This is a genomic window from Pseudomonas sp. GM78 (genome assembly GCF_000282475.1).
GTDB lineage: Bacteria > Pseudomonadota > Gammaproteobacteria > Pseudomonadales > Pseudomonadaceae > Aquipseudomonas.
Genome location: NZ_AKJF01000200.1, coordinates 1 through 56,890, shown reverse-complemented (window position 1 = coordinate 56,890; position 56,890 = coordinate 1). Strand labels below are relative to the sequence as shown.

The following is a 56,890-nucleotide window of genomic DNA, read 5'->3' as shown; positions in this document are numbered from 1 at the left end:
TTTTTTGCGGTGCTTGTTAGTTCGGTGAAGGTTTTTTGAAGACGTAAAACAGGTTCGGCTCACTCACCAGGTACATCGTACCGTCGTCGTCCATGGCGATCCCTTCCGCTTGCGGTACGGTCTTTTGCAGGCCCTGCCGGCCCTTGTTCAGTGACATGGTGCTCAACGGTCGCCCGTCCACATCCAGCTCCAGTATCAGCCGCGACTCGTCGGACAGCGCCAGCAAGTGCCCGCTGCGCTCGTCGTACTGCAGGCTCGACAGGTCCCGCACAAACATCCCGGCGTCGCGCTTGGGATTGTTGACCACATGTACCGCGTAGGACTTTTCCGGATTGAAATGCGGAAACCCGTGCACTTCGTAGATCAGCATCGGGTCGCGTTCCTTGGCGACAAACAAGCGCTTGCCCACCGAATCGTAAGCCAGGCCTTCGAAGCCCTTGTTACCGCTCATGTGCACACCGAGGGTCATCTGTTCCGCGTCTGCGGCGTCGAGGAAGGTGGTGTCATGCTCCAGATGAATCTTGATCAGGCGCTGCTGGCGCTCGTCCGTGATCACGTAGGTGTCGGCGCTGATGAACTCAACGGCTTCCGGATCACCAAAACCGACCAACGCGATGCGGCGCAGGATCCTGCCGTCGAGGGACAGCTCGATCAATTCGGAGTTTTTATTGGTAACCGTGAACAGGCTTTTGCGCACCGGGTCGTAGGTCAAGGCTGAAACATCGTCGTCCAGCCCTTCGATGACTTGCCCCTCCAGCACCACCCGATACTGGTCCAGGCCGATGGACTGGGTGCTCATCGGCTGCCAGAGCGTGTGCAGGTTGAACCAGGCGCGCTCGAACAGGCGCAGGTGCTGCCCGAACGCGATCAATACGCTCAGGGCAATCACCGACAGGAGCAAAAGCAGAGGTTTGGGGCGGGCTAATCGACGCATTCAGGCGGGCTCGGATTCAGGGCAGGCGGATGAAATATCACGCCTGCCTGAATTGAAGCTTAATGGCCATTGGCCTGATCCTACAACCAAAGGCAAGAAAGCCTACACGGGAAGGCGATTATTTCTGTTTTTCGAAACGGTAAAACAGGTTTGGCTCACTCACGATGTACAGCGTGCCGGCCTCGTCCATGGTCACGCCTTCGGCCCGCGGGATGGTCTTTTTCAAACCGTTGAAACCACCCAGCAAGGTCATGAAGCTGACCTGCTCGCCTTTCTCGTCCAGCTCCAGCAACAGGTGGGAGTCTGCGGACAACACCAGGGTGTGACCGGTCCGTCGATCGATGGCCAGGGCAGAAAGGTTGCGGATGTCCAGTTCATCACTGGCAAGCTTTTGCTTGTCACCGGTGAGTGTCTTGCCGTCCCCTTTCCAGGTGAACAGCGCGGGGGGACGCTCTTCGCCCAGCAGCAATTGCTGATTGCGCGCATCCCAGACGACGGCCTCGAAAGCCTTGTTCTGGTCTTTCGAAGGGCCGAGGTCGTACTTCGGAAAGTCAGCGATGTTCAGCTCGCGGGTATCGGCATCGACCTTGACGAGGGTGATCTGGTGGTCACGTTCATCGACAATCGCCAGCATACCGTCGCCCAGCGCCGTCACCCCTTCAGGGTTGCTCCAGCCTACCAGCGGCATTTTGCGCAGCACGTCGCCCTGCAGCGACAACTCGGCCAGGAACGGGTGCTTGCCCATCACCGAAAACAGGGTTTTGGTCTGGGCGTCGTAGGTGACGTCCGACGCTTCGTCCTTTTCCATGCCGGGCAGCGGCTTGGCGTCGATCACCGCGCGGTAGTCCGGCAGCCAGACGCTGTCTTGACGCTCGGCGGGGCTTTCAAAACGCTCCTGCACCCAGAGCACACCGCGGTCATCCCAATGCATGGCAAACGCCAGGCCGTAGGCGGCGGCAACCAGCAGCAACAGCCAGGAATACCAACGCAGGGCAAATCGCGAGCGACGGGCAGGTTTAAGCGACGAAAGCGGTTGAGTGGCCATCAGGGCATGCGTTCCAGAAATTCAGGCTTGGGGTAATAGCACAATTGAGCCCGGCGCAGACGCCGAATGCCGTGGAATTATCCAGACATTTTGTGAAAAAAACGGGAAATGGCGGGATAGCTCTGCATAGACACCCTGCCCCCTGTGGGAGCTGGCTTGCCAGCGATAGCGGTGCATCAGCCAACAGAAGTGTTGAAGGTGATGGCCTCATCGCTGGCAAGCCAGCTCCCACAGGGTTCAGCAGTGTTCGATCTAGCGAACGCTGCTGCTGAAGCTGCTGGCGCCCGGCAGTTCCAGGACGATCTCGTCGCCGACGTTCAGCGGGCCGACGCCCACCGGCGTGCCGGTCAGGATCACGTCACCGGCCTGCAGCGAAAAGCAACCGGCCATGTGCTGGATCATCGGCACGATCGGGTTGAGCATCGCGCTGCTGTTGCCATCCTGGCGCACTTCACCGTTGATGGTCAGGCGAATGCCGATGTCGGTCAGGTCGGCGAAGGTGCTGCCGGAGACGAACGGTGCAATCACCGCCGCGCCGTCGAAGGACTTGGCGATTTCCCAGGGCAGGCCCTTGGATTTCAGCTCGGCCTGCTTGTCGCGCAGGGTCAGGTCCAGGGCCGGGGCGAAGCCGGAGATGGCGTCGAGCACTTCTTCAACGCTGGGTTTGGTCGACAAAGGCTTGCCAATCAATACTGCGATTTCCGCTTCGTAATGCACCGAGCCACGCTCGGTCGGAATGCTGAAACCGCCTTCCAGCGGCACCACACAACTGCCCGGCTTGATGAATAGCAACGGCTCGGTCGGCACCGGGTTGTCCAGTTCCTTGGCGTGTTCGGCGTAGTTACGGCCGATGCACACCACTTTCCCCAACGGGAAGTGAATACGCGTACCGTCGACATACTGGTGCTGATAGCTCATGGACCGACTCCTGGTTCGTAGCGCTTGAATTCGAAGGTCAAACAGCGAAAATCTTGCCCGGGTTCATGATCCCGTTCGGGTCGAACACCGCCTTGACCGCTTTCATGTACTCGATCTCAACCGGGGAACGGCTGTAGGTCAGGTAATCACGCTTGGTCATGCCCACGCCGTGTTCCGCGGAAATCGAGCCGTTGTACTTCTCGACGGTTTCGAACACCCACTTGTTGACGGTGGCGCACTTGGCGAAGAACTCGTCCTTGCTCAGGTTATCCGGCTTGAGGATGTTCAAGTGCAGGTTGCCGTCGCCGATGTGGCCAAACCAGACGATTTCGAAGTCCGGGTAATGTTCGCCGACGATCGCGTCGATTTCCTTGAGGAACGCCGGGACTTTCGACACGGTCACCGAAATGTCGTTCTTGTACGGCGTCCAGTGGGAAATGGTTTCGGAAATGTACTCGCGCAGCTTCCACAGGTTCTGCAACTGGGTTTCGCTCTGGCTCATCACGCCGTCCAGTACCCAGCCCTGCTCGACACAATGCTCGAAGGTTTCCAGCGCGTGGTTGGCCACCTCTTCGGTGGTCGCTTCAAATTCCAGCAATGCGTAGAACGGGCAATCGGTTTCGAATGGCGCCGGCACGTCTCCGCGACCCATGACCTTGGCCAGGGCTTTGTCGGAGAAGAACTCGAAGGCGGTCAGGTCGAGCTTGCTTTGGAAGGCATGCAGCACCGGCATGATCGAGTCGAAATCGGTGGTACCCAGAACCATCGCAGTGAGGTTTTTCGGCGCGCGATCCAGGCGCATGGTTGCTTCGACCACGAAACCGAGGGTGCCTTCGGCGCCGATGAACAGCTGACGCATGTCGTAGCCGGTGGCGTTCTTGATCAGGTCGCGATTCAGCTCCAGCACGTCGCCCTTGCCGGTGACGACTTTCATGCCGGCGACCCAGTTACGGGTCATTCCGTAGCGAATCACCTTGATACCGCCGGCATTGGTGCCGATATTGCCGCCAATCTGGCTCGAACCTGCCGAAGCGAAGTCCACCGGATAGTACAGGCCCTTTTCTTCGGCCACGTTCTGCAGATGCTCGGTAACCACGCCCGGCTGGCAAACGGCGGTGCGGTCGGTCAGGTTCACGTCGAGGATCTGGTTCATGTAGTCGAAGGACACGACTACTTCGCCATTGGCCGCCACAGCCGCGGCGGAGAGACCAGTGCGACCGCCGGAAGGCACCAGCGCCACCTTGTGTTTATTGGCCCACAGGACAATGGCCTGGACCTGCTCGGTGGTCTTGGGGAACACGATGGCGGTCGGGGCCGGGGCGAAATGCTTGGTCCAATCCTTACCGTAAGCATTCAGGGAGTCGGCATCGGTCAGCACCTTGCCAGGCTCAACCAGGGTCTTCAGCTCATCAATCAGGGCAGGATTGGTCATCGACAGAACTCTCGAACAATTCATGGTCATCCTGAGAACGCTTCACGTCGCAGGAATGAGTGTTTAGCGGGGTGCATATGCTAGCATACCGACCCCGCAGGGTAGTGCCCAAAGGCTGTTCTGCGGTGACGGCATTCTTGCCGTCCGGGTCAGCATCTGTTGACCATTTCCTGCCAATTTTCTCCGGGATACAGGTTTACGCAGATGAGCAAGACTTCTCTCGATAAGAGCAAGATCAAGTTCCTTCTTCTCGAAGGCGTCCACCAATCGGCTGTCGACGTCCTCAAGGCGGCGGGCTACACCAGCATCGAGTACCTCACAGGTTCTCTGCCGGAAGCCCAGCTCAAGGAAAAGATCGCTGATGCTCACTTCATCGGCATTCGCTCGCGCACTCAACTGACCGAAGAGATCTTCGATCACGCGAAGAAGCTCGTGGCTGTAGGGTGTTTCTGCATCGGCACCAACCAGGTCGACCTGAGTGCCGCCCGTGAACGCGGTATCGCCGTGTTCAACGCGCCGTACTCCAACACCCGCTCCGTTGCCGAGCTGGTGCTGGCCGAAGCGATCCTGTTGCTGCGTGGTATCCCTGAGAAGAACGCTTCCTGCCACCGTGGCGGCTGGATCAAGAGCGCGGCCAACTCCTTCGAGATCCGCGGCAAGAAGCTGGGCATCGTCGGCTACGGCTCGATCGGTACTCAACTGTCGGTCCTGGCCGAAGGCCTGGGGATGCAGGTGTACTTCTATGACACCGTGACCAAGCTGCCACTGGGCAACGCCACCCAGGTCGGCAACCTGCATGAGCTGCTGGGCATGTCCGACATCGTGACCCTGCACGTACCGGAAACCGCTGCCACCCAGTGGATGATCGGCGAGAAGGAAATCCGCGCCATCAAGAAAGGCGGCATCCTGATCAACGCCGCGCGCGGCACCGTGGTCGAGCTGGACGCCCTGGCGGATGCCATCAAGGACAAGCACCTGATCGGCGCGGCCATCGACGTGTTCCCGGTGGAGCCACGCTCCAACGACGAAGAGTTCGAAAGCCCGCTGCGTGGTCTGGACAACGTGATCCTGACCCCGCACATCGGTGGTTCCACCGCTGAGGCGCAGGCCAACATCGGCCTGGAAGTAGCGGAAAAGCTGGTCAAGTACAGCGACAACGGTACTTCGGTATCGTCCGTCAACTTCCCGGAAGTGGCACTGCCGGCTCACCCTGGCAAGCACCGCCTGCTGCACATCCACGAGAACATCCCGGGTGTGATGAGCGAGATCAACAAGGTCTTCGCCGAAAACGGCATCAACATTTCCGGTCAGTTCCTGCAGACCAACGAGAAAGTCGGCTACGTGGTGATCGACGTAGACGCCGAATACTCGGACCTGGCACAACAGAAGCTGCAACACGTCAAGGGCACCATCCGTAGCCGTGTGTTGTTCTAAGCAGCTACAAGCTTCAGGCGGTTGTAAAAAAGGGAGCCCCTCACGGGGGCTCCCTTTTTTTATTTAACGTTGACCGTGATTTTCTCGGAAACAATCGGTGGTTCGAACACCGTGTGATTTTTGTCGCCCAGTATCAGTTGTAGCGTGTGCTTGCCCGGTGTCAGTGTGACTTCAGCCTGGGTTTGTGCCTTGCCGAAGTGCACGTGATTGGCATCGACCGGGATCGTCTGCCCGGCGGCGGGCAACTCGTCAACGTCGATCAGCAAATGATGATGCCCGGTATTCTTGGTGGCATCCCCCGCCGGCGCCAACGCAATATTCTCGACGGCGAATTTGACCACGAAGGTCTGCGGAACCGTGCCGCCGTCCTTGGGAGAAACGATGGACACTTCAGCGCCCTGGGGTGCCGGTGTAGCCGCACCGGCCAGCACCGAAACGCCCATCAGCAGGCCAGCCAAAGCAGCACGTGACATAAAGGTTTTCATTCTCTTCTCCAGTTTTTCCGTAAAATCCGCGTGACCATCACAACTTCATGGTCAATCGTTGTCGAAGGCACTCGACAACCATAGCAAAGCGAGCCTGAATCAGAGCATCGCGATAATGATTTCAAAGGAGTGACCATGCGTTTTCTGCCTGGCCTGATCTGCCTGCTACCCCTTTTGAGCCCGCTGGCTCACGCCGAACTGATTGACGACGTGAACGATCGCGGTGAATTGCGCATTGCCCTTGAGGCTAATAACCCCCCCTTCAGTTTCAAGGAGGATGGCAGGCTCACCGGCTTCGAAGTCGAGTTGGGTCAACTGCTGGCCAACGAACTGGAGGTGCGCGCCGACTTTGTCGTTACCGACGCCAGTGATCTGCTGACCGGCGTGGAAAGTGGCAAATACGACATTGCCATCAACCACATTGCACAGACCCCGGCGCTCGCGGATCGTTTCGACTTCAGCGAACCTTATGTGCAAACCCAAGCGCAATTGATCGCGCAGAAAGAAGAACCGCGCTCGATATTGCTGGTGCAGTCGTTGACAGAGCAAAAGCCCAAAGCCGCCCAGGCGGTGAACTTGTCGATTCCGTTCCAGAAGGGCAACCCGGCGTTTCACGCCAGCCTGGAAAGCGCGTTGCAACGGATCAAGGCGGATGGGCGGTTGGAAGCGCTGGAGCAGAAGTGGCTGGGGCCGGATTCGGATGTAACGCCCAAGCCCTGAAGCCATGTGATACCCCTGTAGGAGTGAGCCTGCTCGCGATGGCGGTCTGACATTCAAATCAATATTGAATGGACTGGCCTCATCGCGAGCAGGCTCACTCCTACAGTTGATTTGTATTGAAGGTTAGTCTTGTGTGGCCAACGCTGCCGCCGCTTCAGCCAGCTCAAGCTCACTGAAGACCTGAACCCCATGGCGCCTGAGCAGCGCCGCTGTCACGCCTTCGCCACTGACCTTCACGCCACTGAACGTCCCGTCATAGGTCAGCAGATTGCCGCACGACGGGCTGTTGGCCTTGAGCACGGCAATGCGGATGCCGTGCTGTTGCACCAGTTCCAGGGCTTGATAAGCCCCCGACAGAAACTGCGCACTGACATCCTCGCCCTCGGTGGTGATCACCGTGGCCTGGCCATCCAGCACTGCACCGCCCTGCCCGCCGGGAATTTCCGCCGCCGCCCGTGGGGTTGGCAGGCCACCAGCAACTTCCGGACACAACGGCACGACCCGACCTTCGTCGATCCACCGCTGCAACTGATCGAAAGGCCCGCTGGCCCCGCCGTCATAACGTACGCGGTGCCCCAGCAGGCAGCGGCTTACCAGTATCTTTTGCATAATCAGAAAGGCTCGTTGCCTCGACGTCGGAACCAGCCGGTCACCGACAGGCGTTCACGGGTCGCGGGTAAAACTTCATGGGGGACTTCCCCCGACAGAAACACCACCAGGCATCCACCGGTCGGCACCACATCGTATTGCACGCCTTCATCCAGGTACATGCGCAACTGTCCGCCATGTTCAGGCAGCCAGGCGTCATTGAGGTAAACCACCGCCGACACCATGCGACGGTCGTCGTCGCGGAACCGGTCGACGTGCTTGAGGTAGAACGCACCGGGCGGGTACAGCGCGAAATGGCTTTCGAAGTCCTCGAGACCCAGGAACAACCCGCGATTCATCGCCTCGCGCAGACTGTCCATCAGCTCTAGATAGCTGTTGCAGGCCAACGAATCACCCGGCTCGATCCATTGAATGTGGTCGCCACGGATCCCTTCACGAATCTCCGATGTCGGTCCACGACCCACGGCGGCCGGGGCCAATGCACCCTCGGCGGCACGTTTATGGCACTCAGCCGCCAGTTCCCGGGTCAGACCCAGAGGCAGGAAAATATTCTGCTGCGACCAACCGCTGGTGGCCAGGTCGTCGACGATTTGTAACAGCAGCGGGTGATCAGAAGGTATTTGCATGGCGCGCATAGTATTCCTGCGCCTGAAAATCCGACAGAGCCATGCAGCGGGTTGATACGAATTCTCGACAAGACTGTATGCCACACGGAGAATAGTCGCCTGCTGACAGGAGTCCCTATGCGCCGTTTGCTTTTCTCCCTGCTGATGCTCTGCGTTATGCCCGCCTGGGCAGACGGCCACGACCAACTGTACAAGGTCGCCGGCTGGCCAGAGCAACGCGCGCATTTCAACGACGCCCTCTCGGCCGCTCAACAACGCTACCAAAGCAGCCTGCCTCCGGCGGTTTTCCAGGCGTTGGTCGACAACAGCAACCAACGTTTCGCCCCCAAGGCCGTGGACCAGCGTGCCGAAGCGCAGCTGCGCAAGACCCTCGCCGACCCGAAACCGGCGCTGGCGTTCTTTCAATCGCCGCTGGGCAAGAAAATCGTCGCCGCCGAATTGCTCGCGACCCGCCGCGATCAACTGGCGAAAAACGCCAAGGGCTTGCCCAAGATGCAGGCCAGCGACAGCCGCCTGCTGATCATCGGCCACCTGGCCCAGGCCCTGCCTGCTCGCGAGGCCGGCGCGGAAGTCAGCCTGGCGATTGCCGGTGTCGCGGCCGACAGCCTCAGTTCGATGATCCCCGGCCTGCTCGGCGCCGGCCAGACCCAAAGCATGCTGAACGGGCAGCGCCAACGCTTGATGGACCAGATCGGCAGTGACCTGAGCAACACGCTGCTGTACGTCTATCGCGACCTGTCGGATGAGGAACTGGAAGAATTTGCCACGTTTGCCGAGTCGGCTGAAGGCAAGGCTTACTACCAGGCCGCGCTGGCGGCGATTCGGGCGGGGTTGGCGGTGGGGCAAAGCACTTCGAATCTGACCCAGTGATTCTTGGCGATAGTTAGATCGCTATCGCTAGCAGGCTAGCTCCCACAGGGGGCCGGTGTACACAGATACATTGTGGGAGCCAGCCTGCTGGCGATGAGGGCCTTTCTGTCGCTAAAGATTCCGGCCCTTGATCCGCTTGGTCAAGAACCCGAAATACTCCCCACGCAACACCTGCGCCTCATTCGCCAGGTGATGCCGCGCCTCGGGCAACATCAGCACTTGAGGCCGGTCGAACTTGGCACGCAGCACCTCAAGGTTATGCTCCCAATCCACCGTCATGTCCGCTTGCCCCTGCACAATCAACGGTCGCCTGGTACTTGCCGGCGCCGCTTCGACACGCTTGATCCAGCGCGCCAACGCCCCCACCCAGGCTGTCGGGAGTCGCTGCGGCTGCAGCGGATCGGCCTGCAGGAACGGCAAGAACTCCGGGTCGCTGGAGTTCTCGCTGAAACGTCGGGCAATGGCTTTGACGAAAGGCCTGAGCAGGTAATAACTCAGTTGCGACCAGCCCCACGCCCGTGGCCGCACCAGCGGCGCCAACAGGATCACCTGGCCCTGGGCCGGGCTGCCCGCCCCCGCATTGAGCACATGGTCGATCACGATGGCGCCACCGGTACTCTGCCCGCACAGGTGCCAGGGTTGTGGCAGGTCGAGCGATCGTGCCTCGGCAAACAAGCCTTGCAGGGTGTCCTGATACTCGGCGAAGTCCTTGATGCTCGCCCGCTCGCCACTGGACAGCCCATGGCCCGGCAAATCGCAGGCAATCACGGCGAAGCCCTGCTCCAGCGCCCACTCGATCACATGCCGGTAGAGACCGGTGTGGTCGTAGAAACCGTGAAAGACAAACAGCGTCGCCTTCACCTGCTCCGGCCACCAGACCTGGCTGACCACCTCGTAACCATCGACCTGGAAACAACCCAAGGCGCTGCGTACTTTGCGCGTCGAGAAGTCCAGCCCATAAAACCGTTGATAAGCCAAGGCCTCCGCTGACAACGGCAGCCCTTGCGCCAGCGGCCGCAGGCTGGCACGCAGATGATCGGGATCGAAGGTCACTGACATGGGCATTCCAGAGCGCGAAACGGACTTTATAGACCTGCGATATTCATCTGTCGCGGCAAGCATGGCAAGCTAGCCGACCCACAAGGAGTGACCCCATGCGCTCGCCCTATCGCGCCACCCTGATCGCCAGCCTGCTTGCCCTCGTGTGCGCCGGGGTGCTGTGGGCCGCCTACGACTGGTTTCAGGGGCGCTATCTGCGGGCATTCAGCGAGCACACGGCGATGTTCTCCGGTGATCCGTTGCGCCTGCCCGACAACCTTGCCGGCCCCGGTGCCATCCGCCTCGTGCATTTCTGGGACCCGGCCTGCCCGTGCAATGTCGGCAATCAACAACACCTGACCGAACTGGTCGAGCGCTATGTCCCGCACGGCGTGGAGTTTTACGCGGTGCAAAAGCCCGGCAGCCACGGCCAACTGCCCGCCACCCTCGGCAGCCTGAAAGCCATCGACGTCCTGCCCGGCTCCGAACAGATCCCCGCCAGCCCCGCCGTGGCGATCTGGGACCGCAACGGCAGGCTGGCCTATTTCGGGCCCTACAGCGAAGGCCTGACCTGCAATTCCAGCAACAGTTTTATCGAACCGATCCTGCAAGCGTTGAACGAAGGTCGCGAAGTGAGTGCCACGCACACACTGGCCGTGGGGTGTTACTGCCCGTGGCCTGTCGTCCCGACGAGGTAACCCCGACAGCAAACGAGAATCCCTCCTACGGGCGATGGGCCAAAGCGGCTTGTCGTGTTAAACAGTCTCGCCAGGGAATTGCTGTCACCCATAACAATAAGGAGTCACCATGAAACGTAGCCTGACCGCGCTCGGTTTGCTGATCGTCGCGCTCGCCGCCGGTGCCGGTTGGTACGTCTACAGCAAGCAGCCGTCACGCCAGGGCATGGTGGAACTGCAGCAGCTGCAAGGTTCGGTCACCGTGCGCTATGACGAGCGCGGCATCCCGCACATCCGTGCCGACAACGAAACCGACCTGTATCGCGCTCTCGGCTATGTCCATGCCCAGGATCGGTTGTTCCAGATGGAGGTTCTGCGTCGCCTCGCCCGTGGCGAACTGGCCGAGGTGCTTGGGCCGAAGCTGCTCGACACCGACAAGTTGATGCGCAGCCTGCGCATTCGCGAACGTGCCGAAACCTACCTGGCGAACATGGACAAGCAATCGCCCGCCTTCCTGGCCCTGCAGGCGTACCTGGACGGCATCAACCAGTACCAGGACAGTCACGCCAAGCCCGTAGAGTTCGATGTACTGGGCATTGCCAAGCGCCCGTTCACGGCGCAGGACACCATCAGCATCGCCGGCTACATGGCCTACAGTTTTGCCGCGGCGTTTCGCACCGAACCGCTGCTGACCTACGTGCGCGATCAATTGGGCGCCGACTATCTGAGCGTCTTCGATCTCGACTGGCAGGCCAAGGGCGTGCTGGCAACCCGACACAGCGCGGCCCCGGCGCCCCTCGCCAGCGCCGACTGGAAAGACCTCAACGCCCTCGCCCGCCTGAGCGAACAGGCTCTGGCCGACAACGGTTTGCCGCAGTTTGAGGGCAGCAACGCCTGGGCGGTTGCCGGCAACCGCACCAAAAGCGGCAAGCCGCTGCTGGCCGGTGACCCGCACATCCGCTTTTCCGCGCCGTCGGTGTGGTACGAGGCGCAGCTCTCGGCGCCGGGCTTTGAGCTCTATGGCCATTACCAGGCCCTGATGCCGTTCGCTTCGCTGGGCATGAACCGGGACTTCGGCTGGAGCATCACCATGTTCCAGAACGACGACCTCGACCTGATTGCCGAAAAGGTCAATCCGGACAATCCGAATCAGGTCTGGTATCGCGGCAAGTGGGTGGACATGGTCAGCAGCGAACAACAGATCGCGGTCAAGGGCCAGGCCCCGGTCACGCTGACGCTGCGCCAGTCACCCCATGGCCCGATCGTCAACGATGCGCTGGGCAACAGCGTCGGCAAGACGCCGATCGCCATGTGGTGGGGTTTTCTCGAAAGCCAGAACCCGATCATCGACGGCTTCTACCAGCTCAATCGCGCCGACACCCTGGCCAAGGCCCGTAGCGCTGCCGCCAAGGTCCAGGCTCCCGGCCTGAACATTGTCTGGGCCAATGCCAAGGGCGACATCGGCTGGTGGGCCGCGGCGCAATTGCCCAAGCGCCCTGCCGGGGTGCGCCCGTGGTTTATCCTCGACGGCAGCACCAGCGATGCCGACAAGGACGGCTTCTATCCGTTCAGCGCCAACCCGCAGGAAGAGAACCCGGCACGGGGCTACATCGTCTCGGCCAACTTCCAGCCGCTGTCGCCGACGGGGATGGAGATCCCCGGTTACTACAACCTCGCCGATCGCGGCCAGCAGCTCAATCGCCAGCTCAGCGACAAGAACGTCAAATGGGATCTGGAAAACAGCCAGCAGCTGCAACTGGGCACCACCACCGCCTACGGCCCGCGGCTGTTGGCGCCGCTGCTGCCGACCCTGCGCGAAGTGGTCAGCGACCCTGCCGAGCTCAAGCTGGTGGAGCAATTGGCCCAGTGGAAAGGCGACTACCCGCTGGATTCCACCAGCGCCACGCTGTTCAACCAGTTCCTGTTCAACCTGGCTGACGCGGCGATGCGCGACGACCTGGGCAATGACTTCTTCGAAACGCTGCTCTCGACCCGGGTGATCGATGCCGCACTGCCGCGCCTGGCGGCGACGCCGGATTCACCGTGGTGGGATAACCGCAATACCCTCGGCAAGGAAACCCGCGCCGACACCGTCAAGGTCGCGTGGCTGGCCAGCATCGCCCACCTCAAGGCCACGCTGGGTGCCGATTTCTCGCAATGGCAATGGGGCAAGGCGCACACGCTGACCCATGGCCACCCACTGGGGCAGCAAAAGCCGCTGGACCGGATCTTCAATATCGGCCCGTTCGCAGCCCCCGGCACCCATGAAGTGCCGAACAACCTGTCGGCCAAGATCGGCCCGGCACCCTGGCCGGTGACATACGGGCCATCGACCCGGCGCCTGATCGACTTCGCCGACCCGGCCCACAGTTTGACGGTCAATCCGGTTGGCCAGAGTGGTGTGCCGTTTGACAGGCACTTTGATGATCAGGCTGAGGCGTATATCGAGGGGATTTATTTCCAGGCGCATCTCAATGATGAAGAGGTGACGGCGAATACAAAGAGTACGTTGAAGCTGTTACCGGCGCGGTCAGCTCAGTAAATTTGTATCGGCTGGACTGGCCTCATCGCCAGCAGGCTGGCTCCCACAGTGGTCCTGTGCACACAGATACATTGTGGGAGCCAGCCTGCTGGCGATGAGGCCCTCAAGAACAACACAAATTCATGACTCAAACCATCGCCGCAAAATTCAACCGAAACTGCTGCGGCGTCACCCCCAGCCTGCGGTTGAACACGCTGCGCATGTGCTGGGCATCGCGGAACCCGCACTGATAGGCCACGGTCTTCAGCGGGGCGGTAGTGCTTTCCAGCATCACCCGCGCCGCATCCACGCGCGCCCGCTCGACAAACTCGGCCGGGGTGACTTTCGCTTCCTTGGCAAACACTCGGGAAAAGTTGCGCGCACTCATGTTGGCCGCGTTGGCCAGGTCGGCGATGGTCAGGTCACCCGTCAGGTTCGCCAACACGTAATGCTGGACCATCGCCACGGCGGAGGTCGGCTGCGCATGGGGCGTGAGAAACGGGCTGAACTGTGACTGCCCGCCCGAACGCTGGGTGAACACCACCAAGCGCTTTGCCACGCACAGGGCCACGTCCGACCCGTGATCGCGCCCCAGCAGATACAGCGACAGATCGATCCCGGCCGTCACCCCCGCCGAGGTGAAAAGCTCGCCGTCCTGAACGTAAAGCCGATCGGCTTCGACTCGAGTCGTCGGGCACAAATCAGCCAACGCCGCGGCATCGCCCCAATGGGTGGTCACCGTGCGCCCTTCCAGCAATCCCGCCTTGGCGAGCATGAACGCGCCGTTGCAGATCGAGCCATAGCGACGCGCCCGCGCGCAGGCATCGCGCAGCCAGGCATCGAACGCAGGGCCGAAGGTCATGAACGGTAACTGCGGCCCTCCGGCCACCAGCAGCAGGTCATAAGACTCCAGCGCTTCGCTGAAATGCCGATGGGCGTTCAGCACCAAACCGTTGGAACACGCCATCACCCCGTGCTCAACGCCAATCACTTCCAGGCGATAGTGATCCTCGGGGGCGAGGAAGCGGTTGGCTTCGCAAAACACATCCATGGGGCCGGTGACATCCAGCGACTGGACGCCGGCGAACACCACGATGGCGACGGTTTTGTGCATGGTCTGAATCATCTCCAGGACTTAAGTCTGGCGCCTTGTGGCGAGGTTGGCGCGATATGCATGCTCATTGGCAAGGATCGCAGCCATGGATCGATTGTCCCGTTTGAGGGGCGCGGACAGACTTTAACCCTCAGCGCCGCCCCGGCGTCAACTTTGAGGAAAAGCCCATGAGCACCACGATCGCCGGCATCAAGATCCCCGACAGCGCCTTGGCCAGGGCCACCACCGAATACATCCGCGACATCGAATCCGACCTGCTCTACCACCACTCACGCCGGGTATTCCTGTTCGGTGCGCTGAGCGGCGAACGCAAGCAACTGGCCTACAACCCGGAGCTTTTGTATGTCGGCGCGATGTTCCATGACCTGGGCCTGGTGGACGGTTATCGCAGCGCCAACGAGCGCTTCGAAGTCGACGGCGCCAACGCGGCGGCAGCGTTTCTCAAGCCCTACGGGTTTAGCGATGACGACATCGAGCAGGTCTGGCTGTCGATCGCCCTGCACACCACGCCGGGCGTGCCGCAACACCTGCGGCCGACCGTGGCGCTGGTGACTGCCGGCGTTGAAATGGATGTGCTGGGCATGGACTACGCGGCGTTTTCCACCGTGCAGCGTGAAGCGGTGGTGCATGCGCATCCAAGGGGTGAAGGGTTCAAGGAGTGCATCATCTGCGCCTTTGCCGACGGCTTGCGCCATCGTCCGCAGACCACGTTCGGCAATGTGAAGACCGACGTGTTGATGGATCAGGAGCCGGGGTTCAAGCCGATGAATTTTGTCGAGGTCATCCGCCAATCCCCCTGGATTTCCTGACCGACAAAAAACCTGTGGGAGCGAGCCTGCTCGCGATGGCGGTGTATCAGACGACAATGATGCCGACTGACACGCCCTCATCGCGAGCAGGCTCGCTCCCACAATGGATCTGGGTTGGCCACGGGATTGTGGTCAACCCGATTTCAGGTTCAAGCCGTTTCCGGCTGCGCGCGACGCACGTCCGGTTGCTTCCACGAATCGGCAGCGCTTTCTTCGATGGCTTGCTGGATCGCACGCTTGCGCGCTTCTTCGGCGCGACGGCTGAAGAACCAGACCAGGAACGTCATCAGCGACACCGCCAGCAGAATCAGGCTGGCCACGGCGTTGATCTCGGGCTTCACGCCCAGGCGCACCGCCGAGAACACTTCCATCGGCAAGGTCGTGGAACCCGGGCCCGACACGAAGCTCGCCAACACCAGGTCATCCAGCGACAGGGCAAACGACATCATGCCACCGGCGCCCAGGGATGGCGCGATCATCGGAATGGTGATCAGGAAGAACACCTTCCATGGCCGTGCACCCAGGTCCATGGCCGCTTCTTCGATGGACAGGTCCAGCTCACGCAAGCGCGCCGACACCACCACCGCCACATACGCCGCACAGAACGTGGTGTGGGCGATCCAGATCGTCACGATGCCACGTTCCTGCGGCCAGCCGATCATCTGCGCCATGGCCACGAACAGCAGCAACAGCGACAGACCGGTGATCACTTCGGGCATCACCAATGGCGCCGTGACCAGGCCGCCGAACAGCGTACGGCCCTTGAAGTGGGTGATGCGGGTCAGGACGAACGCGGCCAGCGTTCCCAGTGCGACTGCCGCCACCGCCGTGTAGCAGGCGATTTCCAGCGAGCGCACCACCGAGCCCATCAGTTGCGTGTTGTCCATCAGGCCGACGTACCACTTGATCGACCAGCCGCCCCACACCGTCACCAGTTTCGAGGCGTTGAAGGAGTAGATCACCAGGATCAGCATCGGCAGATAGATGAACATCAGACCCAGTACCAGCATCAGGCTGGAGAAACGGAAGCGTTTCATTCTTTACCCTCCATTTCCTTGGCCTGACTGCGGTTGAACAGAATGATCGGCACAATCAGGATCGCCAGCATCACCACCGCCAGGGCGGATGCCACCGGCCAGTCACGGTTGTTGAAGAACTCTTGCCAGAGCACTTTACCGATCATCAGGGTCTCGGGACCGCCGAGCAGTTCCGGGATCACGAACTCACCCACCACCGGGATGAACACCAGCATGCAGCCGGCGATGATGCCGTTTTTCGACAGCGGCACGGTGATCTTCCAGAAGCTGTTGAAGGTGCTCGAACCGAGGTCCGACGCCGCTTCCAGCAGGCTGGTGTCGTGCTTCACCAGGTTGGCATAGAGCGGCAGGATCATGAACGGCAGGTACGAATACACCACACCGATGTACACGGCGAGGTTGGTGTTGAGGATCTGCAGCGGCTCACTGATCCAGCCCATGCTCATCAGGAAGCCATTGAGCAGGCCGTTGTTGCTGAGGATGCCCATCCACGCGTAGACGCGGATCAGGATCGCGGTCCAGGTCGGCATCATGATCAGCAGCACCAGCACCGTTTGCAGCTCTTTGCGGGCGCTGGCGATGGCGTAGGCCATCGGATAACCGATCAGCAGGCAGAGGATGGTGCTGATCAGCGCCATCTTCAGCGAACCGAGGTAGGCGGCGATGTACAACTCATCGTCGCCGAGCATCGCGTAGTTACCCAGGTTGAGCAGCACCTGCAGCTTCTGTTCGGCGTAGCTGTAGATTTCGGTGTACGGCGGAATGGCCACGTCGGCTTCGGCGAAGCTGATCTTCAGGACGATGAAGAACGGCAACATGAAGAACAGGAACAGCCAGATGAAGGGAACCCCGATGACCAGCTGGCGGCCACCGGGAATTATTCGATTGAGCCGGCGTTTGAATTTGCGCATGTTCATGAGCGAAGTACCACGCCGCTATCGTCTTCCCAATACACATACACCTGGTCACCCCAGGTCGGCCGCTGGCCACGGCGCTCGGCGTTGGCCACGAACGACTGGACGATCTTGCCGCTCGGCAGTTCGACGTAGAATACCGAGTGACCACCCAGGTAGGCGATGTCGTGCACCTTGCCGCTGGACCAGTTGTATTCACAGGTCGGCATGGTCGGGGTCACCAGCAGTTTTTCCGGACGGATCGCATAGGTCACGGACTTGTCCTGCACCGAGGTGCTGATGCCGTGGCCCACATAGATCTTCCGGTCGAGGTCCTTGCAGGTGATGATCGCGTGGCCCTCGGCGTCGTCGATCACTTCACCGTCGAAGATGTTGACGTTGCCGATGAATTCGCAGACCAGGCGGCTGGTCGGGGTTTCGTAGATGTCGATCGGGCTGCCGATCTGGGCGATCCAGCCCAGGTGCATGATCGCGATGCGCTCGGCCATGGTCATGGCCTCTTCCTGGTCGTGGGTCACCATGACGCAGGTTACGCCCACGCGCTCGATGATCTCCACCAGCTCCAGCTGCATTTGCGAACGCAGTTTTTTATCCAGCGCACCCATCGGCTCGTCGAGCAGCAACAGCTTCGGACGCTTGGCCAGGGAGCGGGCCAGGGCCACACGCTGACGCTGGCCGCCGGACAACTGATGCGGCTTGCGCTTGGCGTACTGGGTCATCTGCACCAGCTTGAGCATGTCCGCCACCCGCGCATCGATCTCGGCGGCAGGCAGCTTGTCCTGCTTGAGGCCGAAGGCGATGTTCTGCGCCACGGTCATGTGCGGGAACAGGGCGTAGGACTGGAACATCATGTTGATCGGCCGCTCGTACGGCGGCATGTCGGTGATGTCCACGCCGTCGAGGAAGATCCGCCCCTCGGTCGGTCGTTCGAAGCCGGCGAGCATGCGCAGCAGAGTGGATTTGCCCGATCCCGAACCGCCGAGCAAGGCGAAAATCTCGCCTTTCTTGATTTCCAGGGACACGTCGTCCACGGCAATCGTCTCGTCGAACTTCTTCGTGACCCGGTCGATTTTGACCAGCACCTGTTTAGGTGACTGGTCGCCCTCGAGGGCTTTCTTATAGGCGCCGGAGGCAACTGCCATTTACGAAACTCCCGAAAAAAAAGAGTACAGTTCGCTCAAGGAGAGCCAACCTTGGATAGTTTGAGCCTTGAAGCTATTTACCCGACTTGACCTTGGTCCAGCTGCGGGTCATCAAACGTTGAATGTTTGGTGGTAACTCGATGGACACGTAAGTCTTGTCGAGTACGGCTTGCGGTGGATAAACCGCTTCGTCGGTGCGAATGGACTGTTCCATCAGTTTGTCCGACCCGGGGTTAGGGTTGGCGTAGCCGACGTAATCACTGACCTGGGCGATCACCTCAGGTTTCAGCAAATAGTTGATGAACGCGTGCGCTTCTTTCACGTTGGCCGAGTCCTTCGGAATCGCCAGCATGTCGAACCACAACGCACCGCCTTCCTTGGGAATCGAGTAGGCGATGTTCACGCCTTTCTTGGCTTCGGCCGCACGATTGCGGGCCTGGAACATGTCGCCGGAGAAACCGATGGCCACGCAGATATCGCCGTTGGCCAGGTCCGCGATGTATTTGGAAGAGTGGAAGTAGGTCACGTAAGGCCGCACCGCCAGCAACTTGGCTTCGGCTTTTTTGTAGTCTTCAGGGTTGGTGCTGTTGGCATCCAGGCCCATGTAGTTGAGGACCGTCGGCATCATTTCATCGGCGGAGTCGAGGAATGCCACGCCGCAACTTTGCAGTTTCTTGATGTTTTCCGGTTCAAATACCGCGGCCCAGGAATCGATCTTGTCGACGCCCAGCACAGCCTTGACCTTGTCGACGTTGTAACCGATGCCGTTGGTACCCCACAGGTACGGCACGGCGTACAGGTTACCCGGATCGTTCTGCTCCAGGCGCTTGAGCAGTACAGGGTCGAGATTCTTGTAGTTCGGCAACTTCGACTTGTCGAGCTTCTGGAAAGCACCGGCCTTGATCTGTTTGCCGAGGAAGTGGTTGGACGGCACGACCACGTCGTAACCGGTACGCCCGGCCAGCAACTTGCCTTCCAGGGTTTCGTTGGAATCGAATACGTCATAAACCGGTTTGATGCCGGTCTCTTTCTGGAAGTCGGCCAGGGTGGTCTCGCCGATGTAATCCGACCAGTTATAAATATGCACGGTACCCGCCGCCTGAACATTGACGGCAAGCGTCAACCCGGCAGCGACCAGCATGGCATTGCGCAACAAAGAAAAAATAGGCAAGTGGAGGTCCTCTAAAATGAGTTGGGCTCAAGTTGCCCCGCGTTACATGACAGCCATGGCTGCCTGACAACAAAACCGGCGCGCAACTTACCCTCGAAAAACCGTTCCAGCAAAACTTTCTGTCATTTAATTTATCCTGATGTCGCCGCCGCGCAGGTGGCGACAACAGGTTGTTGCATCAAACCGGCTTATTTACCGGATTTGATCTTGGTCCAGCTGCGAGTCATGATCCGCTGGGTCGCGGCCGGCAAGTCGGCAATCGCGTACAGCTTGGCCAGCACGTCCGCTGGCGGATAGATGCCTGGGTCGGCGGTGATTTCTTTATCAACCAATGGCGTGGCGGCCGCGTTACCGTTCGGGAAACGCACGGCGTTGGTAATTTCAGCCATGATTTCCGGCTTTTGCAGGAAGGTCATGAACTTGTAGGCGCCTTCGACGTTTTCGGCATCTTTAGGGATGGCGACCATGTCATAGAAGCTGCCGGCACCTTCTTTGGGAATGTTGTAGCTGACCTTCACCTTGTCACCGGCTTCAGCCGCGCGGGACTTGGCCTGGTAGATGTCGCCCGAGTAACCCACGGCCACGCAGATGTTGCCGTTGGCCAGGTCGGAGATGTACTTGGACGAGTGGAAGTAGCCAACCGAAGGACGGATTTTCAGGAACAGCGCTTCGGCTTCGGCCAGTTGTTTCTTGTCCTGGCTGTCGGTTGGATAGCCCAGGTAGTGCAACGCCACCGGAATCATCTCGGTAGGCGAATCGAGGAAACTGATACCGCACGACTTCAACTTGGCGGCGTTTTCAGGTTTGAACAGCAGGTCCCAGGAATTGGTCGGTGCGTCGGCACCCAGTGCAGCCTTGACCTTCTCGGCGTTGAAGCCGATACCGATCGAACCCCACATGTACGGGAAGGCGTGCTCGTTACCCGGGTCGCTCACCGATACCGCCTTGAGCAGGTCGGTGTTCAGGTTCTTCCAGTTAGGCAGTTTGGACTTGTCCAGCTTCTGGTAAACGCCGGCCTTGATCTGCTTGGCCAGGAAGTTGTTCGACGGCACGACGATGTCGTAACCGGACTTGCCTGCCAGCAACTTGGCTTCGAGGGTTTCGTTACTGTCGAAGACGTCGTAGACAACTTTGATGCCCGACTCGTCTTCAAACTTCTTGATAGTGTCCGGAGCGATGTAATCAGACCAGTTATAGACGTGCAACACCTTGTCGTCCGCCTGAACCGCACCCGCCATAATGCCCATCAGGGACATGGCGAGGAGGGTCTTGCCAGCAAGCTTTTTTCCTAATGCCTTCATGCGTAATGCTCCAAATTTTTCTTTTTTGAACCACTTTGTTCAGCGGCCGAACCCGGACAACTGGAACCGCGGCTAGTCTGGCAAGATCCGAGGCGGTCTTTCAAGGAAAGGCCAACGTTTCTGACAGCTCTGAGCGAAAGTTTCATGACTCCCGCTCAGAGCCTAGCACTTAGGCCTGCAACGCACTCAGGGTCAGGTCCAGGCACTTGCGTGCCTTGGTCACCAACTCATCGATTTCCGCAGGCGAGATCACCAGCGGTGGCGCGATGATCATGGTGTCCCCCACGGCACGCATGATCAGCCCGTTATCGAAGCAGAACTGCCGGCAGATCATGCCGACGCCCTTGCCTTCGTAGCGCTTGCGCGTGGCCTTGTCCTGAACCAGTTCGATCGCCCCCAGCAGGCCTACCCCACGAACTTCGCCCACCAATGGGTGATCATTCAGCTCGCGCAAACGTTTCTGCAAATACGGTGCCGTTTCTGTCTTCACGCGCTCGACAATTTTTTCGTCGCGCAGGATACGGATGTTTTCCAGGCCTACAGCCGCCGCCACCGGGTGCCCGGAGTAGGTGAAGCCGTGGTTGAAATCGCCGCCTTCGTTGAGCACGTCGACCACTTCATCGCGCACGATCAGGCCACCCATCGGGATGTAGCCGGAGGTCAGGCCTTTGGCGATGGTCATCATGTCGGGCTTGAGGTCGTAGAAATCGCTGCCGAACCACTCACCGGTACGGCCGAAACCGCAGATCACTTCGTCAGCCACGAACAGGATGTCGTACTTGGCGAGGATTTCCTTGATGCGCGGCCAGTAGCTGTCTGGCGGAATGATCACGCCGCCGGCGCCCTGGATCGGCTCGGCAATAAAAGCACCGACGTTGTCCACGCCCACTTCCAGAATTTTCTCTTCCAGCTGATTGGCAGCCCAGATCCCGAATTCTTCCGGGGTCATGTTGCCGCCTTCGGCGAACCAGTACGGCTGGGCGATGTGGACGATGCCTGGAATCGGCAAGTCGCCTTGTTCGTGCATGTAGGTCATGCCACCCAGGCTCGCGCCGGCCACGGTGGAACCGTGATAACCGTTCTTGCGGCTGATGATGACTTTCTTCTTCGGCTGGCCCTTGATCGCCCAATAGTGACGAACCATACGCAGCATGGTGTCGTTGCCTTCGGAGCCGGAACCGGTGAAGAACACGTGGTTCATGCCTTCTGGCGCAACATCGGCGATGGCCTTGGCCAGCTCCAGTACCGGCGGGTGGGCGGTCTGGAAGAACAGGTTGTAGTACGGCAGTTCGCGCATCTGCTTGCTGGCGGCGTCGGCCAGTTCATCGCGGCCGTAACCGATGGCTACGCACCACAGGCCGGCCATGCCGTCGAGGATCTTGTTGCCTTCGCTGTCCCACAGGTAGACGCCCTTGGCGTTGGTGATGATCCGCGGGCCCTTCTCCTTCAGCTGCTTGAAGTCGCTGAACGGGGCCAGGTGGTGATCGCTGCTCAGGGTTTGCCATTCACGGGTTTGCGGGTTGTTGCTGGTCATACCAATCTCCTAAAAAGTCCAGGTGAGAGCGCCACCCGACAACGGCGACGCCCGGCGCGTCAGACGGCAAAAAGCAGGAATTCCCGTTCCCACGAACTGATCACGCGCTTGAAGTTTTCATGCTCGGCCCGCTTGACCGCGACGTAGCCAGTGATGAAAGTTTTGCCCAGGTAACGCTCGATGGTTGCGCTGTTTTCCATGCGCTCGAGCGCGTCTTCAATGGTCAGTGGCAGGCGCAGGTTGCGGCGCTCATAACCACGGCCCACCACCGGTGCACTCGGGTTCAGGCCTTCGACCATGCCGATGTAGCCGCACAGCAGGCTCGCGGCAATGGCCAGGTACGGGTTGGCATCGGCACCCGGCAGGCGGTTTTCCACGCGCCGGTTTTGTGGGCCGGCATCCGGTACCCGCAGGCCCACGGTGCGGTTTTCTTCGCCCCATTCCACGTTCACCGGTGCCGAGGTGTCCGGCAGGAAGCGGCGGAACGAGTTGACGTTGGGGGCGAACAGCGGCAGTAGTTCGGGAATCAGTTTCTGCAGGCCACCGATGTGCTGCAGGAACAACTCGCTCATGGTCCCGTCTTCATTGGAGAAGATGTTCTTGCCGGTCTCGATGTCGATGATGCTCTGGTGCAGGTGCATGGCACTGCCCGGCTCGCCGGTCATCGGCTTGGCCATGAAGGTTGCCGCCACGTCGTGCTTGAGCGCGGCTTCGCGCATGGTGCGCTTGAACACCAGGATCTGGTCGGCCAGGGACAGGGCGTCGCCGTGACGGAAGTTGATCTCCATCTGCGCCGTGCCGTCTTCGTGGATCAGCGTGTCGAGGTCCAGTTCCTGCAATTCGCACCAGTCATAGACGTCCTCGAACAGCGGATCGAACTCGTTCGCCGCTTCGATGGAGAACGACTGGCGGCCGATTTCCGGGCGTCCGGAGCGGCCGATTGGCGGCTGCAACGGATAGTCCGGGTCGTCGCTGCGCTTGGTCAGGTAGAACTCCATTTCCGGCGCCACGATCGGCTGCCAGCCTTTGTCGGCATAGAGTTTGAGGACCTTCTTGAGCACGTTGCGCGGCGACAGCTCGATCGGGTTGCCTTGCTTGTCGTAAGTATCGTGGATGACGATGGCGGTCGGTTCGATGGCCCATGGCACCGGGAACACCGCGTTCTGGTCGGGACGGCAGATCATGTCGATGTCAGCCGGGTCGAGCAGCTCGTAATAGATGTCGTCTTCGACGTAATCGCCGGTCACGGTCTGGAGCAGCACACTTTCTGGCAGACGCATGCCTTTTTCGGCGATGAATTTGTTGGTCGGCGAAATCTTGCCCCGGGTAATCCCGGTCAAGTCGGCGATCATGCATTCGACTTCTGTGATCTTGTGGTCTTTCAACCAATCGGTGAGCTGGTCGAGGTTGTTACTCATAAATGCCTCTAGGCTTTGAGTTTCCTGACGCTTGAGGTCAGGCGATAGTTGACGCATCGGCGTCGCGGTGAAATGCAAGTTTGCGCCAGGCTATCGCGCTTGTGTGTACTTCTGCGCATACCAGGCGTGCAGAATCGCGAGCGGTGCCCTGCACGAAGGCCGAGCCGCTATTGTGAATCGGTTCTATATTGAATGGAGTAACCGTAATGGGTGTGCCGTCGAGGCCGTCCAGAATATCGGACAGGGACGGTTGATCCGCCAGGGACGGGAGGATCTCCGACAGGCTCTGGGCCGCTGCGGCCACGGCGCTGACGTGGATATCGCCACTGATGTGATAAGCATTCAGACCGGTCTGCAAAGAGCAGGCGGTAACGCCGATTATCGGCAGGCGAGACATGAAGCACCCCGGTATTATTGCTGTTATGGGTTTGATTCGAGCTTAGCCTTGTTCATTTTTTTACACAACACCCCCGTAAAAAATACAACACGGCCAGCTCAAGCCTGCGGGCGTCAAACGGCCAAGGGGTATAAAAACGCCCCAAAGCGCCTCAAAAAAGCCACGCGAGCGCTTTTTTAGGGCAAAAAAGGCCTCGCTTGACTTCGGCATGCCGTTCGGGTTGACTGGAATCCGAAAAGATCAATGATTGATATTTTTAACAACAAAGGTGTTGCATCATGTCGGTACCCCCGCGTGCCGTTCAGCTTAACGAAGCGAACGCGTTCCTTAAGGAACATCCTGAGGTTCTGTACGTTGACCTTCTGATTGCGGATATGAATGGTGTGGTGCGCGGCAAGCGCATCGAACGCACCAGCCTCCACAAGGTTTACGAGAAAGGCATCAACCTGCCGGCCTCTCTATTTGCCCTGGATATCAATGGCTCCACGGTGGAAAGCACCGGCCTGGGCCTGGACATCGGTGATGCTGACCGAATCTGCTATCCAATCCCCGATACCCTGTGCAACGAGCCATGGCAGAAGCGCCCGACCGCGCAACTGCTGATGACCATGCACGAACTCGAAGGCGAACCATTCTTCGCTGACCCGCGTGAAGTGCTGGCCAACGTGGTGCGCAAGTTCGACGAAATGGGCCTGACCATCTGCGCCGCGTTCGAACTGGAGTTCTACCTGATCGACCAGGAGAACGTGAACGGTCGTCCGCAGCCACCGCGCTCGCCGGTTTCCGGCAAACGCCCGCACTCGACACAGGTCTACCTGATCGACGACCTCGACGAATACGTCGACTGCCTCCAGGACATCCTGGAAGGTGCGAAAGAGCAAGGCATCCCGGCCGACGCCATCGTCAAGGAAAGTGCCCCGGCGCAGTTCGAAGTGAACCTGCACCACGTGGCCGATCCGATCAAGGCCTGCGACTATGCAGTGCTGCTCAAGCGCCTGATCAAGAACATCGCCTACGACCATGAAATGGACACCACCTTCATGGCCAAGCCTTACCCGGGCCAGGCGGGCAACGGTCTGCACGTGCACATTTCGATTCTCGACAAAGACGGCAAGAATATTTTTGCCAGTGAGGATCCCGAGCAGAACGCCGCGCTGCGACACGCGATCGGCGGTGTGCTCGAGACCCTACCGGCGCAGATGGCTTTCCTCTGCCCGAACGTCAACTCCTACCGTCGTTTCGGTGCGCAGTTCTATGTGCCGAACTCGCCGTGCTGGGGCCTGGACAACCGCACCGTGGCGATTCGCGTACCGACCGGCTCCGCCGATGCCGTACGTATCGAACACCGTGTGGCCGGCGCCGATGCCAACCCGTACCTGCTGATGGCTTCGGTTTTGGCAGGCGTGCACCACGGCCTGGTCAACAAGGTCGAACCTGGCGCTCCGGTGGAAGGCAACAGCTACGAGCAGAACGAGCAGAGCCTGCCGAACAACCTGCGCGACGCGTTGCGCGAGCTGGACGACAGCGAAGTCATGGCCAAGTACATCGATCCGAAATACATCGATATCTTCGTGGCCTGTAAAGAGAGCGAGCTGGAAGAGTTCGAACACTCCATCTCCGACCTCGAGTACAACTGGTACCTGCATACCGTTTAAGTGGTTGCACTAAACAAGAACGCCGCCGGCCTCACAGCCAGCGGCGTTTTTTATGGCCGCCTGCGGCGGATCGCTAGCAGGCTAGCTCCCACAGTTAATCTCCAGTGAATATAAATTCTGTGTACACCGCCAATCCCCTGTGGGAGCTAGCCTGCTAGCGATGGCGTCCTGGCAGACAACACAGATACCTGCTCGTACAATGCCCCCTGCCCCGCAGGAGACTCCAATGACGCGCACCGCCACCCCCCGCAAACCCCGTGCACGCAGCCAGGCCCGGATCGATTCGATACTCGATGCCGCCCGCACGCTGCTGGCCGCCGAGGGCGTGGCCAGTCTGTCGATCTACAGTGTCGCCGAACGCGCGCAGATCCCACCCTCCTCCGTGTACCACTTCTTCGCCAGCGTCCCGTCCCTACTCGAAGCGCTGACGGCCGACGTCCACGCGGCCTTCCGCGCCTGCCTGCAGGCGCCCATCGACCATGACGCATTGAATGGTTGGCGTGACCTGTCGAGGCTGGTGGAACAACGCATGCTCGACATCTACGACGAAGACGCCGCCGCCCGCCAGCTCATCCTGGCCCAGCACGGCCTGACCGAAGTCACCCAGGCCGACCGCCAGCACGACATTGAGCTGGGCGACCTGATGCACAAGCTGTTCGATCACCATTTCGAGCTGCCAAGGTTGCCGGACGATGTCGATGTGTTCGCACTGGCCATGGAGCTCGGTGACCGGGTTTATGCGCGCTCGGTGCAGCAGCACGGGCAGATCACGCCGCGCATGGCTGAGGAAGGGATGCGGGTGTTTGATGCATATCTGGGGCTGTATCTACCACCGTACCTGCCCAAGCGAAATCTCTAGCGCTCTCACTGACCTCATCGCGGGCAAGCCCGCTCCCACAAGGATCTCCAGTGAACACAGGTTTTGTCTTCAACCGATAAACCTGTGGGAGCGGGCTTGCCCGCGATTGCCGCGCTGCGAATCTCGCTGAAACACACGCATAAAAAACCCCGAAGGGCTCGAACCCTCCAGGGTTGTTTGCAGTGCACGCCCTTACAACTTGGCGATCGACACCTCGGTGGATTTCACGAATGCGATCACTTCGCTGCCCACCGCCAGTTCCAGCTCTTTCACCGAACGCGTGGTGATCACCGAGGTGACGATCCCGGAAGCCGTCTGCACATCGATTTCCGACAGCACGTCACCGAGGACGATTTCCTTGATCGAGCCTTTGAACTGGTTGCGAACGTTGATGGCCTTGATAGTCATGATGTTGATTCCTGTCGTTGATTGAGGCTTGAGTTATTGAGCCCAACGCAACTGCGTAGGCAAGGGTGATACAGGTTCCGGTTCCGGCGGCTGGCCAGGTAGCGACAGCACGCGGTTGAGGACTTCGGTTTCCAGCGCCGCCAGCCGATGGGAGCCGCGTACCCGAGGGCGCGGCAGTTCCACGTGCAAGTCGAGGCCGACTTCGCCGTCTTCGATCAGGATCACCCGATCGGCGATCGCCACCGCTTCGCTGACGTCGTGGGTGACCAGCAACACGGTGAAGCCGTGCTGTTGCCAGAGCCGTTCGATCAGCTGCTGCATTTCAATGCGGGTCAGGGCGTCCAGCGCACCCAACGGCTCGTCGAGCAACAGCAGGCGCGGCTTGTGGATCAATGCTCGAGCCAACGCCACACGTTGCTTCTGCCCTCCGGACAAGGCCGCCGGCCACTCATTGGCGCGATCCGCCAGGCCGACCGCTTCCAACGCTTGCAGCGCTTGCGGGCGCCAGTTGCCCTTGAGCCCGAGGCCGACGTTGTCGATGATCTTTTTCCACGGCAGCAGACGCGCTTCCTGGAACATCAGCCGCGTATCTTCCCGCGCCTCGCTCAGCGGCGCGGAGCCGGCCAACAAGTCACCGCCCGTAGGCTGGTCGAGCCCGGCCAGCAGGCGCAGCAAGGTACTTTTGCCGCAGCCACTGCGACCGACCACCGCGACGAACTGACCGGCTGGAATGTGCAGGTCGATCTCGCGCAGCACCTGCCGCGAGCCGAAGGTTTTTTGCAGTTTGCGCACCGCCAGCGGAATCCCGCGCAGCAGGCGTGGAGGTTGTTGAGCGGTCATGCGGCACCTCCTTTAACGACTTGATAAGCCGGATGCCAGCGCAGCCACACACGCTCAAGTCCACGGGCCGCGAGGTCGGCCAGTTTGCCGAGCACCGCGTACAGCAGAATCGCCAGGACCACCACGTCGGTCTGCAGGAACTCCCGGGCATTCATCGCCAGGTAGCCGATGCCGGAGCTGGCGGAGATGGTTTCGGCGACGATCAGCGTCAACCACATGAAACCGAGGGCAAAGCGCACACCGACCAGGATCGAAGGCAGCGCCCCCGGCAAAATCACCTGGCGGAACAGGCTGAAACCGGACAAGCCGTAGCTGCGCGACATTTCCACCAACGCCGGGTCGACGTTGCGAATGCCGTGATACGTGTTGAGGTAGATCGGGAACAAGGTGCCCAGGGCCACCAGGAAAATCTTCGCCGACTCATCGATGCCGAACCACAGGATCACCAAGGGGATCAGCGCCAGGTGCGGCACGTTGCGGATCATCTGCACCGAGCTGTCGAGCAGGCGCTCGCCCCACTTCGACAGGCCGGTGATGAAGCCCAGGGTCAGGCCGATGCCGCCGCCAATGGCGAAGCCCAGCGCCGCGCGCCAGCCGCTGATGGCCAGGTGCGTCCAGATTTCACCACTGCTGACCAGGCTCACCCCGGCTTCGATCACGGCAATGGGCGCCGGCAGAATCCGCGTCGACAACCAGCCCGCCGACACCGACAACTGCCACACCGCCAACAGCAAGACCGGCAATGCCCAGGGCGCAAGGCTGTGAATGATCTTCTTCATGGCGCGCCTCAGCTCTGGGACGCGGCTTTAGGGAGAATGTCGTTAGCGACCATCTCGCCAAACGGGCTGACGTAACCGGCGCTTTTCGGCAGCTCGGGACGCTCGATATCCAGGTGCGGGAACAGCAGCTCGGCAACGCGATACGACTCTTCCAGGTGTGGATAACCGGAGAAGATAAAGGTGTCGATACCCAGGTCCGCGTACTCCTTCACGCGGGCAGCCACGGTCGGACCATCACCCACCAGTGCCGTGCCGGCACCACCGCGCACCAGACCGACACCGGCCCACAGGTTGGGGCTGACTTCCAGGTTGTCGCGATTGCCACCGTGCAACGCAGCCATGCGTTGCTGGCCCACGGAATCGAAGCGCGCCAGCGAAGCCTGGGCACGGGTGATGGTGTCGTCGTCCAGGTGCGAGATCAGTCGATCAGCCGCTTGCCAGGCCTCGGCGTTGGTTTCGCGCACGATCACATGCAGGCGAATGCCGAAGCGCACGGTACGCCCGAGCTTGGCGGCCTTGGCGCGTACCTGGGCGATTTTCTCGGCAACGGCGGCCGGTGGCTCGCCCCAGGTCAGGACCATTTCGACCTGCTCTGCCGCGAGGTCCTGGGCCGCTTCCGACGAGCCGCCGAAGTACAGCGGCGGACGCGGTTGCTGGATCGGCGGATAGAGTAGCTTGGCGCCCTTCACGCTGATGTGCTGGCCATCGTAATCGACGGTTTCGCCTTCCAGCACGCGACGCCAGATGCGGGTGAATTCCACCGAGGCCTGATAGCGCTCTTCGTGGGTCAGGAACAGACCGTCGCCGGCCAGCTCTTCCGGATCACCGCCTGTCACCAGGTTGAACAAAGCACGCCCGCCGGACAAGCGATCCAGGGTCGCGGCCTGACGCGCCGCCACCGTCGGGGAAATGATCCCGGGGCGCAGCGCGACGAGGAATTTCAAACGCTGGGTCACCGGAATCAGCGACGCGGCCACCAGCCACGAGTCTTCGCAGGAACGACCGGTAGGGATCAGCACGCCGCCGAAACCCAGGCGATCCGCAGCTTGCGCGACTTGTTGCAGGTAACCGTGGTCGACGGCGCGAGCGCCTTCGGCGGTGCCAAGGTAATGGCCGTCGCCGTGGGTTGGCAGGAACCAGAAGATATTGAGGCTCATGGAGTGGTCTCCTTAGGGAATCGATTTACTGGGCTTTGGTTACTGAGCTTTGGGCAACAGCCGCCGGTGGCGTCCAGATCACATCCTTGATGCTCAGCGGCTTGGGAATCAGCTTGAGCTGATAGAAGCTGTCGGCGATTTTCTGTTGCGCGGCGACCACGTCCGGGGTCAGGAACAGCGCGCCGTAGCCCTGGCGTTTCACCGACGTCAGGGTGATGTCCGCCGGCAGGCCAAGCAGTGGCGAAACCTGCCTGGTCACGTCTTCCGGATTGGCCTTGGACCATTCACCGACCGCGCGCACTTCTTCCACGAGGGTCTTGATCACCTCAGGGTTTTTCTGCGCATAGGGCTTGGTGGCGAGGTAGAACTGGTGGTTGTCGACGATGCCCTGGCCATCGCGCAGGGTGTGCGCTTGCAGCTGCTGTTCGGCGGCGGCCTGGTACGGGTCCCAGATGACCCAGGCATCGACGCTGCCACGCTCGAACGCGGCGCGGGCATCGGCCGGCGGCAGGAATACGGTCTGGATATCGGTGTACTTGAGGCCGGCGTCTTCCAGGGCGCGGACCAGCAAGTAGTGCACGTTGGAGCCTTTGTTCAGGACAACTTTCTTGCCCTTGAGATCCTTCACCGATTTGATCGGCGAGTCCTTCGGTACCAGGATCGCTTCGCTGTGCGGCGCTGGCGGCTCATAAGCGACGTAGAGCAGATCAGCGCCGGCTGCCTGGGCGAACACTGGCGGGGTTTCGCCGGTGACGCCGAAGTCGATGGAGCCGACGTTCAGGCCTTCGAGCAGTTGCGGGCCACCGGGGAATTCAGTCCATTGCACGTCGACGCCTTGGCCGGCGAGGCGTTTTTCCAGGGTGCCCTTGGCTTTGAGCAGCACCAGGGTGCCGTATTTCTGATAGCCGATTCGAAGCGTCTCGGCCTGAGCTTGAGTAATGGCGCCGAAGGTGACAGCCGCAGCAAACAGAGCGACCAGACCGCGACGCAAAATGACAGGGCGCATGGCGCTCTCCTTTTTGCAGTTGGGTTTTTGGCTGCACCTGCTTGCCCGTTAGCGGGCGAGTAAGGCCAGTACATCAATTTGGGGTAAGGCTTAAATGCTCCAGCGAGCACTCAACAAACGATCATTCAACAGCTGCGGATCGAGCGGCTTGGGCCGTCGCGCCATGGCGCTGAAAAACAACTCCAGCGACTCGTTCAATCTTTGCTCCAGCTCCGGTGCCAACTGCGCCTGGGCGCTGCCTTCGCCGTAAGCGATCTGGCTGTCGACGGCGAAGATCCCCTGGAGCAGCTCCTGGGCCTTCAATGCCGACAACACCGGCTTGAGCGCGTAATCCACCGCTAGCATATGAGCGATGCTGCCCCCGGTTGCCATTGGCAACACCACTTTGTGCGCCAGGGCACGCTCGGGCAGCAGATCCAGCACGGTTTTCAACGCACCGGAGAACGAAGCCTTGTAGACCGGCGTGGCGATCAGCAGGCCATCGGCGTTTTCGATCTGTTGCAGCAGGTTGATCACCTTCGGGCTGTCGAAGCGTGCATGCAGCAAGTCTTCAGCCGGGAAGTCCCGTACCTGGTAGCTCACCACTTCCACGCCCTGCCCTTGCAACCAACGCTGGGAGCGCTCCAGCAACACCCCGGAACGGGAGCGCTGGCTGGGACTGCCACCGAGTGAGACGACCAGCATTCAGAGGATTCCTTGAACGGTGTTGGCGATTCGCGGTTTGCGATCTCGCTTTGATGGAGTGACCTTAACAGGTGATTTATATATCCATAAATCATATTTATTCATTTGGTTATTCGTTTTAGAGATATACGTTCGATTTCTTCCAGACGAAAAAAAAGGCCGTCGAAACGGCCTGAAATCCCCTGCTTTATGGATTCGTTCAATCTGGATTCTGCGGTGCCCGATCCAGCGCTTTCGCGAGCAGGCTCGCTCCCACAGTGGTACGCGGTCAACTGTGGGAGCGAGCCTGCTCGCGAAGAGGGCAGCAGCCACACCACAAATTAATGGGTTACCTGTTCGGCTGCGGCGTCAGGCGCAGGTACGGTTTCACCGCGCGATAGCCCTTGGGAAAGCGCTGCTTGATTTCATCTTCATCCTTGAGCGACGGCACGATCACCACCTCATCACCGTCCTGCCAGTTGGCCGGGGTGGCCACCTTGTAGTTGTCGGTGAGTTGCAGCGAATCGATCACCCGCAGGATTTCGTTGAAGTTGCGGCCGGTGCTCGCCGGATAGGTGATGGTCAACCGGACCTTTTTGTTCGGGTCGATCACGAACAGCGAGCGCACCGTCAGGGTGTCGTTGGCGTTGGGGTGGATCAGGTCGTACAGGTCCGAGACCTTGCGGTCGGCGTCGTCGAGAATCGGGAAATTGACCACGGTGTTCTGGGTTTCGTTGATGTCTTCGATCCACTTGTGGTGCGAATCCACCGGGTCGACGGACAGCGCGATGGCCTTGACCCCACGCTTGGCGAATTCATCTTTCAGTTTCGCGGTGAAGCCCAATTCTGTGGTGCACACTGGCGTGAAGTCGGCCGGGTGGGAAAACAGCACACCCCAGCTATCGCCCAGCCACTGGTGGAACCGGATGGTACCGGCGCTGGAATCCTGTTCGAAATCCGGGGCGATATCGCCCAGTCTGATGCTCATGGTGCTGCTCCTGGTGAGTGCTGGTTGAGATCAACTGTGCCTGCATTTCTTATCTATTAAAAAGAATAAATATCGATTTATTTAGATCTAAAAGAAATATTAAACATCTCTTCACTGGACGCGCGAACTCATCGCGCCGAACATCGCCCACAAGGTTCGAGAAGGCCTTGAGTTGCTGCAAAAGAGGGGATTTTCCAGGCGGGTTTACGGGGGTGAGCCCGCCTCGAAAACACAAAAGCCCCGCCCGGCGTGATGCCGGGCGGGGCTTTTTTTGCTTGGGTTACCCGAGCGCTATTACAACAGCGGGATCGAGTAGCTGACGATCAGGCGGTTCTCGTCCTGGGAGCGAGTGTTCGGCAGATCGGTGCGCCAGGTGGCGTTTTTCCACTGCACGCCGAGGTTTTTCAACGCACCGGACTGAACGACGTAACCCACGGTCAGGTCGCGTTCCCACTCGGAAGCGCCGTTAGCCGCCTCGCGACCGGCAGTGTTGACGGTATCGATATCGTCGCCATGCAGGTAAACCATACCCGCTGTCAGGCCAGGTACGCCGACCTTGGCGAAATCGAACGAGTAACGTGCTTGCCAGGTTTTCTCGCCGGCACGGGCGAACTTCTGGATTTGCGAGTCGGTGATGATGTAGGCCGATGCACCGTCGCCCTGGTTCAGGTACGGGAAGTCGCTGCTGCCGTTGCTGACCTGGTAACCGCCACCGAAGGTGTGACCTTCAACGGTGTACAGGAACAGACCGCTGTACAGGTTGTTGTCGACCTTGCCTTTACCGCTCGGCGCATTGTAGTTGCCAGAAGTGAAGAAGTTCGCGTCGTGACCGTTGGCACCGTCATCCCGGCTATTGAAGTAGCGCAGGTCGGATTTCAGAACGCCCGGGCCAATTGCCCAGTTGTGAACCAGGCCCAGGAAGTGCTGCTTGTAGAAATCTTCCAAATTGCCGTAGTAGTACTGCGCAGTCAGGTCTTTGGTGATTTTGTAGTCACCGCCACCGTAATAGAATTTGTTGCTGTCGCGGCCAGCCGCAGTACGACCGTTGGCACCAGCGATCGACAACTCTTCGTTGTTGCTGGAGTTACGACCTTTGGCGTGCTCGATCTGACCACCGACCAGTGTCAGGTCTTTGATATCGCCAGAGGTGATCTGACCACCCTGAAAAGTTTGCGGCAGCAGACGACCATCGTTGGTGACGATCACCGGCAGTTTTGGCTGCAAGGTACCCAGTTTCAGTTCAGTCTGGGAGATCTTGGCTTTGGCAGTCAGGCCCAGGCTGGAGAAGTTATCAACCGCTTCGCCGTTGGACTTGCTCGGGAACACAGTGCCGCCATAAGCGTTACCAGGGGTGCCATTGGCGTTAACGTTGCCATTAGTGCCGCCGCCCGAATCCAGCTTCACGCCCAACAGGCCGATCGCATCGATACCGAAGCCGACAGTGCCTTGGGTGTAGCCGGAGATGAAACGCAGGTCGAAGCCTTGGCCCCATTCTTCGTTCTTGTTCGGCTGAGCAGCGCCGTCACGATAGTCAGTGTTGATGTAGAAGTTGCGCAGCCCCAACGTTGCCTTGCTGTCTTCGATGAAACCGGCGGCGCTTGCCTGCTGCGCCAAAACCCCTACGGCCACAGCCAGGGCCAAGGTGGACTTGTTCATTGTTTCGCTCCTATCGTTTCTAATTCTTGGTCCCGGGTCGAATGCCCTGGATCCGCGACCGTCTGGATCGGTCGTTTTTTTGGGTCGCGCAGAATACTCCTTCATAATCCTAAAAAGAATTGTAAAAACAATTTTAATCGCATTTAGGAATATGCCCCGACAGCGCAGACCCGAGGTAAAGGCGACAAACCGATTCCTGGAATTCTCGGGTGTTCGGGGGGGTTGGAACTCGATCCGAGGCTTACGGTGCGTGTCGGAAGGCCTTTACTTTAAGCGCTTAAGAAAAAAGCTAAAAAGAATAAAAAATCATCACGTGCATTGTTTATGGAATATAAAAATGAACGCGAAAAAAGCCTCGTCCGTTGACGAGGCTTTTGGCTACGGCTTACTTGAAGGCGTAGGTGTAGTTGAAGATCAGACGGGTCTGGTCCTGGTCGGCGATGTCGATTTCGCTGCCACGGTAGACGCCATGACGCAGCGTCACGCCCAGGCCCTTGAGCGTGCCCTGCTGAATGGTGTAATCCACGCGCATGTCTCGTTCCCACTCTGACATATCGCTACCAGTGCCGTTTCTGGCCTTGATATTGTCGCCACGCAGGTAAGCGACCGAAGCTTTCAAACCTGGCACACCCGCCGCTGCAAAATCATAAGTGTATTGACCGAAGGTGGTGTTCTCGCCGGCACGGACAAAGCCGTTGATCATGGCATCGGTGAATAGGTAGAAGCTGGTACCACCCTCACCTTGGTTGCGACCTCTGCTGTCCACTACGCTGCCCTGATTCAGGTAGACAAAGCCACCATCATCGTTGACGCGCTGATGACCGAGCAGGAAGGCGTTACCACCCAGGGTGTAGGTGAACATGGCGCTCCAGGTCTTGTTATCGACCTCGCCCGGGTTCTTGGCGAAACCACCGTTGTTATTGAAGACGTAGCCCGGATCGCCGTTCTTGCCGTCAGAGCTGCTGTCGAAATAGCGCAGATCGGTCTTGAAGGACTGGTTGGCACTGATTGGGTAAACATGCACCAGGCCCAGGAAATTCTGCTTGTAGTAGTCTTCCAGGTTCGCGTAGTAGTACTGCAGCATCAGGTCTTTGGTGACCTTCCAGTCAGCACCGGCGTAGCGGAACTTGTTGCTGTCCTGAGTACCACCATTGACTGCCATACCAGCTGTGTTCGACGAGGCGCGACCCGCTGCGTGCTCCAGCTGACCTACGTTGAAGGTCACATTGTCGATTTCCTTCGAGGTGATGGTCCCCCCTTCAAAGGTCTGTGGCAGCAGACGGCTGTCGTTCGCTACCAGTATTGGCATGTTCGGTTGCAAAGCACCACCGTAGTGAGCCTCGGTTTTCGAGAAACGCGCCTTCACGTTACCCGCCACACGGCTCCACTCGTGCACTGCCGAGCCATCAGTGTCACTTGGGAAGAATGTATTGTTATCCGGGTGATGGCCCTTGCCACCATCCAGATGGATGCCGACGAGTGCCTGAGCGTCGAAACCGAATCCGACAGTCCCTTGGGTGAAGCCCGACAGGTAATCGAACTTGAGGCCTTCAGCAGTCTCTCGCTGATCCGCGCCGCCATCGCGGTTATCGTTGTTGTAATACATGGTGCGCGAACTTACGGAAGCCTTGCTGTCTTCGATGAAACCCGCGGCGCCTGCCTGCTGCGCCATAACCCCTACGGCCACGGCCAGGGCCAAGGTGGACTTGTTCATTGTTTAGCTCCTCTCGTCTCTAATTCTTGTATTCCTGGCCCGGAATCGATGTCCCGGATCCTAAGATGCGCGATTAGCGCCAGAGCATGACCCACAAGTCAATCGTAACTTTGTGTGTCTACGACCATAGTCTAATCCCCGGTTTTTTGGTCCCTGCAGGGTCATGAGTTCGTCATAAACCTGAAAAGAATGATCGGATTCTTTCCTCATACCCTTTAGGAATTTAGCTCACCGTCTCACCGCCCTCGGGATAGAGCGGCTGACTCATAAGCTAATTCCTAAATGGTATTTATTGGCCGTTTTTTAGATCGATTAGGTTTGGTAGCAATTCCGCCACAAAACCTATCGAAGAGGCCGATGCCATGACGATCAAGCGCGCACTATCCCGACCATTTGTTACAGTTTGTGTATCGTTAATGGTTTCTTTTTCCGCCCATGCGGCGAACCTCACGGTGGGCTATCAGACCGGTATCGACCCGAGCAAAGTCCCCCAGGCCGATGGCCTTTACGAAAAAACCATTGGCGAGAAAATCGACTGGCGGCGCTTCAACAGTGGTCCGGAAGTGGTCACCGCCATTGCCTCCGGTGATGTGCAGATCGGCAACCTCGGTTCCAGCCCACTGGCTGCCGCAGCCTCGCGCAATCTGCCGATCGTCGCGTTCCTCGTTTCCGCGCAGATCAATGCCGCCGAAGCCTTGGTGGTGCGCAACGGCAGTGGCATCGATAAACCGCAAGATCTGATCGGCAAGACCATCGCCACGCCGTTCGTTTCCACTTCCCACTACAGCCTGTTGGGCGCGCTGAAGCACTGGGGGCTGGACGCGTCGAAAGTCAAAGTGGTGAACCTGCAACCGGCGGAAATTGCCGCCGCCTGGAAACGTGGGGACATCGACGGCGCGTTCGTCTGGTCGCCGGCCCTGGGAGAAATTCGCAAGTCCGGCAAGACCTTGACCGATGCCGCGCAGGTCGGCCAATGGGGTGCACCTACCTTCGAAGTCTGGGTAGCGCGCAAGGATTACGCCGAGAAGCACCCGGAGGTCATCGCCCGGTTCGCCAAGGTGACCCTCGACTCATTTGCCGACTATGCGGCGCATAAGGACAGCTGGACTGCGGATTCGGTACCGGTGCAAAAAATCGCCAAATTGACCGGTGCCAACGCCGCCGACGTACCGGAACTGCTGGCTGGGTCCGCGTTCCCGGATGCCAAGGCACAACAGACCAGCGCACTGCTGGCAGGCGGCACTGCGCAGGCGATTGGCGAGACGGCGAAGTTTTTGAAGGAACAGGGGAAGGTTGAAACGGTGCTGCCGGATTACTCGCCGTATGTCAGCGCGAAGTTCGTGCAGGAGTAAACGCAAAATACTGTGGCGAGGGGATTCATCCCCTCGCCACAAGAGCCCTCTCTTTACAGGGCTTTTTCGAAGATCTTCGAATTACGCTGATAGTTGTACAGCGACGCCCGTGCCGACGGCAGGCGATCGACGCTGCTTGGCACGAAGCCGCGCTCGCGGAACCAGTGAGCCGTGCGCGTGGTGAGGACGAACAAGGTTTTCAACCCCTGGGCCCGTGCGCGGGTTTCAATGCGTTCGAGCAGCTCATCACCACGACCACCGTGCCGGTACTCCGGGTTCACCGCCAGGCACGCCAGCTCTCCGGCATCGGAGTCGGCGATCTGATACAGCGCCGCACAGGCGATGATCATGCCCTCACGCTCGACCACGCTGAACTGCTCAATCTCACGCTCGAGCACTTCGCGCGAGCGACGCACCAGAATGCCCTGCTCTTCCAGCGGGCTGATCAGGTCCAGTAGGCCGCCGACATCTTCGATGGCCGCTTCGCGCACCACCTCGAATTGCTCCTGGGCCACCAGCGTGCCGCCACCGTCACGGGTGAAGAGCTCCGTCAGCAGTGCACCGTCTTCGGCGTAGCTGACGATATGGCTGCGGGCCACGCCGCCACGGCAGGCTTCAGCGGCGGCATCCAGCAGCTCGGCCTGGTAGTTGCTGCCCAGACGTTGCAGATGTGCCGGCACCTGTTGCGGACGCAGCTCGCGTACCAGCCGGCCGTGTTCATCGATCAAGCCCAGGTCGGCGCCGAACAGCAACAGTTTGTCTGCACCCAGGTCGATGGCCGCACGCGTGGCGACATCTTCACAGGCGAGGTTGAAAATTTCACCGGTCGGCGAGTAGCCCAGTGGCGACAAGAGCACGATGGAGCGCTCGTCCAGCAGGCGATTGATGCCCTTGCGGTCCACCCGACGCACTTCACCGGTGTGGTGATAGTCGACACCTTCCAGCACGCCGATCGGCCGCGCGGTCACCAGGTTGCCGCTGGCCACCCGCAGGCGCGAGCCCTGCATCGGCGACGACGCCATGTCCATGGACAGCCGCGCCTCGATGGCGATGCGCAGTTGGCCGACCGCATCGATCACGCACTCCAGGGTCGCGGCATCGGTGATGCGCATCCCGTGATGGTAGTGCGGGGTCAGGCCCCGAGCCTCAAGGCGCGCTTCAATTTGCGGGCGCGAACCATGGACCAGGACCAACCGCACACCCAGGCTGTGCAACAGCACCAGGTCGTGGACGATGTTGCCGAAGTTCGGGTGTTCAACGCCATCGCCGGGCAGCATGACGACAAAGGTGCAATCGCGGTGGGCGTTGATGTAGGGCGAAGCGTGACGAAGCCAATTGACGTATTCGGGCATGAACCTGGGCCTGTAATAAATAGCAGCCGAAAAAAGGGCGGAACAGAAAACGCACAGCGGGCTGATGGTTATCGTCGGAACAGGCTTGGCGACACGCGCGCTCTCCTCATGAATACGGGTTGGGACATCGGCAATTTATACATCACACCTGCGTTTGGGCCGGCGTCAGGCAGTAATGTTCAATCAACTGTCGTAATAGATGCACCGTAGGCTGCAAACGTGACATTTCGAGGAATTCCCCCGGTTGGTGGGCGCAGGCGATATCGCCCGGTCCGAGCACCAGTGTTTCGCAGCCAAGTTGCTGAAGATAAGGCGCTTCGGTGCCGAATGCCACTGCTTCGGCGGCATGGCCGGTGAGCTTTTCGGCGATGCGCACCAGTTCTGCATCCTCAGCCTGCTCGAAAGGCGGCACTTCGGCGAACAGGGGGGCGTAATCGATCTTGACCTGATGCCGCTCGGCAATCGGCCTGAGCTTCTGCAAAATCTCGGCGCGCAGTACCTTGGGGTCCATACCCGGCAACGGCCGCAGATCGAACTCCAGGGAACACTGCCCGCAGATGCGGTTGGGATTGTCGCCCCCATGGATGCAGCCGAAGTTCATGGTCGGCATCGGCACACTGAACTGCGGATTACGGAATTCGCGCTGCCACAACAAGCGCAGGCCGCGCAGTTCACCGATGGCGTCGTGCATGGCTTCGAGCGCACTGTGGCCCAGGCGCGGGTCCGAGGAGTGGCCGCTCTGCCCGAGGATATCGATGCGCTCCATCATGATGCCTTTGTGCATGCGGATCGGCTTCAGCCCGGTCGGCTCGCCGATCACCGCCGCACGCCCCAGCGGCCTTCCTGCCTGGGCCAGCGCCCGGGCGCCGGACATCGAGCTTTCTTCATCGCAGGTGGCCAGGATCAGCAGCGGCTGCTTGAACGGTTGGTCGAGCAGCGGCCTGACGGCTTCGATGGCCAGGGCGAAAAAGCCCTTCATGTCGCAACTGCCCAGGCCGACCCAGCGCCCGTCGACCTCCGTCAGCTTCAGGGGATCGGTCTGCCACAACGCGCCATCGAACGGCACCGTATCACTGTGACCGGCCAGCACGAGCCCGCCGGGGCCACTGCCGAAACTGGCCAGCAAGTTGAATTTGCCGGGGCTGACCTGCTGGATGTCGCAGGCAAAGCCCAGGTCGCCGAGCCAGGCGGCCAGCAGGTCGATCACCGGACGATTGGATTGATCGAGGCTTGGCTGGGTGCAACTGACGGACGGCGCAGCGATCAGCGCAGCGAACTGATCTTTCATGGACGGCAAAGGCATCGCTGACTCCAACTCCCGAATTGAAGTCCATCATAGAGCCATCCGGTGACAGGAATAAACCGTCGCACGGCGAAGGCAGGTCGAGTCCTGTACACTGCACGACCTTGGCAGCCACCAATTCCCCCGGCTGCGCTCCCGATCCTGGATTTTCCGGCCATGCAGAAAGAAACTGAAATCAAGCTCCGCGTCAGCCGCGAAACCCTCGCCGCCCTGCGCGAGCACCCGTTACTGAAAAAACGCAACAAAAGTGGCTGGGAACGCCGTGAGTTGATGAATCAATACTTCGACACCCCCGAGCGTGACCTGGCCCGGGCCAAAGTCGCCCTGCGCCTGCGCAAGGACGGCGAAGAAGTGATTCAGACCCTCAAGACCCGCGGCCAAAGCGTCGCTGGCCTGTCCGTACGTAACGAGTACGACTGGAACCTGCCCAAAGCCAAGCTCGACCTGAAAAAACTCGACGGCGAATGCTGGCCCGAAGAGCTGGCTGAACTGGACAAGAAAACCCTGAAAGCCATCTTCACCACCGATTTCGTCCGCGAGCGCGCGGAAATCGCCTGGGGCCGCGGCAAGTCCAAAGTCGTCATCGAGGCGGCACTGGACCTGGGCCACGTGGTAGTCGGCAAGCAGAAAGAAGAAATCTGCGAACTGGAACTGGAATTGCGCGAAGGCGAACCCGCCGCGCTGCTGGAACTGGCCGCCGAACTGGCTGAAAAACTGGCGCTGATGCCATGCGATATCAGCAAGGCCGAACGTGGCTATCGCCTGTACGACGCCCACAGCTACTCGTTGAGCCTGCCGACACCGCAGATCAGCGCCGAAACGCCGCTGGACGATGCGTTCGCCGCACTGAGCTGGCATTTGCTGGGCAGCAGCCAGCGCCTGGCAGAGCAGTATCGTTTCAATGGCCACTGGCGCCTGTTGCAGGACTGGGTCGAGAACCTGGCTGAAATGCGCGCGCTGATCAGCAGCCTTGGTCAAGCCGCACCGCGTCAGTCGACCCACGATTTGCGTGTCGCGCTCGACGCCTTGCTGGAAGACTGGCGCCCGCTGGTACAGGCCGGCCTGGACGATGAAGACGTTCGCAAAGCCGCACCGGAGCAGTTCCTCGAAGAACTCGAAGACCCGCGCTGGGGCCTGTTCTCCCTGAACACCTCGCGCTGGTTGCTGGCCCGCACCTGGACCGCCGAGCGCAACACCCGCGGCAATCGCCAGGGCGCCGCGCAATTGGGCAGCTGGCTGCCACGCCTGCTGGGCGAAGAAGCCACCTCGCTGCAATTGCAGCGTTACCAGCAACAGCCGGAAGACCTGGCCGAGCAACTGCCGCGCATCGAGCGCATCCAGGTTTGGCTGCACCACGCGCGCAACGTGCTGGAGATCCCGGAAATGGATCGCCTCTACGGCGAGCTGAACAAGCTGGCGCAACTGGCCAACGAACCGATCTCCGACGAAATCCTGGATGCGCGCAAGCAACAGGCGATCGCGGTTTATCAGAATCGTGCCTGGAAGATGCTTCTGCGTCTGTAATACCGCCATCGCCAGCAGGCTGGCTCCCACAGGGGATTTGTGGCGTACACAAAACCAATGTGGGAGCCAGCCTGCTGGCGATGAGGCCTGCAAAATTTCAGACCGGCAAACTGGTGGTCGACTTGATCTCCGACAACGCCACGATCGAGTTCACTTCCTGAATCCCCGGCACCAGCGACAGCTTCTCGAAGAAAAACCGCTCATACGCCTCGATGTCCGCCGCGACGATCCGCAGCATGAAATCCACCGCCCCCATCAGCACGTAACACTCCAGCACCTCGGGAAAACCTCGAATCGCCTCGGTGAACTCGGTGAAGTTCGAACGGCCATGGGCGTTGAGTTTTACCTGGGCGAAAATCTGCGTGTTCAGGCCGATTTTCTTGCGGTCGAGCAAGGTGACCTGGCCGCGAATGATCCCCTCCTCTTTCATCCGCTGAATCCTCCGCCAGCAAGGCGACTGCGAAAGCCCTACCTGTTCGGCGATCTGCGCGCTCGAGAGCGAAGCATCCTCCTGCAGCAAGGCGAGAATCCTGCGGTCGTAGCTGTCCAGCTCGCTGTGCATAAAAAAACCTTAAAATGATAATCCTGTGAATTACGCGATTCGCCAGACCTGTAATACGGCTAATCATAGATAAGAAATACCCGCCACCGAATGTAAAAATTTCTCCAATCAGTCTGGAGACCGAACATGCCCTACCTGGAAGCCGTCAATACCTCGCCCACCCGCGCCGATGCCTGGAATGCCGGCAACGCCCATTGCCGCGTTCACTACCAATTGCTCGCCGAAGCCGAACCGGACCTGCTGTGCCGCGCGCTCAACCTGTTCGCCCTGCAGTTCCTGACACCGCAACAGGTGAATGTGCAGCGCCGGGACGACTTGCTGGCCATCGATGTCGTCATCGACGGATTGAGCTGGCATCGCGCCCAGGTGATTGCGGAAAAACTTCGAAACCTGATCAGCGTGTGCTCGGTCGACCTGCAAACCGCTGATGTTGCCTGGGCCGAAACGGCACTGGCGGCGGGCTGAAAAACCCCGATACGGCTTCGTCGGGTAGTGGCCCAACGGCCTGCGGGGTCACGGCTATCCTTTGCGCACTGTCGTTCAAAAGGAGCCCGCATGTCCGTTCAAATCGCCTTTCAGGACCGCTGGCTGGACCTCAATGATGTGCTGCGTGAACTGGTTGCCCAGGGCTTTGTCAGCCAGGACTCGGCCGAACAGGCGCTGAACGCCCGACGCCGTCACGCCGCCAATGGCCAGATGCACCCGCTGGAGTTCATCGCCAGCCAACACCTGGACGACCTCAGCCGTCCCGGCAAGCACCTCGACCTTGAAAGCCTGACCCTGTGGCTGTCCCAGCAAGCCGGCCAGCCTTACCTGCGTATCGATCCGCTGAAAATCAACGTCGCGGCGGTGACCCCGCTGATGTCCTACGCCTTTGCCCAGCGTCACAAGATCCTCGCGGTGTCGGTCGATCGCGACGCAGTGACCATCGCCAGCGCCCAGCCTTACGTCACTGGCTGGGAAGCCGACCTGACCCACGTGCTGAAGCTGCCGATCAAGCGCGTGGTGGCCAACCCGGTGGACATCCAGCGTTTCAGCGTGGAGTTCTTCCGCCTGGCCAAATCGGTCAGTGGCGCGAGCAATGCCGATCAACAGGTCAGTACCCTGGGCAACTTCGAGCAGTTGCTCAACCTCGGCGCCAGCGATCAGGAGCCCGACGCCAACGACGCGCACATCGTCAACATCGTCGACTGGCTGTTCCAGTACGCCTTCCAGCAGCGCGCCAGCGATATCCACATCGAGCCCCGGCGCGAACAGGGCACGGTGCGCTTTCGCATCGACGGCGTGCTGCACAACGTCTACCAATTCCCGCCACAGGTGACCATGGCCATCGTCAGTCGCCTCAAAAGCCTGGGGCGAATGAACGTCGCGGAGAAACGCAAACCCCAGGACGGCCGGGTGAAAACCAAGACCCCGGAGGGCGGTGAAGTCGAGTTGCGGCTCTCGACCTTGCCCACCGCCTTCGGTGAAAAAATGGTCATGCGGATCTTTGACCCGGAGGTGCTGCTCAAGGATTTCGACCAGTTGGGTTTTTCCGCCGACGACCTGCGGCGCTGGCAGGACATGACCCGCCAGCCCAATGGCATCATCCTGGTCACCGGGCCGACCGGGTCGGGCAAGACCACCACGCTCTACACCACGCTGAAAAAACTGGCGACGCCCCAGGTCAACCTCTGCACCATCGAAGACCCGATAGAAATGGTCGAGCCGGCGTTCAACCAGATGCAGGTCCAGCACAACATCGACCTGACCTTCGCCGCCGGGGTTCGGGCGCTGATGCGGCAAGACCCGGACATCATCATGATCGGCGAGATCCGCGACCTGGAAACCGCCGAGATGGCCATCCAGGCCGCCCTCACCGGGCACCTGGTGTTGTCGACGCTGCACACCAACGATGCGCCCAGCGCCATCAGCCGCCTGCTGGAACTCGGCGTGCCGCATTACCTGATCAAGGCCACCGTGCTCGGCGTGATGGCCCAACGCCTGGTGCGTACCCTGTGCCCACACTGCAAGGCCCCGCAAGCCTTGGGCGAGGAAGACTGGCAAACCCTGACCCGGCCCTGGCAAGCGCCGCTGCCTGGCAACGCCCAACGCGCCATTGGCTGCCTGGAATGCCGCGATACCGGCTACCACGGTCGTGCCGGGGTGTACGAAATCATGCAGTTGAGCGACGGCCTGAAGGCGCTGATCAATCCCGACACCGACTTGCTGGCCGTGCGGCGCCAAGCGTTCAAGGAAGGCATGCGTAGCCTGCGACTGTCGGGAGCACAGAAAGTGGCGGCGGGTTTGACGACGATTGAGGAGGTGTTGCGGGTGACGCCGCAGAGCGAGCAGAAGTAGGTGGGCCGTTATGGAACTCGATGGGGGGCGGACAATCCAACATCGCAGTTAAATCAGTGGAGTCACCCATCATGCGTTTCAAAGTTGCTGTCGCTACCATCGCCTTGTTGTCCTTGCCTGTCGGCTCGGCGATGGCTGATAGCTTTTGGCGTAACGTCCTTACCTCCGGTGCAACCACCGGTTCGACCTACCTGACGTTCAAGGACAACAAGATGATCATCGCTGCCCAGGACGATGCCAGCAGCTTCGTCGCCAGTGACGGCGGCATCCGCGGTCCGTACCTGGAAGCGGCGATGCAGAAAGTCCGCGCCGACAACCCGGGGCTGCAGGCCACGGATATGGAACTGGCGAATGCGATCCTGGCGAAGAACGCCGTGGCTTCGGAGTAATTCTTGCCGATACGAAAATGCCGCTCACATGAGCGGCATTTTTTTATGAACAACACCGCCCCTGTAGGAGCAAGGCTTGCCCGCGATGGCGATCTCGATGGCGCCATCGCGGGCAAGCCTTGCTCCTACAGGGGCGTGCGTTGTTCAGCGGTATTCGTCCAGCGGCACACACGCACAAAACAGATTCCGGTCCCCATACACATTGTCCACCCGGTTCACCGCCGGCCAATACTTATGCGCCTTGGTATGCGCATCCGGCGTGACCGCCTGCACGATGCTGTAAGGCCGTTCCCACACGCCAGTGATGTCCGCCAGCGTATGCGGCGCGCGCTTCAACGGGTTGTCCTCGGCCGGCCAGTTGCCGTTCTGCACCTCGGTAATTTCCGCGCGGATGCTCAGCATCGCTCCGATAAAGCGGTCCAGCTCTGCCTTCGATTCACTTTCGGTGGGCTCGACCATCAACGTCCCCGGCACCGGGAACGACATGGTCGGGGCATGGAAGCCATAGTCCATCAGACGCTTGGCAACGTCTTCTTCGCTGATGCCGGTCATCGCCTTGAGGGGTCGCAGGTCGAGAATGCATTCGTGGGCCACCCGCTCGTTGCGACCGGTGTAGAGCACTGGAAACGCGCCGGACAGGTGCCGTGCCAGGTAATTGGCCGCCAGGATCGCCACTTCACTGGCGTCGGCCAATTGCGGCCCCATCATGGCGATGTACATCCAGCTGATCGGCAGAATGCTTGCACTGCCCCAGGGCGCTGCGCTGACCGCGCCATTCTGTGGCTGCGGCCCATCGATAGGCACGACAGGATGATTGGCAACGAACGGCGCCAGGTGGGCGCGCACGCCAATCGGCCCCATGCCCGGTCCACCGCCGCCATGGGGAATGCAGAAAGTCTTGTGCAGGTTCATGTGTGACACATCGGCGCCGATGTCCGCCGGGCGCGCCAGCCCAACCTGGGCATTGAGGTTGGCGCCGTCCATGTACACCTGGCCGCCATGGCTGTGGACAACTTCACAGATTTCGCTGATGCCTTCCTCGTACACGCCATGGGTCGACGGATACGTCGCCATCAGGCAGGCCAGTTTATCCCCGGCCTGGGCGGCCTTGTCTTTCAGGTCCTCCAGATCGACGTTGCCCGCCTCGTCGCACTCGACAATCACCACGCGCATCCCGGCCATCTGTGCCGAGGCCGGGTTGGTGCCGTGGGCCGACGAAGGAATCAGGCAGATATCCCGCCCGCCCTGCTGGCGGCTCTCATGGTATTTGCGGATCGCCAGCAGCCCGGCGTATTCGCCCTGGGCCCCGGAGTTGGGCTGCATGCAGATCGCATCGAAACCGGTAATCGCGCAGAGCCAGCGCTCCAGTTCCTCGATCATCAAGGTGTAACCGAGGGCCTGTTCCCTGGGTGCAAATGGATGCAGGTTGGCGAACTGCGGCCAGGTAATCGGGATCATCTCGCTGGTGGCGTTGAGCTTCATGGTGCACGAGCCCAGCGGGATCATCGATTGGTTGAGCGCCAGATCCTTGTTTTCCAGTTGCTTGAGGTAGCGCAGCATCTCGGTTTCGCTGTGGTGGGCATTGAACACCGGGTGGCGCAGATAGGGCGAGGTCCGCGCCAGCGTGTCGGGAATACCGCCAGCCAGGGTTTCAGCGTCCAGTTCGTCGACGTTGAGCCCATGATCAGACCCCAGGAACAGGTCGAACAGTTTCGTTACTGTGGTTTCGTCAGAGGTTTCGTCGAGGCTCAGACCCAATTGCCCACGCCCCAGAATACGCAAGTTGATCTGCGCAGCCTGGGCGCTTTCGATGATCGCGGTCTGGGTGCCACCGACCTCCAGGGTCAGGGTGTCGAAGAAGTGCTGGTTGAGACGGGTAATGCCCTTGCGCTCAAGGCCCGCGGCAAGGATGCAGGTCAGCCGGTGCACGCGCTGGGCAATCCGTTTCAGGCCTTCCGGACCGTGATAAACCGCATAGAAACTGGCGATGTTGGCCAGCAGCACTTGCGCGGTGCAGATGTTCGAGTTGGCCTTTTCACGACGGATATGCTGTTCGCGGGTTTGCAGCGCCATGCGCAGGGCAACGTTGCCGCGGGCGTCTTTCGACACGCCGATGATGCGGCCGGGAATCGCCCGTTTGTACTCGTCACGACTGGCGAAAAACGCTGCGTGAGGGCCGCCGTACCCCATGGGCACGCCGAAACGCTGGGATGAGCCGAACACCACGTCGGCGCCCAGTTCCCCCGGCGGGGTGAGCAACAGGAGGCTCAGCAGATCGGTGGCGACACACGCCAGCGCCTGCTGGGCATGCAGATGATCAATCAGCGGGCGCAAATCACGGATCTCGCCGTGGGTGTCGGGGTATTGCAGCAGCGCACCAAATACCTGGTGCTGTTTCAAGTTATCCACAGCGTCGACGATCAGTTCGAACCCGAAGCCTTCCGCTCGGGTTTGCACCACGGAAATGGTCTGCGGATGGCAGTGTTCGTCGACAAAGAACAGGTTGCTCTTCGACTTGGCGACCCGCTTGGCCAGGGCCATGGCTTCCGCCGCCGCAGTGGCTTCATCCAGCAGCGAGGCGTTGGCCAGTTCAAGGCCCGTGAGGTCGATGGTCAATTGCTGGAAATTCAGCAGCGCTTCCAGCCGGCCCTGGGCGATTTCCGGTTGATAGGGTGTGTACGCGGTGTACCAGCCGGGATTTTCCAGGACGTTGCGCAATATGACGGCCGGCGTCAGCGTGCCGTAATAGCCCATGCCGATCAGGTTGGTCCAGACCTGGTTTTGCTCGGCGTAACCGCGCAACTTGGCCAGCGCGGCTTCTTCGTCGAGGGCCGGCGGCAGGTCGAGTGGTCGGTTCAGGCGGATTCCCGGCGGTACCGTCTGCTCGATCAACTCGACCCGGCTACCGAGGCCGAGGCTGTCGAGCATCGCCTGTTGCTCGGCGGCGTCAGGCCCAAGGTGGCGGCGAAGAAAGGCATTGGGGTCGCGTAACTGGCTCAGGGACGGCAACTGGGACATGACGGGCTCTCTCTTGACTGGCGCTCGGCGTCGATGCAACACGGTCAAACCAGCATAGCAGTCGATGCCGCTGTGCCCCTGAAGATCAAAAGATCGCAGCCTGCGGCAGCTCTACAGAGGATCGCATTTCAATGTAGGAGCTGCCGCAGGCTGCGATCTTTTAGCGGGTATAAAAAAGCCCCGACAGGTCGGGGCTTTGGGGGGACGCTGAAAGCTTATTCGCCGATGGCGGCCTTGTAACCCGCTGCATCGAGCAGCTTGTCCAGGTCAGCCGCGTTGCTTGGCTTGAGTTTGAAGATCCACGCGCCGTACGGGTCGGAGTTGAGCAACTCAGGCTCACCGCTCAGAGCTTCGTTGACCGCGATCACTTCACCGGCAACCGGGGAATAGATGTCGGAAGCGGCCTTGACCGACTCCACCACACCCGACTGATCACCAGCGGCAAAGACGTTGCCGACTTCGGTCAGCTCAACGAACACCACATCACCCAGCGCTTCCTGCGCGTGATCGCTGATGCCCACGGTGACGGTACCATCGGCTTCCAGGCGAGCCCATTCGTGGCTCTCGGCAAAACGCAGGTCGGCAGGGATATTGCTCATGTTCTGTGTCCTCAGGAAAATTGTCGGCGGTCAACGCCCGCCGGAAAAGGTTAGATCAAGGTTTTGCCATGGCGAACGAAGGTCGGCTTGACCACTCGGACCGGGTACCACTTGCCACGAATTTCCACTTCCGCGCGGTCGGCAGTGGCCATCGGCACGCGCGCCAGTGCAATCGACTTGCTTAGCGTAGGAGAGAAACTACCACTGGTGATCTCCCCTTCGCCAACATTGGCGATGCGGACCACTTGATGAGCGCGCAAAACCCCGCGCTCCTCAAGGACCAGCCCCACCAGTTTGTGTTGTACGCCGCCACTGCGTTCGGCTTCCAGCGCCTGGCGGCCGATGAACTGGCGAGCGGCCGGTTCCCAGGCGATGCTCCAGGCCATATTGGAGGCCAGCGGAGAAACGTCCTGGTGAATGTCCTGACCGTACAGGTTCATGCCCGCCTCGACCCGCAGGGTGTCACGCGCGCCCAGGCCAATGGGGGAAATGCCCGCCCCCACCAGATCGTTGAAGAACCCCGGCGCCTGGTCGGCTGGCAGGATGATTTCCAGGCCGTCTTCACCGGTGTAGCCGGTGCGTGCGATGAACCAGTCACCGTCGGGCCGGCCTTCGAAAGGCTTGAGCTTGTGGATCAATGCGCCTCGCGCCTGGCTCACCAGTTCGGCAATCTTTTGCCGGGCATGGGGGCCCTGGATGGCCAGCATTGCCAGTTCGGAGCGCTCGTTGAGCTGCACGTCGAAACCGTCGAGATGTGCCTGCATCCACGCCAGGTCCTGATCGCGAGTAGAGGCGTTGACCACCAGGCGGTAAGCGCTTTCGAGGCGATAGACGATCATGTCGTCGACGATACCGCCGCGCTCATTGAGCATGGTGCTGTACAACGCGGTACCGGGTTTGTGCAGGCGTTCGACGTCGTTGGCCAGCAAATGCTGGAGCCATGCCTTGGCCTGGGGGCCGTCGACATCGATCACGGTCATGTGGGATACATCAAAAACACCGCAATCGCGGCGCACCTGATGGTGCTCCTCGACCTGGGATCCATAATGCAGAGGCATATCCCAACCGCCAAAATCGACCATCTTCGCGCCGAGGGCAAGATGAAGGTCATACAGAGGCGTACGCTGTCCCATGGGTTTCTCCTTCCGGGCGTGGCGAAGGTGCGGACGAGTGATCGTTTGTGCGGGAACCTTGAAATAAAAGGCTTCCAGCCGTTTTCACTACCTTGTCTGTCAGACCGACCGCACCGAATGCCGCGCATTGTAGCCGCAAGGTGTAGGACTGGCACCTAGCTGTTTCGATGCGCCGAACGTCGTATCAATCCGATGACCGGTAGCAGCCCGACCAAAACCAGGGTCAAGGCCGGCAAAGATGCCCTCGCCCACTCGCCTTCACTGGTCATTTCGAAGATCCGCACCGCCAGCGTGTCCCAGCCAAAGGGGCGCATCAGAAGGGTCGCGGGCATTTCCTTGAGCACGTCGACGAACACTAGCAAGGCCGCGCTCAACGAACCGGGGAGCAGCAACGGTAGATACACTTTGAAAAACAGTCGTGGCCCACTGACGCCCAGGCTACGTGCCGCTTCGGGCAAAGATGGCCGTATTCGCGCCAGACTGCTTTCCAGCGGACCGTAAGCCACGGCGATGAAGCGCACCAGATAGGCCAGCAGCAACGCCAACAGGCTGCCCAGCAACAACGGCTTGCCAGCCCCGCCGAGCCAGCCGGAGAGCGGGATTACCAGCACGCGATCCAGGTAACTGAACGCCAGCATGATCGACACCGCCAACACCGATCCGGGCAAGGCGTAGCCAAGATTGGCCAGGCTGACCCCGGCGCGGATCCCCTGGGTCGGTGCCAGCCGCCGGGCAAACGCCAATACCAGGGCGACACTCACGGTGATCAGCGCCGCCATCGTCCCCAGGTACAAGGTGTGGATGATCAGGCCGGTGTAACGCTCATCCAGATCCAGGCGCCCGCGCTGCCAGAACCACACCACCAGCTGCAGCATCGGAATGACAAAGGCGCAGGCGAACACCAGGGCGCACCATCCTGTCGCCAGCAGCGCCTTGAAGCCGTGCAGGTGATACAACGCCTTGACCCGTGGCCGTTCATTGCTCGCCCGGTTGGCGCCGCGCGCTCGACGCTCGCCGTATAGCACGAGCATCACCACCAGCAGCAACAGGCTGGCCAGTTGCGCAGCGGTCGAGAGGCTGAAGAATCCGTACCAGGTCTTGTAGATGGCGGTGGTGAAGGTGTCGAAGTTGAACACCGACACGGCGCCGAAATCCGCCAGGGTTTCCATCAGCGCCAAGGCCACACCAGCACCGATGGCCGGGCGCGCCATGGGCATTGCCACGCGCCAGAACGCCTGCCACGGGGATTGACCGAGCACCCGCGCCGCTTCCATCAGGCCCTTGCCCTGGGCCAGGAACGCGGTACGGGCCAGCAGGTAAACGTAAGGATAGAAGACCAGCACCAATACCAGGATCACCCCGCCCGTGGAGCGCACACGCGGCAAACGCAGGCCGCTGCCGAACCACTCCCGCAGCAGGGTCTGCACGGGGCCTGCAAAATCCAGCAACCCGACGAAGACGAATGCCAGCACGTAGGCCGGAATCGCAAAGGGCAGCATCAGTGCCCAGTCTAGCCAACGCCGACCGGGGAATTCGCAAAGGCTGGTGAGCCAGGCCAGGCTCACCCCCAGGACCGTCACGCCAATTCCGACACCGAGAATCAAGGTCAGGGTGTTGCCCAGCAGGCGCGGCATCTGGGTCTCCCACAGGTGGGACCAGATCTGCGGGTCGATGGCTTGCCAGGACAGCAGCAGGACGCTCAGGGGCAGCAGGACCAGCGCAGCGATGACGAAGACCAGGGGATACCAGCGGCGTTGGGCGGGGTGGGCCAAGGTATAGCTCTCGCAAAATCTTGAAGTGTAGGGAAAACGCAAAAAGATCGCAGCCTCCGGCAGCTCCTACATTGGGTCGGTGATCACCCTGTAGGAGCTGCCGAAGGCTGCGATCTTTTGCTCTTTAATGCCGGTGACTCAGTTCCAGCCAGCGCGATCCATCATGCGAATCGCTTCCGCCTGGCGCTTGCCGGCGACTTCCACTGGCAGGGTATCGGCAATGAACTTGCCCCAGGCAGCGACTTCGGCCGATGGCTGCACAGTCGGGTTAGCCGGGAATTCCTGGTTCACGTCGGCGAAGATCTTCTGCGCCTCCGGCGTGGTCATCCACTCCACCAGGGCCTTGGCTGCTTCCGGATGCGGCGCGTGCTTGATCAGGCCGATGCCCGACAGGTTGACGTGTACGCCGCGATCCGCCTGGTTCGGCCAGAACAGTTTCACCGGCAGGTCCGGCTTCTGCTTGTGCAGGCGGCCGTAGTAGTAGGTGTTCACGATGCCGACGTCGCACTGGCCGGCATTGATGGCTTCGAGCACTGCCACGTCGTCGGAGAACACGTCAGTGGACAGGTTGTTGACCCAGCCCTTGAGGATTTTCTCGGTTTTCTCGGCGCCGTGCACTTCGATCATGGTGGCGGTCAGGGACTGGTTGTAGACCTTCTTCGCCGTGCGCAGGCACAGGCGGCCTTCCCAGTTCTTGTCGGCCAGCGCTTCGTAGGTGGTCAGTTCGCCCGGTTTCACCCGGTCGGTGGAATAGGCGATGGTCCGTGCCCGCAGGCTCAGGCCGGTCCAGGCATGGGAGGCCGCACGGTATTGCAGCGGAATGTTGGCATCGATGGTTTTCGAGGTGAAGGGCTGGAGGATGCCCATCTGCTCGGCTTGCCAGAGGTTGCCGGCATCGACGGTCAGCAGCAGGTCGGCGGGCGTGTTCTCGCCCTCGGCCTTGATCCGCTGCATCAGCGGCGCTTCCTTGTCGGTGATGAACTTCACCTGGGTGCCGGTTTTCGCGGTGTAGGCATCGAAGACTGGCTTGATCAGTTCATCGATGCGCGAGGAATAGACCACCACCTCGTCAGCGGCCTGGGCGGCGGTGCTGCCGATCAGGGTCAGGGCCAGTGCGGTCAGTAGACGCTTCGGTGCCAACATGGGAGCGGTCTCTCGATTGAAAAAGTGAGGCCAAATGATAAGGACTCACATTTCCCTTCTCAATCGAACAGTTCCCCGAGGAGTTACCAGATGTTGCACAACCCGAGAGGTAGGGTGACTGAGCGGACGCCATCGCGGGCAAGCCCGCTCCCACAGGTTCGAGGTGGAACACAATTTTGCGCCCGACTTCAATCACTGTGGGAGCGGGCTTGCCCGCGATGAGGCCATCAGCTTCGATGGATAGTTCAGGCCTTGGCGAGCGCCGGCAAATCCCCGATAAATCCCAGTGCCTCACGCACGAACAGCGCCTTGGCCTCCGGCATCCGGTCGACCAGATTCAACCCGGCATTACGCAACAAGCGCACCGGCAACGGGTCAGCCTGGAACAGCCGCTCGAAACCTTCCATCGCCGCCATCAGCGCCAGGTTATGCGGCATGCGCCGACGCTCGTAACGGCTCAGCACCTTCACATCCGCCAGGCGTTCGCCACGGGTCGCCGCTTTCAATAGCACTTCGGCCAGCACCGCGGCATCAAGGAAACCAAGGTTCACACCCTGCCCGGCCAACGGGTGAATGGTGTGCGCGGCGTCACCGATCAAGGCCAGGCCCTCTGCCACGTACCGCTTGGCATGGCGCTGACGCAGCGGCACGCACAGGCGCGGATCGGCACTCAGTACCGTGCCGAGTCGACCTTCAAAGGCCCGTTCCAGCGCACGACAGAAACCCTCGTCGTCCAGCGCCATCAAGTGCGCGGCTTCGCTCGGCGTGGTCGACCAGACGATCGAGCACCAATCCTGCTGACCGTCGCGCTCAAGCGGCAGGAACGCCAGCGGGCCATTGTCGGTAAACCGCTGCCAGGCAGTCGCTTGATGCGGTTTGGCGCTGCGCACACTGGTGACGATGGCGTGGTGCAGGTAATCCCACTCCCGCGTGGCGACACCGGTCAGGCGCCGCACCGCCGAGTTGGCGCCATCCGCCGCGATCACCAGCGGCGCGCGCAAGGTTCGGCCATCGGCCAAGGTCAGCAGCCAGTCGTCGCCGGAGCGGCGCATCTGTTCCAGACGTGCGTTGGCCAGCATGCCCAGGTCACAGTCGTGCAAACGCTCGAGCAAGGCGTCCTGAACTACGCGGTTCTCGACGATATGGCCCAGCGTATCGGCATGCACGCTGGCCGCCGAAAAGTGGATTTGCCCGGTGCCGCTGCCATCCCACACCTGCATCTCGCTGTAGGGGCTGCTGCGCCGGCTGGCAATGCCGTCCCAGACACCCAGGCGTTCGAGAATTCGCTGGCTGGCAATGGACAATGCACTCACCCGCGGCTCGAACGGTGCCTGCGGGTCAAAGGGTTTGACGCTCAACGGGCTGCCATCGAGCAGCAGGACTTCCAGCCCGCTGTCCTGCAACGCCAGCGCCAGGGCGCTGCCGACCATTCCGGCCCCGACAATCAGCAGATCTGCGCGCATTTCCATGCTTTAAGCCTGTCTCGCTTGCGGCTTGAGCCGCACGTAAAGGGTTTTTCCGACACGCGCCACCAGGTTGCCGGCGCCGTCATGAATATCGACCTGCAATTGCGGCAGGTACTTCCTGCCCTCCGCCGTCTGCCGGCGGATCTCGTCGAGCAAGGTGTCATCGATGTTGAAACGGGCGAACACCGGACCTTTGCCCGGTGCGATGAAGTCGATGTCGGCAGCCTTGTCCCAGACGATGTAGTCGCGACCGAGGTTTTCCATCAGCATCAGCATGAAGAACGGGTCGACCATCGAATACAGGCTGCCGCCGAACTGCGTGCCGACGTAGTTGCGGTTGTACCAACGCAGGCCCATGGACACCTGAACGTCACGAAAGTCATCGCTGATGTGCCGCACCCGAACGCCTGCGCCAAGGTACGGCGGATAGAGGTTCATGAACCGGCACATCAAGCGGGCCTTGCCAAACTTGCGTGTCAGCCAGTTAAACATCAGGGCGGGTACCCAGGCCCATGGCTTGCCGGGCGAACCAGCGCTTGGCTGGCGGCAGCAGGTCAAGGCCGAGCAGGCCCAGATTGCGCCCCAATGACACCAGCGGCTGAGTACTGCCGAACAGGCGCGTGACCTGGTCGGAGAAGCCCACGGTGAGGTTCTGGTCCAGTCGCTGGCGCTCGCGGTAGTCCTGCAAGGTGGCGAAGTGCCCCGGCAGGTGTTCGCTGGCGAGCAGCGCATCGGCCAGCGCCTGGGCATCGCGCAGGGACAGGTTGAACCCCTGGCCGGCAATCGGGTGCAGGCTGTGGGCAGCATTGCCGAGCACCACCAGGTGCGAGCGCACCTGCTCTTCGGCCTCCACCAAGGCCAGCGGATACAAGTGCCGCACACCGACTTGCTTCAACGTGCCGAGGCGATAACCGAACACCCCCTGCAGTTCGCTGAGGAAACTGCGATCATCAAGCGCGGCCAGTCGTTGCGCATCCATGCCCAGACGGGTCCAGACCAGCGCACAACGGTTGTCCGGCAATGGCAGGAACGCCATCGGGCCATCGTCGGTGAAGCGTTCGAAGGCCATGCCGCCATGGGCTTCGCTCGGGGTGATGTTGGCGATCAGCGCGCTCTGGTTGTACGGGCGCTTCTTAATGCCGATGCCCAGTTGCTCACGCAAACCTGAACGGCCGCCATCGGCGAGCACCGCGAGATCGCAATCGAGCGTGGTTTCGTCATTGAGGGTCAGGCGGTAGCCGTCGGTGAGCGGCTCCATGCGCGTGACCTCCGCCGGGCAACGCCAGGTGATCACGTCCTTGTCCAGGCCTTGCCACAGGCAATGGCCGAGCCAGGCGTTTTCCACCACATAACCCAGCGCCGGAACACCCTCCTCCATCGCCGACAGTCGCGCCGTGGAGAAACGCCCTCGGTCAGAGACGTGAATTTGCTTGATCGGCTCTGCGCGGCGGGAGATTTCCTGCCAGGCGCCCAGGCGCTGATAAATTTGCCGCGCACCGAAGGACAACGCCGTGGAACGCGCGTCGTAACTGGGTTGCCAGGTGTCCCCGGGGGCAAACGGTTCTATCAACACGATCTTCCAGCCACGGGCCTTCGCCCCGGCCTGCAAGGCCAACGCCAGGCTGGCGCCGACCAGGCCGCCACCGATGATCGCCAGATTGACTCGATTCATGCCGCTTGTGTCCGTGCTTGCGCCATCAGGGCCTCGATCTCGGCGACGGTTTTCGGTACGCCTTTGGTCAGGATTTCACAACCGGTCCTGGTGACCACGACATCGTCCTCGATGCGCACGCCAATGCCGCGCCATTTCTTCGCCACGCTCTGGTTGTCCGGAGAAATGTAGATCCCCGGCTCCACGGTCAGCGCCATGCCCACCTCCAGCACACGCCATTCGCCGCCGACCTTGTATTCGCCGACGTCATGCACATCCATGCCCAGCCAATGGCCGGCGCGGTGCATGTAAAACGCTTTGTACGCTTCGCTGGCAATCAGCTCGTCGACGTCGCCCTGCAACAGACCCAGCTCGACCAGGCCCGAAGTAATCACCCGCACCGTGGCTTCGTGGGCCTGATTCCAGTGTTTGTTCGGGGCGATCTCGGCAAACGCGGCTTCCTGGGCGGCCAGCACCAATTCGTAGATCGCCTTCTGCTCTGCGGAGTATTTGCCGTTGACCGGCCAGGTGCGCGTGATGTCGCTGGCGTAGCAGTCGATCTCGCAACCGGCGTCGATCAGCACCAGGTCGCCGTCCTTGAGCAGCGCGTCATTCTGCTGGTAATGCAGGATGCAGCTGTTGCGCCCCGCCGCGACGATCGAGCCGTAGGCCGGCATCTTCGCCCCGCCCTTGCGAAACTCGTAATCGAGTTCGGCTTCCAGGCTGAACTCATGCAACCCGACACGGCTGGCCTGCATAGCACGCACGTGGGCCTGGGCGGAAATCCGTGCGGCTTCGCGCATCACCTTCACTTCTGCCGCCGATTTATACAGGCGCATGTCGTGCAGCAGATGATCCAGGGCAACGTATTCGTTCGGCGGCTGGGCGCCGAGGTTGGCCTTGGAGCGGATCACGTTGATCCATTCCATCAGGTGCCGGTCGAATTCCGGGTTGCTGCCCATGGCCGAGTAGACGCGGTCACGGCCTTCGATCAGGCCGGGCAGGATGTCGTCGATGTCGGTGATCGGGAAGGCGTCGTCGGCACCGAAGTCGCGAATCGCGCCCTCTTGCCCGGCCCGCAGGCCGTCCCACAACTCGCGCTCGGCGTTGCGTTCACGGCAGAACAGGATGTATTCACCATGCAAACGCCCCGGCATCAGGACCAACACGGCCTGGGGCTCGGGAAAGCCGCTGAGGTACTGGAAGTCGCTGTCCTGGCGGTAGACGTGCTCGACGTCGCGGTTGCGGATGGCGACCGCGGCGGCAGGCAGGATGGCGATGCTGTTGGGTTCCATCTGCGCCATCAGCGCCTTGCGGCGACGGCTGTATTCCGACTTGGGGATATGAATCATGGGCAGATGGCTTTCCCTGGCTTTTTGATCAGTGCAGCGACGGCTTGGCGGCAGCCGCCACGT

At 60.5% G+C, this 56,890-nt stretch carries 50 protein-coding genes and 1 pseudogene; 13 read left to right on the top strand and 38 right to left on the bottom strand.

Annotated features, from left to right (window positions below; translation table 11 throughout):
* Positions 1-16: 16 nt before the first annotated feature.
* The 4 genes from PMI35_RS04325 to PMI35_RS04340 form a co-directional block, all read right to left on the bottom strand.
* A complete protein-coding gene (locus PMI35_RS04325) occupies positions 17-934 on the bottom strand; it encodes an SdiA-regulated domain-containing protein (RefSeq protein WP_008064977.1) in 918 nt (305 codons plus the stop codon).
* A 118-nt stretch (positions 935-1,052) separates the two neighbouring features.
* On the bottom strand, positions 1,053-1,979 hold the full coding sequence (locus PMI35_RS04330) for an SdiA-regulated domain-containing protein (RefSeq protein ID WP_008064976.1): 927 nt from the start codon (positions 1,977-1,979) through the stop codon (positions 1,053-1,055).
* A gap of 252 nt (positions 1,980-2,231) precedes the next feature.
* The gene (locus PMI35_RS04335; protein WP_008064975.1) at positions 2,232-2,897 is read right to left on the bottom strand and encodes a fumarylacetoacetate hydrolase family protein; all 666 of its coding nucleotides are present in this window, start codon (positions 2,895-2,897) and stop codon (positions 2,232-2,234) included.
* Between the two features lie 37 nt (positions 2,898-2,934).
* Positions 2,935-4,329, bottom strand: a complete 1,395-nt coding sequence (locus PMI35_RS04340; RefSeq protein ID WP_032832051.1) for an FAD-binding oxidoreductase — start codon at positions 4,327-4,329, stop codon at positions 2,935-2,937.
* 204 nt (positions 4,330-4,533) lie between these two features.
* Here PMI35_RS04340 and serA point away from each other — a divergent pair, with 204 nt between their 5' ends.
* Complete coding sequence (serA, locus tag PMI35_RS04345) at positions 4,534-5,763, top strand: phosphoglycerate dehydrogenase (protein WP_008064973.1); 1,230 nt, start codon at positions 4,534-4,536, stop codon at positions 5,761-5,763.
* Positions 5,764-5,822: 59 nt separating this feature from the next.
* Here serA and PMI35_RS04350 read toward each other — a convergent pair whose 3' ends face one another.
* Positions 5,823-6,248, bottom strand: a complete 426-nt coding sequence (locus tag PMI35_RS04350) for a DUF4399 domain-containing protein (protein WP_008064972.1) — start codon at positions 6,246-6,248, stop codon at positions 5,823-5,825.
* Positions 6,249-6,383: 135 nt separating this feature from the next.
* Here PMI35_RS04350 and PMI35_RS04355 point away from each other — a divergent pair, with 135 nt between their 5' ends.
* A complete protein-coding gene (locus PMI35_RS04355; protein WP_008064971.1) occupies positions 6,384-6,968 on the top strand; it encodes a transporter substrate-binding domain-containing protein in 585 nt (194 codons plus the stop codon).
* 123 nt (positions 6,969-7,091) lie between these two features.
* On the opposite strand, the gene PMI35_RS04360 is transcribed toward PMI35_RS04355, so the two are convergent.
* Positions 7,092-7,577: a DUF523 domain-containing protein gene (locus PMI35_RS04360; protein WP_008064969.1), complete on the bottom strand. Its 486-nt coding sequence runs from the start codon at positions 7,575-7,577 to the stop codon at positions 7,092-7,094.
* Positions 7,578-7,579: 2 nt separating this feature from the next.
* Entirely contained in the window at positions 7,580-8,212 is a 633-nt protein-coding gene (locus tag PMI35_RS04365; protein ID WP_008064968.1) for a 2OG-Fe(II) oxygenase, read from the bottom strand.
* 108 nt (positions 8,213-8,320) lie between these two features.
* Here PMI35_RS04365 and PMI35_RS04370 point away from each other — a divergent pair, with 108 nt between their 5' ends.
* On the top strand, positions 8,321-9,073 hold the full coding sequence (locus tag PMI35_RS04370) for a DUF2059 domain-containing protein (protein WP_008064967.1): 753 nt from the start codon (positions 8,321-8,323) through the stop codon (positions 9,071-9,073).
* 111 nt (positions 9,074-9,184) lie between these two features.
* Here the strand turns inward: PMI35_RS04370 and PMI35_RS04375 are convergent, their stop codons facing one another.
* The gene (locus PMI35_RS04375) at positions 9,185-10,132 is read right to left on the bottom strand and encodes an alpha/beta hydrolase (protein ID WP_008064966.1); all 948 of its coding nucleotides are present in this window, start codon (positions 10,130-10,132) and stop codon (positions 9,185-9,187) included.
* A gap of 95 nt (positions 10,133-10,227) precedes the next feature.
* Here PMI35_RS04375 and PMI35_RS04380 point away from each other — a divergent pair, with 95 nt between their 5' ends.
* Together PMI35_RS04380 and PMI35_RS04385 are read left to right on the top strand one after the other, a co-directional pair.
* Positions 10,228-10,809 carry a DUF6436 domain-containing protein gene (locus PMI35_RS04380; protein WP_008064965.1) on the top strand — a complete coding sequence of 194 codons (582 nt, stop codon included), beginning with the start codon at positions 10,228-10,230 and terminating at the stop codon, positions 10,807-10,809.
* A 109-nt stretch (positions 10,810-10,918) separates the two neighbouring features.
* Positions 10,919-13,330: a penicillin acylase family protein gene (locus PMI35_RS04385; protein ID WP_008064964.1), complete on the top strand. Its 2,412-nt coding sequence runs from the start codon at positions 10,919-10,921 to the stop codon at positions 13,328-13,330.
* Between the two features lie 127 nt (positions 13,331-13,457).
* On the opposite strand, the gene PMI35_RS04390 is transcribed toward PMI35_RS04385, so the two are convergent.
* Entirely contained in the window at positions 13,458-14,423 is a 966-nt protein-coding gene (locus PMI35_RS04390) for a GlxA family transcriptional regulator (protein WP_008064963.1), read from the bottom strand.
* Positions 14,424-14,590: 167 nt separating this feature from the next.
* On the opposite strand from PMI35_RS04390, the gene PMI35_RS04395 reads away from it, so the two are divergent.
* On the top strand, positions 14,591-15,232 hold the full coding sequence (locus PMI35_RS04395) for an HD domain-containing protein (RefSeq protein ID WP_008064962.1): 642 nt from the start codon (positions 14,591-14,593) through the stop codon (positions 15,230-15,232).
* A gap of 149 nt (positions 15,233-15,381) precedes the next feature.
* Here the strand turns inward: PMI35_RS04395 and PMI35_RS04400 are convergent, their stop codons facing one another.
* The 8 genes and pseudogenes from PMI35_RS04400 to PMI35_RS04435 form a co-directional block, all read right to left on the bottom strand.
* Complete coding sequence (locus tag PMI35_RS04400) at positions 15,382-16,269, bottom strand: ABC transporter permease subunit (RefSeq protein WP_008064961.1); 888 nt, start codon at positions 16,267-16,269, stop codon at positions 15,382-15,384.
* Complete coding sequence (locus PMI35_RS04405) at positions 16,266-17,147, bottom strand: ABC transporter permease subunit (RefSeq protein WP_177325085.1); 882 nt, start codon at positions 17,145-17,147, stop codon at positions 16,266-16,268. The genes PMI35_RS04400 and PMI35_RS04405 overlap by 4 nt, the downstream gene beginning before the upstream one ends.
* 35 nt (positions 17,148-17,182) lie before the next feature.
* A complete protein-coding gene (locus PMI35_RS04410; RefSeq protein WP_008064958.1) occupies positions 17,183-18,325 on the bottom strand; it encodes an ABC transporter ATP-binding protein in 1,143 nt (380 codons plus the stop codon).
* Positions 18,326-18,398: 73 nt separating this feature from the next.
* Complete coding sequence (locus PMI35_RS04415) at positions 18,399-19,496, bottom strand: polyamine ABC transporter substrate-binding protein (RefSeq protein ID WP_008064957.1); 1,098 nt, start codon at positions 19,494-19,496, stop codon at positions 18,399-18,401.
* Positions 19,497-19,684: 188 nt separating this feature from the next.
* Positions 19,685-20,797 carry a polyamine ABC transporter substrate-binding protein gene (locus PMI35_RS04420; RefSeq protein ID WP_008064956.1) on the bottom strand — a complete coding sequence of 371 codons (1,113 nt, stop codon included), beginning with the start codon at positions 20,795-20,797 and terminating at the stop codon, positions 19,685-19,687.
* 169 nt (positions 20,798-20,966) lie between these two features.
* On the bottom strand, positions 20,967-22,331 hold the full coding sequence (locus PMI35_RS04425) for an aspartate aminotransferase family protein (RefSeq protein WP_008064955.1): 1,365 nt from the start codon (positions 22,329-22,331) through the stop codon (positions 20,967-20,969).
* Positions 22,332-22,390: 59 nt separating this feature from the next.
* Positions 22,391-23,749 (bottom strand): glutamine synthetase family protein, encoded by a 1,359-nt coding sequence (locus PMI35_RS04430; RefSeq protein ID WP_008064954.1) that lies wholly within the window; start codon positions 23,747-23,749, stop codon positions 22,391-22,393.
* Between the two features lie 124 nt (positions 23,750-23,873).
* A pseudogene (locus tag PMI35_RS04435) lies at positions 23,874-24,146 on the bottom strand (gamma-glutamyl-gamma-aminobutyrate hydrolase family protein); the annotation flags it as partial.
* Between the two features lie 278 nt (positions 24,147-24,424).
* Between PMI35_RS04435 and PMI35_RS04440 the strand changes: the two are divergent.
* Together PMI35_RS04440 and PMI35_RS04445 are read left to right on the top strand one after the other, a co-directional pair.
* Positions 24,425-25,801: a glutamine synthetase family protein gene (locus PMI35_RS04440; RefSeq protein WP_007976355.1), complete on the top strand. Its 1,377-nt coding sequence runs from the start codon at positions 24,425-24,427 to the stop codon at positions 25,799-25,801.
* A gap of 226 nt (positions 25,802-26,027) precedes the next feature.
* Positions 26,028-26,660: a TetR/AcrR family transcriptional regulator gene (locus PMI35_RS04445; RefSeq protein ID WP_008064952.1), complete on the top strand. Its 633-nt coding sequence runs from the start codon at positions 26,028-26,030 to the stop codon at positions 26,658-26,660.
* A gap of 192 nt (positions 26,661-26,852) precedes the next feature.
* Here PMI35_RS04445 and PMI35_RS04450 read toward each other — a convergent pair whose 3' ends face one another.
* The 9 genes from PMI35_RS04450 to PMI35_RS04490 form a co-directional block, all read right to left on the bottom strand.
* A complete protein-coding gene (locus PMI35_RS04450) occupies positions 26,853-27,068 on the bottom strand; it encodes a TOBE domain-containing protein (protein ID WP_007967989.1) in 216 nt (71 codons plus the stop codon).
* 33 nt (positions 27,069-27,101) lie between these two features.
* On the bottom strand, positions 27,102-27,908 hold the full coding sequence (ssuB, locus tag PMI35_RS04455) for an aliphatic sulfonates ABC transporter ATP-binding protein (protein ID WP_008064951.1): 807 nt from the start codon (positions 27,906-27,908) through the stop codon (positions 27,102-27,104).
* Positions 27,905-28,687 carry an aliphatic sulfonate ABC transporter permease SsuC gene (gene ssuC, locus PMI35_RS04460; protein WP_008064950.1) on the bottom strand — a complete coding sequence of 261 codons (783 nt, stop codon included), beginning with the start codon at positions 28,685-28,687 and terminating at the stop codon, positions 27,905-27,907. The genes ssuB and ssuC overlap by 4 nt, the downstream gene beginning before the upstream one ends.
* 8 nt (positions 28,688-28,695) lie before the next feature.
* Positions 28,696-29,844 (bottom strand): FMNH2-dependent alkanesulfonate monooxygenase, encoded by a 1,149-nt coding sequence (gene ssuD / locus PMI35_RS04465; RefSeq protein WP_008064949.1) that lies wholly within the window; start codon positions 29,842-29,844, stop codon positions 28,696-28,698.
* A 25-nt stretch (positions 29,845-29,869) separates the two neighbouring features.
* Positions 29,870-30,850, bottom strand: coding sequence for a sulfonate ABC transporter substrate-binding protein (locus tag PMI35_RS04470; RefSeq protein WP_008064948.1), 981 nt, complete (start codon positions 30,848-30,850; stop codon positions 29,870-29,872).
* 90 nt (positions 30,851-30,940) lie between these two features.
* Positions 30,941-31,534, bottom strand: coding sequence for an NADPH-dependent FMN reductase (gene ssuE, locus PMI35_RS04475; protein WP_008064947.1), 594 nt, complete (start codon positions 31,532-31,534; stop codon positions 30,941-30,943).
* Positions 31,535-31,862: 328 nt separating this feature from the next.
* Positions 31,863-32,501, bottom strand: coding sequence for a peroxiredoxin (locus PMI35_RS04480; protein ID WP_008064946.1), 639 nt, complete (start codon positions 32,499-32,501; stop codon positions 31,863-31,865).
* 294 nt (positions 32,502-32,795) lie between these two features.
* A complete protein-coding gene (locus PMI35_RS04485; protein WP_008064945.1) occupies positions 32,796-34,157 on the bottom strand; it encodes an OprD family porin in 1,362 nt (453 codons plus the stop codon).
* Between the two features lie 385 nt (positions 34,158-34,542).
* Complete coding sequence (locus PMI35_RS04490) at positions 34,543-35,871, bottom strand: OprD family porin (protein ID WP_008064944.1); 1,329 nt, start codon at positions 35,869-35,871, stop codon at positions 34,543-34,545.
* Between the two features lie 362 nt (positions 35,872-36,233).
* Here PMI35_RS04490 and tauA point away from each other — a divergent pair, with 362 nt between their 5' ends.
* Entirely contained in the window at positions 36,234-37,223 is a 990-nt protein-coding gene (gene tauA / locus PMI35_RS04495; RefSeq protein ID WP_008064943.1) for a taurine ABC transporter substrate-binding protein, read from the top strand.
* A gap of 53 nt (positions 37,224-37,276) precedes the next feature.
* Here the strand turns inward: tauA and argA are convergent, their stop codons facing one another.
* Positions 37,277-38,575, bottom strand: a complete 1,299-nt coding sequence (gene argA, locus PMI35_RS04500; RefSeq protein ID WP_008064942.1) for an amino-acid N-acetyltransferase — start codon at positions 38,573-38,575, stop codon at positions 37,277-37,279.
* 142 nt (positions 38,576-38,717) lie between these two features.
* Positions 38,718-39,878: an acetylornithine deacetylase gene (argE, locus tag PMI35_RS04505; protein ID WP_008064941.1), complete on the bottom strand. Its 1,161-nt coding sequence runs from the start codon at positions 39,876-39,878 to the stop codon at positions 38,718-38,720.
* Between the two features lie 156 nt (positions 39,879-40,034).
* On the opposite strand from argE, the gene PMI35_RS04510 reads away from it, so the two are divergent.
* Positions 40,035-41,402, top strand: coding sequence for a CYTH domain-containing protein (locus PMI35_RS04510; protein WP_008064940.1), 1,368 nt, complete (start codon positions 40,035-40,037; stop codon positions 41,400-41,402).
* 97 nt (positions 41,403-41,499) lie between these two features.
* Here PMI35_RS04510 and PMI35_RS04515 read toward each other — a convergent pair whose 3' ends face one another.
* A complete protein-coding gene (locus PMI35_RS04515; RefSeq protein ID WP_008064939.1) occupies positions 41,500-41,964 on the bottom strand; it encodes an Lrp/AsnC family transcriptional regulator in 465 nt (154 codons plus the stop codon).
* Between the two features lie 126 nt (positions 41,965-42,090).
* Here PMI35_RS04515 and PMI35_RS04520 point away from each other — a divergent pair, with 126 nt between their 5' ends.
* The 3 genes from PMI35_RS04520 to PMI35_RS04530 all read left to right on the top strand — a co-directional run bounded on the left by PMI35_RS04520 (position 42,091) and on the right by PMI35_RS04530 (position 44,693).
* Complete coding sequence (locus PMI35_RS04520; RefSeq protein WP_008064938.1) at positions 42,091-42,429, top strand: hypothetical protein; 339 nt, start codon at positions 42,091-42,093, stop codon at positions 42,427-42,429.
* 90 nt (positions 42,430-42,519) lie between these two features.
* Entirely contained in the window at positions 42,520-44,304 is a 1,785-nt protein-coding gene (locus PMI35_RS04525) for a GspE/PulE family protein (RefSeq protein ID WP_008064937.1), read from the top strand.
* Positions 44,305-44,375: 71 nt separating this feature from the next.
* Positions 44,376-44,693, top strand: coding sequence for a DUF2388 domain-containing protein (locus PMI35_RS04530; RefSeq protein ID WP_008064936.1), 318 nt, complete (start codon positions 44,376-44,378; stop codon positions 44,691-44,693).
* A gap of 144 nt (positions 44,694-44,837) precedes the next feature.
* Here the strand turns inward: PMI35_RS04530 and gcvP are convergent, their stop codons facing one another.
* The 9 genes from gcvP to pepP all read right to left on the bottom strand — a co-directional run bounded on the left by gcvP (position 44,838) and on the right by pepP (position 56,827).
* A complete protein-coding gene (gcvP, locus tag PMI35_RS04535) occupies positions 44,838-47,711 on the bottom strand; it encodes an aminomethyl-transferring glycine dehydrogenase (protein WP_008064935.1) in 2,874 nt (957 codons plus the stop codon).
* A gap of 215 nt (positions 47,712-47,926) precedes the next feature.
* The gene (gcvH, locus tag PMI35_RS04540; protein ID WP_008064934.1) at positions 47,927-48,310 is read right to left on the bottom strand and encodes a glycine cleavage system protein GcvH; all 384 of its coding nucleotides are present in this window, start codon (positions 48,308-48,310) and stop codon (positions 47,927-47,929) included.
* A 50-nt stretch (positions 48,311-48,360) separates the two neighbouring features.
* Positions 48,361-49,443, bottom strand: a complete 1,083-nt coding sequence (gene gcvT, locus PMI35_RS04545; protein ID WP_008064933.1) for a glycine cleavage system aminomethyltransferase GcvT — start codon at positions 49,441-49,443, stop codon at positions 48,361-48,363.
* A 155-nt stretch (positions 49,444-49,598) separates the two neighbouring features.
* Complete coding sequence (locus PMI35_RS04550; RefSeq protein ID WP_008064931.1) at positions 49,599-51,215, bottom strand: ABC transporter permease; 1,617 nt, start codon at positions 51,213-51,215, stop codon at positions 49,599-49,601.
* Positions 51,216-51,353: 138 nt separating this feature from the next.
* A complete protein-coding gene (locus PMI35_RS04555) occupies positions 51,354-52,358 on the bottom strand; it encodes an extracellular solute-binding protein (protein WP_008064928.1) in 1,005 nt (334 codons plus the stop codon).
* Positions 52,359-52,603: 245 nt separating this feature from the next.
* Complete coding sequence (locus PMI35_RS04560) at positions 52,604-53,821, bottom strand: 2-octaprenyl-3-methyl-6-methoxy-1,4-benzoquinol hydroxylase (protein ID WP_162831857.1); 1,218 nt, start codon at positions 53,819-53,821, stop codon at positions 52,604-52,606.
* 9 nt (positions 53,822-53,830) lie between these two features.
* The gene (locus tag PMI35_RS04565) at positions 53,831-54,316 is read right to left on the bottom strand and encodes a DUF4442 domain-containing protein (protein ID WP_032832047.1); all 486 of its coding nucleotides are present in this window, start codon (positions 54,314-54,316) and stop codon (positions 53,831-53,833) included.
* The gene (ubiH, locus tag PMI35_RS04570; RefSeq protein WP_008064922.1) at positions 54,309-55,496 is read right to left on the bottom strand and encodes a 2-octaprenyl-6-methoxyphenyl hydroxylase; all 1,188 of its coding nucleotides are present in this window, start codon (positions 55,494-55,496) and stop codon (positions 54,309-54,311) included. Before ubiH ends, PMI35_RS04565 begins: the two co-directional genes overlap by 8 nt.
* Complete coding sequence (gene pepP / locus PMI35_RS04575) at positions 55,493-56,827, bottom strand: Xaa-Pro aminopeptidase (protein ID WP_032832046.1); 1,335 nt, start codon at positions 56,825-56,827, stop codon at positions 55,493-55,495. The genes ubiH and pepP overlap by 4 nt, the downstream gene beginning before the upstream one ends.
* Positions 56,828-56,890 lie beyond the last annotated feature (63 nt).

Coding starts and splice junctions, on each gene's coding strand:
- PMI35_RS04325 (WP_008064977.1), bottom strand. CDS start 934: ATGCGTCGATTAGCCCGCCCCAAACCTCTGCTTTTGCTCCTGTCGGTG.
- PMI35_RS04330 (WP_008064976.1), bottom strand. CDS start 1,979: ATGGCCACTCAACCGCTTTCGTCGCTTAAACCTGCCCGTCGCTCGCGA.
- PMI35_RS04335 (WP_008064975.1), bottom strand. CDS start 2,897: ATGAGCTATCAGCACCAGTATGTCGACGGTACGCGTATTCACTTCCCG.
- PMI35_RS04340 (WP_032832051.1), bottom strand. CDS start 4,329: ATGACCAATCCTGCCCTGATTGATGAGCTGAAGACCCTGGTTGAGCCT.
- serA (WP_008064973.1), top strand. CDS start 4,534: ATGAGCAAGACTTCTCTCGATAAGAGCAAGATCAAGTTCCTTCTTCTC.
- PMI35_RS04350 (WP_008064972.1), bottom strand. CDS start 6,248: ATGAAAACCTTTATGTCACGTGCTGCTTTGGCTGGCCTGCTGATGGGC.
- PMI35_RS04355 (WP_008064971.1), top strand. CDS start 6,384: ATGCGTTTTCTGCCTGGCCTGATCTGCCTGCTACCCCTTTTGAGCCCG.
- PMI35_RS04360 (WP_008064969.1), bottom strand. CDS start 7,577: ATGCAAAAGATACTGGTAAGCCGCTGCCTGCTGGGGCACCGCGTACGT.
- PMI35_RS04365 (WP_008064968.1), bottom strand. CDS start 8,212: ATGCGCGCCATGCAAATACCTTCTGATCACCCGCTGCTGTTACAAATC.
- PMI35_RS04370 (WP_008064967.1), top strand. CDS start 8,321: ATGCGCCGTTTGCTTTTCTCCCTGCTGATGCTCTGCGTTATGCCCGCC.
- PMI35_RS04375 (WP_008064966.1), bottom strand. CDS start 10,132: ATGTCAGTGACCTTCGATCCCGATCATCTGCGTGCCAGCCTGCGGCCG.
- PMI35_RS04380 (WP_008064965.1), top strand. CDS start 10,228: ATGCGCTCGCCCTATCGCGCCACCCTGATCGCCAGCCTGCTTGCCCTC.
- PMI35_RS04385 (WP_008064964.1), top strand. CDS start 10,919: ATGAAACGTAGCCTGACCGCGCTCGGTTTGCTGATCGTCGCGCTCGCC.
- PMI35_RS04390 (WP_008064963.1), bottom strand. CDS start 14,423: ATGCACAAAACCGTCGCCATCGTGGTGTTCGCCGGCGTCCAGTCGCTG.
- PMI35_RS04395 (WP_008064962.1), top strand. CDS start 14,591: ATGAGCACCACGATCGCCGGCATCAAGATCCCCGACAGCGCCTTGGCC.
- PMI35_RS04400 (WP_008064961.1), bottom strand. CDS start 16,269: ATGAAACGCTTCCGTTTCTCCAGCCTGATGCTGGTACTGGGTCTGATG.
- PMI35_RS04410 (WP_008064958.1), bottom strand. CDS start 18,325: ATGGCAGTTGCCTCCGGCGCCTATAAGAAAGCCCTCGAGGGCGACCAG.
- PMI35_RS04420 (WP_008064956.1), bottom strand. CDS start 20,797: ATGAAGGCATTAGGAAAAAAGCTTGCTGGCAAGACCCTCCTCGCCATG.
- PMI35_RS04425 (WP_008064955.1), bottom strand. CDS start 22,331: ATGACCAGCAACAACCCGCAAACCCGTGAATGGCAAACCCTGAGCAGC.
- PMI35_RS04430 (WP_008064954.1), bottom strand. CDS start 23,749: ATGAGTAACAACCTCGACCAGCTCACCGATTGGTTGAAAGACCACAAG.
- PMI35_RS04440 (WP_007976355.1), top strand. CDS start 24,425: ATGTCGGTACCCCCGCGTGCCGTTCAGCTTAACGAAGCGAACGCGTTC.
- PMI35_RS04445 (WP_008064952.1), top strand. CDS start 26,028: ATGACGCGCACCGCCACCCCCCGCAAACCCCGTGCACGCAGCCAGGCC.
- PMI35_RS04450 (WP_007967989.1), bottom strand. CDS start 27,068: ATGACTATCAAGGCCATCAACGTTCGCAACCAGTTCAAAGGCTCGATC.
- ssuB (WP_008064951.1), bottom strand. CDS start 27,908: ATGACCGCTCAACAACCTCCACGCCTGCTGCGCGGGATTCCGCTGGCG.
- ssuC (WP_008064950.1), bottom strand. CDS start 28,687: ATGAAGAAGATCATTCACAGCCTTGCGCCCTGGGCATTGCCGGTCTTG.
- ssuD (WP_008064949.1), bottom strand. CDS start 29,844: ATGAGCCTCAATATCTTCTGGTTCCTGCCAACCCACGGCGACGGCCAT.
- PMI35_RS04470 (WP_008064948.1), bottom strand. CDS start 30,850: ATGCGCCCTGTCATTTTGCGTCGCGGTCTGGTCGCTCTGTTTGCTGCG.
- ssuE (WP_008064947.1), bottom strand. CDS start 31,534: ATGCTGGTCGTCTCACTCGGTGGCAGTCCCAGCCAGCGCTCCCGTTCC.
- PMI35_RS04480 (WP_008064946.1), bottom strand. CDS start 32,501: ATGAGCATCAGACTGGGCGATATCGCCCCGGATTTCGAACAGGATTCC.
- PMI35_RS04485 (WP_008064945.1), bottom strand. CDS start 34,157: ATGAACAAGTCCACCTTGGCCCTGGCTGTGGCCGTAGGGGTTTTGGCG.
- PMI35_RS04490 (WP_008064944.1), bottom strand. CDS start 35,871: ATGAACAAGTCCACCTTGGCCCTGGCCGTGGCCGTAGGGGTTATGGCG.
- tauA (WP_008064943.1), top strand. CDS start 36,234: ATGACGATCAAGCGCGCACTATCCCGACCATTTGTTACAGTTTGTGTA.
- argA (WP_008064942.1), bottom strand. CDS start 38,575: ATGCCCGAATACGTCAATTGGCTTCGTCACGCTTCGCCCTACATCAAC.
- argE (WP_008064941.1), bottom strand. CDS start 39,878: ATGCCTTTGCCGTCCATGAAAGATCAGTTCGCTGCGCTGATCGCTGCG.
- PMI35_RS04510 (WP_008064940.1), top strand. CDS start 40,035: ATGCAGAAAGAAACTGAAATCAAGCTCCGCGTCAGCCGCGAAACCCTC.
- PMI35_RS04515 (WP_008064939.1), bottom strand. CDS start 41,964: ATGCACAGCGAGCTGGACAGCTACGACCGCAGGATTCTCGCCTTGCTG.
- PMI35_RS04520 (WP_008064938.1), top strand. CDS start 42,091: ATGCCCTACCTGGAAGCCGTCAATACCTCGCCCACCCGCGCCGATGCC.
- PMI35_RS04525 (WP_008064937.1), top strand. CDS start 42,520: ATGTCCGTTCAAATCGCCTTTCAGGACCGCTGGCTGGACCTCAATGAT.
- PMI35_RS04530 (WP_008064936.1), top strand. CDS start 44,376: ATGCGTTTCAAAGTTGCTGTCGCTACCATCGCCTTGTTGTCCTTGCCT.
- gcvP (WP_008064935.1), bottom strand. CDS start 47,711: ATGTCCCAGTTGCCGTCCCTGAGCCAGTTACGCGACCCCAATGCCTTT.
- gcvH (WP_008064934.1), bottom strand. CDS start 48,310: ATGAGCAATATCCCTGCCGACCTGCGTTTTGCCGAGAGCCACGAATGG.
- gcvT (WP_008064933.1), bottom strand. CDS start 49,443: ATGGGACAGCGTACGCCTCTGTATGACCTTCATCTTGCCCTCGGCGCG.
- PMI35_RS04555 (WP_008064928.1), bottom strand. CDS start 52,358: ATGTTGGCACCGAAGCGTCTACTGACCGCACTGGCCCTGACCCTGATC.
- PMI35_RS04560 (WP_162831857.1), bottom strand. CDS start 53,821: ATGCGCGCAGATCTGCTGATTGTCGGGGCCGGAATGGTCGGCAGCGCC.
- PMI35_RS04565 (WP_032832047.1), bottom strand. CDS start 54,316: ATGTTTAACTGGCTGACACGCAAGTTTGGCAAGGCCCGCTTGATGTGC.
- ubiH (WP_008064922.1), bottom strand. CDS start 55,496: ATGAATCGAGTCAATCTGGCGATCATCGGTGGCGGCCTGGTCGGCGCC.
- pepP (WP_032832046.1), bottom strand. CDS start 56,827: ATGATTCATATCCCCAAGTCGGAATACAGCCGTCGCCGCAAGGCGCTG.